Annotated in this window: 48 protein-coding genes (2 of these 48 cut by a window edge); 41 read left to right on the forward strand and 7 right to left on the reverse strand. The window is 38.9% G+C overall.

The features are described from left to right. On the forward strand, nt 1-197 hold the final stretch of the coding sequence (locus H4J54_RS16215) for an SOS response-associated peptidase family protein (protein ID WP_182192045.1). 496 nt of this gene lie to the left of the window's left edge; the window shows 197 of its 693 coding nt (coding positions 497-693); its start codon lies beyond the left edge, outside the window; the stop codon is at nt 195-197. A gap of 386 nt (nt 198-583) precedes the next feature. On the opposite strand, the gene H4J54_RS16220 is transcribed toward H4J54_RS16215, so the two are convergent. The 3 genes from H4J54_RS16220 to H4J54_RS16230 form a co-directional block, all read right to left on the reverse strand. Continuing rightward, nucleotides 584-1,159 carry a DNA-J related domain-containing protein gene (locus tag H4J54_RS16220; RefSeq protein ID WP_182192046.1) on the reverse strand — a complete coding sequence of 192 codons (576 nt, stop codon included), beginning with the start codon at nt 1,157-1,159 and terminating at the stop codon, nt 584-586. Nucleotides 1,160-1,597: 438 nt separating this feature from the next. Then, complete coding sequence (locus tag H4J54_RS16225; protein WP_182192047.1) at nt 1,598-2,290, reverse strand: cupin domain-containing protein; 693 nt, start codon at nt 2,288-2,290, stop codon at nt 1,598-1,600. Nucleotides 2,291-2,371: 81 nt separating this feature from the next. Next, nucleotides 2,372-2,989: a glutathione S-transferase gene (locus H4J54_RS16230; RefSeq protein WP_182192048.1), complete on the reverse strand. Its 618-nt coding sequence runs from the start codon at nt 2,987-2,989 to the stop codon at nt 2,372-2,374. A gap of 241 nt (nt 2,990-3,230) precedes the next feature. On the opposite strand from H4J54_RS16230, the gene H4J54_RS16235 reads away from it, so the two are divergent. The 7 genes from H4J54_RS16235 to ilvD all read left to right on the forward strand — a co-directional run bounded on the left by H4J54_RS16235 (nt 3,231) and on the right by ilvD (nt 10,815). Next, nucleotides 3,231-4,361, forward strand: coding sequence for an FAD-dependent oxidoreductase (locus tag H4J54_RS16235; RefSeq protein WP_182192049.1), 1,131 nt, complete (start codon nt 3,231-3,233; stop codon nt 4,359-4,361). 198 nt (nt 4,362-4,559) lie between these two features. Next, on the forward strand, nt 4,560-5,090 hold the full coding sequence (locus H4J54_RS16240) for a TetR/AcrR family transcriptional regulator (RefSeq protein WP_182192050.1): 531 nt from the start codon (nt 4,560-4,562) through the stop codon (nt 5,088-5,090). Nucleotides 5,091-5,517: 427 nt separating this feature from the next. Further along, nucleotides 5,518-6,099: an antibiotic biosynthesis monooxygenase gene (locus H4J54_RS16245; protein WP_182192051.1), complete on the forward strand. Its 582-nt coding sequence runs from the start codon at nt 5,518-5,520 to the stop codon at nt 6,097-6,099. Nucleotides 6,100-6,208: 109 nt separating this feature from the next. After that, complete coding sequence (locus tag H4J54_RS16250) at nt 6,209-6,541, forward strand: YnfA family protein (protein WP_182192154.1); 333 nt, start codon at nt 6,209-6,211, stop codon at nt 6,539-6,541. Between the two features lie 362 nt (nt 6,542-6,903). Continuing rightward, nucleotides 6,904-7,794, forward strand: a complete 891-nt coding sequence (locus tag H4J54_RS16255; protein ID WP_182192052.1) for a dienelactone hydrolase family protein — start codon at nt 6,904-6,906, stop codon at nt 7,792-7,794. Nucleotides 7,795-8,037: 243 nt separating this feature from the next. Next, nucleotides 8,038-8,376 carry an antibiotic biosynthesis monooxygenase gene (locus H4J54_RS16260; RefSeq protein WP_182192053.1) on the forward strand — a complete coding sequence of 113 codons (339 nt, stop codon included), beginning with the start codon at nt 8,038-8,040 and terminating at the stop codon, nt 8,374-8,376. Between the two features lie 759 nt (nt 8,377-9,135). Beyond that, a complete protein-coding gene (gene ilvD / locus H4J54_RS16265; protein WP_182192054.1) occupies nt 9,136-10,815 on the forward strand; it encodes a dihydroxy-acid dehydratase in 1,680 nt (559 codons plus the stop codon). 377 nt (nt 10,816-11,192) lie between these two features. Here the strand turns inward: ilvD and glpK are convergent, their stop codons facing one another. Beyond that, on the reverse strand, nt 11,193-12,674 hold the full coding sequence (glpK, locus tag H4J54_RS16270; protein WP_182192055.1) for a glycerol kinase GlpK: 1,482 nt from the start codon (nt 12,672-12,674) through the stop codon (nt 11,193-11,195). Between the two features lie 263 nt (nt 12,675-12,937). On the opposite strand from glpK, the gene H4J54_RS16275 reads away from it, so the two are divergent. From H4J54_RS16275 to H4J54_RS16285, 3 genes are all read left to right on the forward strand, one after another. Further along, nucleotides 12,938-13,696: a DeoR/GlpR family transcriptional regulator gene (locus H4J54_RS16275; RefSeq protein ID WP_182137772.1), complete on the forward strand. Its 759-nt coding sequence runs from the start codon at nt 12,938-12,940 to the stop codon at nt 13,694-13,696. A gap of 660 nt (nt 13,697-14,356) precedes the next feature. Further along, nucleotides 14,357-15,895, forward strand: a complete 1,539-nt coding sequence (glpD, locus tag H4J54_RS16280) for a glycerol-3-phosphate dehydrogenase (protein ID WP_182192056.1) — start codon at nt 14,357-14,359, stop codon at nt 15,893-15,895. A 781-nt stretch (nt 15,896-16,676) separates the two neighbouring features. Further along, nucleotides 16,677-17,162: a low molecular weight protein-tyrosine-phosphatase gene (locus H4J54_RS16285; protein WP_182192057.1), complete on the forward strand. Its 486-nt coding sequence runs from the start codon at nt 16,677-16,679 to the stop codon at nt 17,160-17,162. A 284-nt stretch (nt 17,163-17,446) separates the two neighbouring features. Here H4J54_RS16285 and rne read toward each other — a convergent pair whose 3' ends face one another. Further along, nucleotides 17,447-20,635 (reverse strand): ribonuclease E, encoded by a 3,189-nt coding sequence (gene rne, locus H4J54_RS16290; RefSeq protein ID WP_182192058.1) that lies wholly within the window; start codon nt 20,633-20,635, stop codon nt 17,447-17,449. 677 nt (nt 20,636-21,312) lie between these two features. On the opposite strand from rne, the gene rluC reads away from it, so the two are divergent. Next, nucleotides 21,313-22,275, forward strand: coding sequence for a 23S rRNA pseudouridine(955/2504/2580) synthase RluC (rluC, locus tag H4J54_RS16295; RefSeq protein ID WP_404851919.1), 963 nt, complete (start codon nt 21,313-21,315; stop codon nt 22,273-22,275). A gap of 565 nt (nt 22,276-22,840) precedes the next feature. Here the strand turns inward: rluC and H4J54_RS16300 are convergent. Further along, a complete protein-coding gene (locus tag H4J54_RS16300; protein WP_182192060.1) occupies nt 22,841-23,416 on the reverse strand; it encodes a CBS domain-containing protein in 576 nt (191 codons plus the stop codon). A 1,303-nt stretch (nt 23,417-24,719) separates the two neighbouring features. Beyond that, nucleotides 24,720-25,316 carry a nucleoside triphosphate pyrophosphatase gene (locus tag H4J54_RS16305; RefSeq protein ID WP_182192061.1) on the reverse strand — a complete coding sequence of 199 codons (597 nt, stop codon included), beginning with the start codon at nt 25,314-25,316 and terminating at the stop codon, nt 24,720-24,722. A gap of 119 nt (nt 25,317-25,435) precedes the next feature. Here H4J54_RS16305 and yceD point away from each other — a divergent pair, with 119 nt between their 5' ends. The 29 genes from yceD to H4J54_RS16450 all read left to right on the forward strand — a co-directional run. After that, entirely contained in the window at nt 25,436-25,948 is a 513-nt protein-coding gene (yceD, locus tag H4J54_RS16310; protein ID WP_182192062.1) for a 23S rRNA accumulation protein YceD, read from the forward strand. Between the two features lie 39 nt (nt 25,949-25,987). After that, the gene (gene rpmF, locus H4J54_RS16315; protein WP_077286058.1) at nt 25,988-26,158 is read left to right on the forward strand and encodes a 50S ribosomal protein L32; all 171 of its coding nucleotides are present in this window, start codon (nt 25,988-25,990) and stop codon (nt 26,156-26,158) included. Nucleotides 26,159-26,173: 15 nt separating this feature from the next. Then, a complete protein-coding gene (plsX, locus tag H4J54_RS16320) occupies nt 26,174-27,199 on the forward strand; it encodes a phosphate acyltransferase PlsX (RefSeq protein WP_220464184.1) in 1,026 nt (341 codons plus the stop codon). A 119-nt stretch (nt 27,200-27,318) separates the two neighbouring features. After that, on the forward strand, nt 27,319-28,254 hold the full coding sequence (gene fabD, locus H4J54_RS16325; RefSeq protein ID WP_182192063.1) for an ACP S-malonyltransferase: 936 nt from the start codon (nt 27,319-27,321) through the stop codon (nt 28,252-28,254). A 6-nt stretch (nt 28,255-28,260) separates the two neighbouring features. Then, nucleotides 28,261-28,995, forward strand: a complete 735-nt coding sequence (gene fabG / locus H4J54_RS16330; protein WP_182192064.1) for a 3-oxoacyl-ACP reductase FabG — start codon at nt 28,261-28,263, stop codon at nt 28,993-28,995. Nucleotides 28,996-29,159: 164 nt separating this feature from the next. Beyond that, nucleotides 29,160-29,393, forward strand: a complete 234-nt coding sequence (acpP, locus tag H4J54_RS16335; RefSeq protein WP_077286054.1) for an acyl carrier protein — start codon at nt 29,160-29,162, stop codon at nt 29,391-29,393. A 165-nt stretch (nt 29,394-29,558) separates the two neighbouring features. After that, on the forward strand, nt 29,559-30,791 hold the full coding sequence (fabF, locus tag H4J54_RS16340; protein ID WP_182192065.1) for a beta-ketoacyl-ACP synthase II: 1,233 nt from the start codon (nt 29,559-29,561) through the stop codon (nt 30,789-30,791). Nucleotides 30,792-30,900: 109 nt separating this feature from the next. Continuing rightward, on the forward strand, nt 30,901-31,713 hold the full coding sequence (gene pabC / locus H4J54_RS16345; RefSeq protein WP_182192066.1) for an aminodeoxychorismate lyase: 813 nt from the start codon (nt 30,901-30,903) through the stop codon (nt 31,711-31,713). A 9-nt stretch (nt 31,714-31,722) separates the two neighbouring features. After that, a complete protein-coding gene (gene mltG, locus H4J54_RS16350) occupies nt 31,723-32,760 on the forward strand; it encodes an endolytic transglycosylase MltG (RefSeq protein ID WP_259366999.1) in 1,038 nt (345 codons plus the stop codon). A 39-nt stretch (nt 32,761-32,799) separates the two neighbouring features. Then, nucleotides 32,800-33,435, forward strand: coding sequence for a dTMP kinase (gene tmk / locus H4J54_RS16355; RefSeq protein ID WP_182192067.1), 636 nt, complete (start codon nt 32,800-32,802; stop codon nt 33,433-33,435). Between the two features lie 3 nt (nt 33,436-33,438). Continuing rightward, nucleotides 33,439-34,497, forward strand: coding sequence for a hypothetical protein (locus H4J54_RS16360; RefSeq protein ID WP_182192068.1), 1,059 nt, complete (start codon nt 33,439-33,441; stop codon nt 34,495-34,497). Between the two features lie 40 nt (nt 34,498-34,537). Next, on the forward strand, nt 34,538-34,864 hold the full coding sequence (locus H4J54_RS16365; RefSeq protein WP_404851917.1) for a PilZ domain-containing protein: 327 nt from the start codon (nt 34,538-34,540) through the stop codon (nt 34,862-34,864). Nucleotides 34,865-35,007: 143 nt separating this feature from the next. Further along, nucleotides 35,008-35,790: a TatD family hydrolase gene (locus H4J54_RS16370; RefSeq protein ID WP_182192069.1), complete on the forward strand. Its 783-nt coding sequence runs from the start codon at nt 35,008-35,010 to the stop codon at nt 35,788-35,790. Between the two features lie 424 nt (nt 35,791-36,214). Next, on the forward strand, nt 36,215-37,444 hold the full coding sequence (locus tag H4J54_RS16375) for a nucleoside recognition domain-containing protein (protein ID WP_182192070.1): 1,230 nt from the start codon (nt 36,215-36,217) through the stop codon (nt 37,442-37,444). 276 nt (nt 37,445-37,720) lie between these two features. Further along, entirely contained in the window at nt 37,721-38,401 is a 681-nt protein-coding gene (locus tag H4J54_RS16380; RefSeq protein ID WP_182192158.1) for a GntR family transcriptional regulator, read from the forward strand. A 58-nt stretch (nt 38,402-38,459) separates the two neighbouring features. Beyond that, nucleotides 38,460-39,350, forward strand: a complete 891-nt coding sequence (prpB, locus tag H4J54_RS16385) for a methylisocitrate lyase (protein WP_182192071.1) — start codon at nt 38,460-38,462, stop codon at nt 39,348-39,350. 125 nt (nt 39,351-39,475) lie between these two features. Further along, the gene (gene prpC / locus H4J54_RS16390) at nt 39,476-40,600 is read left to right on the forward strand and encodes a 2-methylcitrate synthase (protein ID WP_182192072.1); all 1,125 of its coding nucleotides are present in this window, start codon (nt 39,476-39,478) and stop codon (nt 40,598-40,600) included. 151 nt (nt 40,601-40,751) lie between these two features. Next, nucleotides 40,752-43,394 (forward strand): Fe/S-dependent 2-methylisocitrate dehydratase AcnD, encoded by a 2,643-nt coding sequence (gene acnD / locus H4J54_RS16395; protein WP_182192073.1) that lies wholly within the window; start codon nt 40,752-40,754, stop codon nt 43,392-43,394. Between the two features lie 326 nt (nt 43,395-43,720). Next, nucleotides 43,721-44,914 (forward strand): 2-methylaconitate cis-trans isomerase PrpF, encoded by a 1,194-nt coding sequence (gene prpF / locus H4J54_RS16400; protein WP_182192074.1) that lies wholly within the window; start codon nt 43,721-43,723, stop codon nt 44,912-44,914. A 544-nt stretch (nt 44,915-45,458) separates the two neighbouring features. Then, on the forward strand, nt 45,459-45,935 hold the full coding sequence (locus H4J54_RS16405) for a GAF domain-containing protein (RefSeq protein ID WP_182137792.1): 477 nt from the start codon (nt 45,459-45,461) through the stop codon (nt 45,933-45,935). Beyond that, nucleotides 45,935-46,222, forward strand: a complete 288-nt coding sequence (locus H4J54_RS16410) for a hypothetical protein (protein ID WP_182137793.1) — start codon at nt 45,935-45,937, stop codon at nt 46,220-46,222. Before H4J54_RS16405 ends, H4J54_RS16410 begins: the two co-directional genes overlap by 1 nt. Before the next feature lie 20 nt (nt 46,223-46,242). Then, entirely contained in the window at nt 46,243-47,028 is a 786-nt protein-coding gene (proQ, locus tag H4J54_RS16415; RefSeq protein WP_182192075.1) for an RNA chaperone ProQ, read from the forward strand. 16 nt (nt 47,029-47,044) lie between these two features. Next, complete coding sequence (gene prc / locus H4J54_RS16420) at nt 47,045-49,081, forward strand: carboxy terminal-processing peptidase (protein ID WP_182192076.1); 2,037 nt, start codon at nt 47,045-47,047, stop codon at nt 49,079-49,081. Between the two features lie 237 nt (nt 49,082-49,318). Further along, nucleotides 49,319-50,776 (forward strand): Na+/H+ antiporter NhaC, encoded by a 1,458-nt coding sequence (gene nhaC, locus H4J54_RS16425; RefSeq protein WP_182192077.1) that lies wholly within the window; start codon nt 49,319-49,321, stop codon nt 50,774-50,776. A gap of 106 nt (nt 50,777-50,882) precedes the next feature. Further along, nucleotides 50,883-53,444: an aminopeptidase N gene (gene pepN, locus H4J54_RS16430; protein WP_404851918.1), complete on the forward strand. Its 2,562-nt coding sequence runs from the start codon at nt 50,883-50,885 to the stop codon at nt 53,442-53,444. Between the two features lie 9 nt (nt 53,445-53,453). Beyond that, nucleotides 53,454-53,669, forward strand: coding sequence for a DUF2835 family protein (locus H4J54_RS16435; RefSeq protein WP_182192079.1), 216 nt, complete (start codon nt 53,454-53,456; stop codon nt 53,667-53,669). Between the two features lie 306 nt (nt 53,670-53,975). Then, nucleotides 53,976-56,021, forward strand: coding sequence for a DUF1302 domain-containing protein (locus H4J54_RS16440; RefSeq protein WP_182192080.1), 2,046 nt, complete (start codon nt 53,976-53,978; stop codon nt 56,019-56,021). A 21-nt stretch (nt 56,022-56,042) separates the two neighbouring features. Further along, nucleotides 56,043-57,431 carry a DUF1329 domain-containing protein gene (locus H4J54_RS16445; RefSeq protein WP_182192081.1) on the forward strand — a complete coding sequence of 463 codons (1,389 nt, stop codon included), beginning with the start codon at nt 56,043-56,045 and terminating at the stop codon, nt 57,429-57,431. 213 nt (nt 57,432-57,644) lie between these two features. Further along, nucleotides 57,645-57,671, forward strand: the 5' end (the start) of a protein-coding gene (locus H4J54_RS16450; RefSeq protein WP_259367000.1) for a YCF48-related protein. The gene runs 978 nt beyond the window's last position; only the first 27 of its 1,005 coding nucleotides appear in the window; its start codon is at nt 57,645-57,647; its stop codon lies beyond the right edge, outside the window.

Below are 57,671 nucleotides of genomic sequence, written 5' to 3' on the forward strand. Positions count from 1 at the left end.
ACAGCAAAGCAATGCCGCTAATCCTACCGCAAGAATCACTATTAGTAGATAGGTGGCTAAATACTCAATTTAATGAGGTTGAGCAATTTGAACACTTGCTACAACCCCATATTCCACAAAATCTTATTGCTCACCAGATTGATAAACCTATGACTTATAAAACCATCTCCGAGTCACAGCTTATTAACCATGATTGATTCTATATGCTGGCCTTAACGCTCAATTAAATACTGTTTTTTTTAGAGCCAGTGGTCATCCTTGGGCAAAAAAACATCTTATTTTAACAAGTATTAACACGTGTTTTGATAGAAAATATGACACTTCAGCAGATGCAGATAAGGAACGAACATTACCCATTGTTGACTTGATAAGCTAATGCAAACTTAGCACAAAAAGTAGATGTTCAAACATTAACAGACTAGAATTATTGGCTTGGGTAACAAAGTAGAGCTGATCTATCATAGTTGGTCTTAGTCATGATGTGAAATACGAACTTAGCGTTAAACTTACTTAAAGTTTAATGAGTGGTTTTCTAAGGCCTAATATGGCCCTTAACGAATTAGAAATAAATAAAAAATTTCCGTTAAGTTTTAGAATAACAAAACTTTAAGATTTCATAGGCTTCTCGGGTTTTGATAAAGTCATCTTTGCTGCCGCCTTTATCAGGGTGATTAATGAAAACTTTTTTTTGGTAAGCATGACGTATCTTAGACCAATCCACACCTTGATTTAGTCCTAACGTCGTCAGAGCATCGCCAACCTTATCTACCGCCTGATATCTTTGCCAAAAACTAGCAAAAAGTGATTCAACCTCTTCAACAGTGATATTATTCAAATTAGACCAGTTTAAATAGTAGTGGGCCAGATCATTATCGCGCGTGGTCAGGGAATTTTTAACGCCATCGCAATGTGGCATCAGACAGATTTCTAAAGGAAAAATTGTCAGTGAAAAACCCTCTGTTTGAATATCATGTTGAATTTGATAAAGCGCATTCATAACAAAAAAATTCTTTTGGAAAATGGCTATCTGAGGAGCGACATCCGTTAGAATAAGCGCAAGAAAGTCTTGTTCACAAAGCTTCACCAAATCAAGCAGCGAGCAGGAACTTTTCTGCTCTCTTAAATATCTCAGTATCGAAATAATTAAAGGATTGGTCATAGGTTTCAGTTCCCCTTTTATTTATTGCACACAAATGACTGTCAGCTGGTACAGTAGAAGTTAGCGTTTACCGGTTAGAGTCAAGAGTATCTTGCTCGCTCTTAAGCAAACCATAGCAATAATGAGGATGTCAGGTCAAAATAGTACTAACTATTAAGCGTTTCAGCTCAGCCAAAATATCCACTGTTAGCGAATAGAAGACCATTTTATGAAGATATAAAACAGCGCTTAATAGACTTTTTAGAGACGAAAGCTGAACATTACAGAATATAGACATGAAAGATCAATCAATAGATACCCATTCATTAGCCAGAAATTATTTGATATAGACTTTTTCATGACTCGCTTTATTTAAACGATAAAAAAATTTGAGTAAAACTCAACGAAAGGGATCGCATGTCCCTTTATTTACTCCCTGTTTATTCTTTATTTAAAAAATTAGTTCGCCACTTGAATCCGTTTTATCTGCTTGCTTACATCAGATAAATTTCCTCTTTTAAGCCAAATTTTTGCGCCATTACTTTTTGCTGTTACTGTTAATGTGTCGCCTAAAGGTAAACGCATCCAGCTATGCTTTTGCAGTAAGTCATTTTGTGCTTGTAATTCCCCGGCTAATACTAATACCTCTGCACCTTCAGGAACCGATAAACTTATTTTTGTATTCGGTTCAAAATAATAAACTGATACTTCTTCATGTTTGTCTTTGTATAACGGGGTAATAGATACGCCAACTGTTTGCGAAGGAATCGCTGGCATTTTATTCATCTGTAGGCGAACATGGGTTCTATCTTCAGGTTGAAATTGCCACAATTTTACAAAAATAATACAGCCGTTATCAGAGCGTGGCGTATGACTAGATTGCGGAGGATTTCGAACATAAGAGCCGATAGGGAAATCTCCACTTTCATCTTGAAATACACCGTCAAGTACCACAAATTCTTCGCCACCGGTATGAACATGAGGAGAGAATTTACTGCCTTTTGCATATCTTACTATGGAGGTTGCTCTAGCCACCTCGCCACCTACTCTATCTAGAGGTCTTCTTTCAACGCCCGGCATAGGTGAGGCTAACCAGTCTAATGAGGTACTATGAACAACGGCTCTTTGCGTAAAATCATCAAGAATTCCCATCAATAAATCCTAGTTAAAAAATAGTAAAAGGGAGCGAGTCGTTAAGGCCATTAAAGCGGTTAAACCTCTCGCGATATAGTTTTATTTAAGGCTTGGTCGTTCTTGAATTTTTGCTCGCCATGCAAGTAAATGTGTGTATTGACTTGGCACAGTTAGTTGACCAAAATCAGCAAAAGCAAGACCTGCGAATAAGGTGATATCAGCCATCGTAAATTCGTCACCGGCGACATAAGGCGCGTTACTTAATACCGTATTAAAATATTTAAAACCGGCCAGTACATTTTTAGCTTGTTTATTGCCCCATGCTTTATTTTGGTCTATTTCAAGATCGGGTCCTAAACCATCAGTTGCATGATGAAAATAAGTAGCGGCAGCGTCAAGTACCATGAATTCAGCTCTGCGTTGCATCATGCTAATAACAGCACGCTCTTTAGCAGACGTTCCTGTTAATGAAATACCGGCAAATGTGTGATCGATATATTCAATAATAGCGGAACATTCAGAAATATAGCTACCATCATCTAATTCGAGTACTGGAACACCAGCCGCTGGATTTTTTACTAAGAAAGCATCACTTCTATGCTCAGCGTTCATCACATCAACAGGAACAAAAGTAACCTGGTCTAGCGCATTTTTTTCAGCTAAAGCCATTCGAACACGAAGTGGATTAGGAAAACCTTCAACATCATATATTTTCATTTTTATTTCCAATTAATGAGTGTAGTTAAATAAGCATTATTTTATTTACTATCAACTTACTTAGTTTTTATATCTAACAACCAAGCTATCTATCTATTGGTAGGTAGCTTGGTTGTTTTTATATCAATTGTCAAATGTTAACTTGTAGCTAAATGTAGCTATTAGCACCTTGTAAAATGACTTGCTTTTAAATTGAACGCCAGTTAATATTTATCTATCAGTAGGTAGGCTTGAGGTGTTAATGAGTGAGGTGTTAATGAATAAAAAGCGCGTAATTATTGTTGGTGGTGGATTAGCTGGTTTGTACACAGCATTTCAGTTAGAACAGTTAAATATTCCCTATGTGCTTTTTGAAGCGAAAGATGTTTTTGGTGGACGCATTCATAGCGAACAGCCTAAGGGAAATAATGATGAGACGTTATTTCATGATCTTGGCCCAACATGGATATTTCCGCATCATTATCGTATGAAAGCATTAGCGGCTAATTTGCAGCAAAATTTATTTCATCAATATATTACTGGTGCGGTTGTTTATCATGAACATACGAATATAGCCCCTAAAATCATTAAAAATGGTCAAGGGCCTTTATTGCATCGTTTAGAAGGGGGTTTATATAAACTTATTTTGGCTTTACAAGCTAAGTTATCAAAAACTAATTACCAGCTTAGTTGTCAAGTGGATAGTTTACTAAAGGTCAACGATACTTGGCAAGTAACAGTGAAAAATACAAAAGATGCTTCGGTCGTTATTCACGAAACCGACCATTTAATATTAGCCTTACCACCCAGACTTATTCATGAATACTTAACGCCTGCTCATTGGGCGAGTGAAGTGTTAACAAAAGCGTTATTGGCTGTACCCACTTGGATGGCAAACCAAGCAAAGTTTATAGCGACTTATCATAAACCTTTTTGGCGAGACAGTGGCTTGGCAGGACAAGCATTTAGTCGCGTTGGACCTATGATGGAAATTCATGATGCCTCAGCCGCAGATCAGCAAGGTTTTGCATTATTTGGTTTTATCGGACTTTCATCCCAAGCCATAAAAAGTGTCTCTATTGAAGATTTAAAAGCCCAGTGCATTAATCAGCTTAAGTTATTGTTTGGCGAAGCCGCCCAGGACTATGAACAGTGTTATTTAAAAAGTTGGGGTAACGATGTCCATGTGGCCACAGGCAAAGACAGAGCAGAGCCAGCGGCGCATCCTGACTTTCATATAAAGCGATTTTCTCAGGAGTTATCGTCATTAAATTTATATTTGGCAGCGAGTGAGTTTTCTGAGCAAGACGCTGGTTATCTTGAAGGCGCGATTAACGCCGCTGATACAGCGATTAGTTTATTGAAAAAAGAAATCTTGTTTAAAAGTCACTAAAAACGGACAAGCATCTTAGTGGTATCAATTTAGCGAAATGATTAAGTATTTGAATAAAATGACTTAGTCATTGATAATAGCCGAGATTATTGAGTAACTAACATTAGCAGTAACCTTGTCTGCTTATATCGCTAATATGGGCATTAAAGCTACTCAATAACTTTATTATTTACTTAACCTCTCAGATAGCATTTATTTATGAATAAAAAATCTCAAATACTCACATTAGCTGAAAACAAAGTAAGGTCTGGCGGCTACGGTAATTTTAGCTTTAGAGAGCTTGCCGATGAAATAGGCATTAAAAGCTCAAGTGTGCATTACTATTTTCGCACCAAAGCTGATTTAGCTGCAGAATTAGCGCATCAGTATACCGATGTATTTTTAGCATCACTAAATGATGAAAAAGCCAAGCAGCAAGAGAGTAGTGCTATTAACCTTTATATTAATATGTTCAAAGCGGCATTGGAAAAAGATAACCAAATGTGCTTATGTGGTTTATTAGGCGCACAGTTAGACGCCTTACCAGAGCAAGTAAAAAGTGAAATTAAACGTTTTTTTGAATTGAATATAAACTGGTTACAACAAAGATATATTGAAGAAAAAGACATGACAGCAGCAAGTGCCAAAGCTAAAGCTATTCAGTTATTAGCCTCTTTAGAGGGCATGATGATTTTATCTAAAGTATTAGATGATAAAACGGCTTTTGATCATATTCAATATTATATTTAACTGCATATTCTTACAAACTACGCTGTTTGGGCGAAGTTGTTAGACAATATTTACCTAAGCTATGTGTCATTGTTGTGCCATTGTTTTGGAATGGTTATCGCATTAAGCCATATTAGAAAAACACCTAAATCTCATTTTTTATGTCCGATCACATTAGTCCACTCACATAAGTCCGTGGATAGCCTAGACGAAGCTAAACCTATATAAATTAAGGCTATATAAAATTAAGCCAAAAAAACAGGGTCAAGGCGAAAGAAAGATAATTCAGCCTATGCTTGTGTAAACATATTTGGCAGTCGCAGACAGTGAGTCACCTAAGTTACTCAAACACACAGCTAATAGTTGCTTCGTTTCGTTTAGCTAAACAATGTTAGCCAACGATAACTTAGCCTGCTATTTAGGCGTTGAGCAATATAAGGACGCAGGTATGCATACAGATAAAGTTGCTGAGAATTCCAGCGATATAGAAGGGGCAACGGTTGTTATTACGCATAGAGTGCGTGAGTGCAAGCATGCCGATTACGAAAGTTGGTCTAATGAAATTGCGCCGCTTTGCAAAGCCTCTCCAGGGAATCTGGACTGGCACATCGTCCGTCCAATTTCTGGACTGACCGGAACCTACACGATTATTATCCGATTTGACACTCGAACACATTTACAAGACTGGATGGAGTCACCGACTCGCTCTCGTCTGATTGACAAAGTTCAGCCGTTATTAGTCACTGGCGATGACTTTTTTATCAGTAGTGGGCTAGATTTCTGGTTTACCCCAGAAAGAGCTAAAGCTAAAGTACCCGTACGCTGGAAACAGTGCCTAGTGACATGGTCTGCCATTTACCCTTTAGTGCTTGGTGTGCCGATAGTCATTGCACCCGTGCTGCGACTATTACACTTTCCCGATAATCATTTTATCACTACGCTTGCAGTAACAGGAGCCATAGTTTTTCTCATGGTTTATTGGATCATGCCTAGTTACACACGATTTATCCAGCGATGGCTATTCAGTTGAGGCACATTTATAGCCCAACAACAAGGTGCAGATGACCGCTTTTTCTCCGCTTTTCTGCTGCAAATCGGCGGCTGAAGCGGTTTGTTTTTTCACTAGTAAGAGAGATTTTATGTTGGAATTTAAAATATTCGGTCTTTTTATCATTACAGCTTTAGCTGAAATTATGGGGTGTTATTTACCCTATCTTTGGTTGCGCGAAGATAAGTCAATTTGGTTGTTGGTTCCAGCTGCGCTAAGCTTGGCCACATTTGCGTGGTTGCTTTCTCTGCATCCTGAGGCCGCTGGTAGAGTTTATGCGGCCTATGGTGGTGTTTATATTTTTATGGCTATTTTATGGTTGTGGGTTATAGAAGGAATTCGCCCAACAGCATGGGATTTAGTAGGGTCGGGAGTAGCACTTTTGGGTATGGCGATTATTATGTTTGCTCCCCGCACGTCATAACAATTAAAAAATGTAAACTGTGCGGTTATATCCGCGCTGATATAGCGAGAAAGGCCTAACGTCATTAGGGCGTCTAAAAAAGCTTTACCCCCGCCTAGCTACCGGAAAATAAACGTTCTTAGAGACTAAATACAATCCAAAAATGACTAGGGCGTAGGCTTTACAGCGGCTAATGTATCACCATCAAATAGTTAACGTTATTTGATCTTTAATTTTTTGTAGAAATAGTAGCCTAACTATTAATCATTATGGGTAAATTGTGATTTTAAAATTTGTGAAGTCATAAAAATTATTCTACTTTATAAGTCTGTTATAAATATTCATCTTGTTTTAAAAATGAAAAGTTTACAAGTGAGATCAACATGTCAAAAAAATTAGATAGTGATATCCCTCAAGAAGCATTTGACTGGTACGACGAATATGCTCATGGAGGTATGGATCGCAGAGCCTTTATGGCAAAGTTAGGTACTTTGGCTGCTGTTGGCTATTCAATGGCATTATTAACATCAACACTGCTGCCTAATTATGCCCTAGCCGAACAAGTCTCTTTTAATGATGCTGAAATAAAAGCAACCTATGAGACCTTTGATTCCCCAGAGGGTTACGGCAAAGGCGCTGGCTATTTAGTCACTCCAACCAATAAAACAGGCACTTTACCCGTTGTTTTAGTTATTCATGAAAATAGGGGGCTGAATCCATACGTAAAAGATGTCACTCGTCGACTGGCTAAAGCGGGTTATCTTGCCTTTGCTCCAGATGCGCTGTTTACACTAGGAGGATATCCTGGGAATGACGATGAGGGTAGAGCAATGCAAAAAACCATGGAGCGTTCTAAAATACAACAAGATTTTGTTGCCGCGGCAAAATTCATCAATAAGCATCACAGAAGTAACGGCAAACTCGGTGCTGTTGGGTTTTGTTTTGGCGGCTACATAGTTAATTATTTAGCCGCGATTGAGTCTGATCTCATTATTGCTGGAGTACCTTTTTATGGCACACCTGCCAAAAGTGAGTTAAGGAAAAATATTAAGGCTTCGTTACTTATTCAGCTTGCTGAACTTGATGAAAGAGTTAACAAATATTGGCCTGAATATGAGAACGACTTAAAAAAGGTAGGAGCCCCTTATCAAATGCACATGTATAAAAATGCCCAACATGGTTTTCATAATGATTCTACTGGGCGCTATGATAAAGAAAATGCAGACCTTGCATGGAATCGTACATTAGCATTTTTTGCTGAAAAATTAGTTTAAAAAATACTTCGTTGGAGGTTACACAAGTAAGGGATAACGTCAGTTTTTTGGGTGATTAAGAAGGGCGTAAATGATCGCTTTGGGGGTTTTTGACAGGCAACGTTGATTTTACTCAGCTCTTTATAACTTAAATAACTATAGCCTCAGATAATTTAACAGCATAATCGACCTCCACATCAAGATAACATCAGCTATTTTCCACTTACAATGATGGGTTAAATGCGTTATATCTATAGGCTAGTGATGGTAAAATATGATATTTGTAAATTTAACTATTGGGTAACTGAAATAAAAATGATAAAAGTACTTATTGAGCGTGTACTCGCTGACGATATGGAAAGCACATACGATTCTGAAATTCGCAAAAGTTTAACCGCAATAATGACGGCAAAAGGTTATATTTCCGGCGCATCATACCGCAACAGTAATAATCCTAATATGAGAACGATTATCACCAACTGGGATAATGTGGCTTGTTGGAATCGTTGGCATAAGTCACAAACACGTCGTGAAGTTAATAAGGCGATTATTTTAATGCTAATACAAGACGAAAAAATTAACGTATTAATATCGCAGTCATAATTTTTCTGCTAACGTCTGCTAAGCGCTCAAGTGAACCATTGTCGGGGCGATTTTGAACACCAAAAAACGACCGCTTTAAGGTAATAGTTATGGTTGATTTTGCCTCAAAAAGGCGGCGAGACCGCCTCAGGTTTTGAGGCACTTCAAATAGGCATTAAGTTTCTGTGCTTTCTGATACAGATAAAGCATGGTTTATTTCAACGCCTAAATATTCAATGGTACTTTCTAAATTTGAATGTCTAAGCAAGAACTGGCTCACTGCTAATTTTTTTGCTTGAGCGTAAATTAGTGTTGCTTTAGCTTTTCACAGAGAAGGTGTTTTATATTGGGTTATATCTAAGCCTATAGTTGCTACCCAGTATTTAACTATATTTGTATAATAGTGATAGCAGATATGTTTTCCTAATTTCTGTGACTAACAGCTTTACCTTTATGCCAAGTAGGGATTATTTAATCCTATTGACGTACAAAATAGATCGCAAAGATGAAAAGGTGAGGTTTATAAATAGGGAACCTCATTATTTAATGTTGTATTTAAGGGTGTTGCTATTAATATGTGGCACCTTGGGGCCGCTCTTAATGTGCTGAACCCTGCATCTTCAAGTAGTTTCGTATAGAAATAGAAATATAAAAATATAGCTATAGAGCAGAAAATGCAATGCATGTGAAGAAAAAGCAGCGTTGGCTTGGTTTCAAAAATTATTTTTTGCGATCTGTTCTAATAAAAATTATTCAATCATGGTTTCGGAGCCAATAACAATGTCAGAAATAAATAAGTATTCAAAAACGGTCACTTTAGACGAATCACAACCTGCTTCACAAGCCATGCTTTATGCGATTGGTTTGACAGAAGAGGACATGAAAAAAGCACAAGTGGGTATCGTTTCTACAGGATGGGAAGGCAACCCCTGCAACATGCACTTAAATGAACTTGCTAAAGAAGTAAAGAAAAGTGTCATTGCTGCCGATTTGGTGGGATTAATCTTTCACACCATAGGGGTGAGTGATGGCATTTCAAACGGAACGGCAGGCATGAAGTATTCTTTAGTTTCTCGTGATGTCATTGCCGATTCTATTGAAACGGTTGCGGGTGCTCAATATTATGATGCTATGGTGGCGATCGTTGGCTGTGATAAAAACATGCCAGGAGCAATGATGGCCTTGGCGCGTGTTAATCGTCCAGGAATATTGGTTTATGGCGGCTCTGTTAAAGCGGGGAAATGGAAAGGTGAAGACTTAAATATTGTCTCTGCTTTCGAAGCTTATGGAAAGAAATTACAGGGCGTTATCTCTGATGAAGACTATAAAGGTGTGATTCAAAATGCGATCCCAGGAGCAGGCGCTTGTGGTGGAATGTACACCGCAAACACTATGTCTTCAGCGATTGAGGCTTTAGGGATGAGCCTGCCTTACTCTTCGTCTAATCTAGCGGTGAGTGATGAGAAAAAGGTAGAAGTGACCAAAGTGGGTGATGCCATTAAAAATCTGCTGGAAAAAGACATAAAACCACAAGATATTATGACCAAAAAAGCGTTCGAAAATGCTTTAAGAATGATCATGGTTTTAGGCGGTTCTACTAACGCAACTTTGCATATGATAGCCATGGCGCGAGCCTGTGGTGTTGATTTAGGTTTAGATGATTTCCAAGCTATGGCTGACAAAACGCCATTGTTGGCAAACTTAAAACCTTCAGGTGAATACTTAATGCAAGACTTACATGCCATAGGCGGGATCCCTGCGGTAATGAAGTATTTATTGGCTGAAGGTTTGTTGCATGGCGATTGTTTGACCGTTACAGGGCAAACCATTGCAGAAAACTTAGCTGATTTACCTGGCCTGCCAGCAGTTCAAGATATCATCAGACCTCTAAGTAAGCCATTAAAAGCAACGGGTCACTTACAAATTCTTTATGGAAACTTGGCTTCTGAAGGCTCAGTTGCCAAAATTACAGGCAAAGAAGGCGAAGTATTCGAAGGTCCAGCAAGAGTTTATGAAGATGAATTCGCGGCAATAAAAGGCATTGAAGACGAAGTACAAAAAGGAGAGGTTATCGTTATCCGTTATTCTGGACCCAAGGGAGCGCCTGGAATGCCTGAAATGCTAAAACCAACGTCAGCAGTAATGGGGGCTGGTCTTGGCAAAGACGTAGCACTGATCACTGATGGTAGGTTCTCTGGAGGTTCTCACGGCTTTGTTGTTGGACACGTTACCCCTGAAGCATCAGAAGGTGGATTGATTGCTTTGGTGCAAAATGGCGATATTATCCGCATTGATGCGGTGACCAACAAATTAGAACTGAAAGTAGACGAAGCTGAAATTGCCAAGCGCAGAGCCGCATGGATAAAGCCAGCTTATAGAGCTACCAATGGTGTATTACGCAAGTATATTGCCACGGTAAAATCTGCATCGCTAGGGTGTGTTACCGACGAAATAGACTAATAGAACCCGTTTTCAGAGCCCGCTTTGATTTTGCATTCTGTTGTGATGCTATCAAAGCGGTCAAAGTTCTGAGATTAAGTTTCCAGCGAAAAATCTCCCGACACTGCACTTGACTGTTTAGTCGACACACTAGCTTGTGTAGTGCTCGTGCTACGTTTTTCTGAATGCAAAAACACCTAAGTCTGTCTGGTTTTAACCACTAAATAGTCAAGATCAACCATAGGATATGCGGTGTCTGAAGGTTTGACTTGCCTGATAACCGCACTGATTATAGTAGATATTAATGTGGTTGAAATATCAGCCTCATACCTTTCTTTGAACGTATCGAGGATTTATCTGGTCCTCATACCTTTAAGGTAACTTTGCATAAATTGTTTTTATTCACTTTGTACACGACGGACGGCATTTAGCCAGCCTTCATACAGACGATCACGCGTAGACTTATCAAATTCAGGTTCAAAACGTTTTTCGTGAAGCCACATCGACTCTAAATCTTCTAATGAGTTATATACTCCAGCTTTAAGTCCGGCAAGATAAGCCGCCCCCAATGCTGTAGTTTCCGTGATCTCAGGACGATCAACTGTCGCGCCTAATACATCAGCAAGAAATTGCATTAGCCAGTTATTAGCGACCATGCCACCATCAACGCGTAATGCTATTGGGCGTACACCATCACTTTCCATCGCTCGTTGTAAATCTTTAGTTTGGTAACACACTGATTGTAAGCCAGCGGTGACTATTTCTTTTATACCCGTATCTCGTGTTAAACCAAAGATGGCTCCTCGGGCATTTGGATCCCAATAAGGAGCCCCTAAACCCGTAAATGCAGGGACTAAATAAACACCATGGTCAACAGGTGTTTGTTGCGCTAATGGTTCTGCCTCTGAAGCGGCATCAATCAGTTTTAAGCCATCTCGCAGCCATTGAATAGTCGCTCCGGCAATAAAAATACTGCCCTCTAAAGCATAGGTAACCTTGCCATTAAGTCGATAGGCCACGGTTGTTAGTAATCTATTTGATGATTTCAGTGCGGTGTTGCCGGTATTAACAATCATAAAACACCCCGTGCCGTAGGTGCTTTTGGCCATACCTTCACGGAAACAGGTTTGACCAAATAGCGCGGCCTGTTGATCACCAGCCATACCTAAAATAGGAATTTCAACGCCTAAAATATTTTTATCTGAGACACCAAAATTATCAGACGAGTCCATAACTTCAGGCAATAACAAGCGAGGAATATTGAATGTAGTTAATAACTCTTCATCCCATTCTTGGCTGTGTATATTAAACAACATGGTACGCGATGCGTTTGTTGCATCAGTGCGGTGTTCTTTTCCGTTGGTTAATTTCCATAATATATAACTATCAAGGGTACCAAATGCTAATTCACCGTTTTCAGCACGAGCTTGAGAGCCTGCTACATTGTCTAAAATCCAGCGTATTTTAGTTGCAGAGAAATAAGGATCGATTAACAATCCCGTTTTTTCAGAGATTAATGTTTCTATATTATTGCTTTTGAGTTGTTGGCAGTACTCACTGGTACGACGATCTTGCCAAACTATAGCGCGATAAATGGGTATGCCAGTCTTGCGATCCCATATCAGTGTCGTTTCACGTTGATTTGTAATACCAATGGCTTTAATAGTATCAGTGCTATTATCAATGGCAGCAATAACCTTTTTACAGGTACTTTCTACTGTGCGCCAAATATCATCAGGGTCATGTTCAACCCAGCCATCATTGGGGAAATGTTGTGAAAACTCCTCTTGGGCAGAATGTTCACTTCGGCCATCACGGTTAAATAATATAGCCCGAGAGCTGGTAGTGCCTTGATCAATTGATAGAATATAGTCAGTCATGCAAAATCCAGTGATGTTATTGTTCGGTGTTAAATGATGTTAAAAAACGTTAACTTATGTTCGTTAATGTTCATTTATATTAGCGGTATATGTTTTATCCATTATTTACAACAGGATAAATAATATTATCAGCTAAATTTCTTTGCTAATGTCATTCATCCTGTCAGAATAGTGACTAATTGTTACGTTAACTTAAGTTTTGATTAAAATTAACATAGTTGCTTTAATTCAAACGAATCAAATAATCCAAAAGTATAAATTAAATGAACCAACAACAACGCCAAGCGTTAATTATTGAGAAGATTCAAGAGCATGGTTTTGTAACCATTGACGAGCTGGTTGAACATTTTAAAGTAACACCACAAACGGTGCGCCGAGATCTTAATCAACTTGCTAAAGCACAGAAAATTTCACGTCATCATGGTGGTGCAGGTACTGAATCGAGTACGGTGAATACTGATTATCAAACACGAAAGATTACCGATCTTCACTCAAAAGAAAAAATTGCGGCTGAGTTGGTGCAAATGATTCCTAATGGCGCATCGCTTTTTATTAATATTGGTACCACAATCGAAACTATTGCCCGAGCGTTACTAAACCATAAAGGTTTGCAGGTTGTAACCAATAATTTAAATGTTGCCTCAATACTTGGCGCTAAAGAAGACTTTACAGTAGTTATTGCCGGTGGCGAAGTTAGACACAGAGATGGTGGTGTTATGGGGGAGGCCACAGAAGACTTCATTAAAAAATTCCGCATGGATTTTGGTATTATTGGTATTAGTGGTATCGATTTAGATGGTTCATTGTTAGATTTTGATTATAGAGAAGTCAGGGTAGCTCAAGCCATTATCGAGAATTCACGGCAAGTACTGTTAGCGGCTGATCAATCAAAATTTGGTCGCAACGCTATGGTACGCTTAGGTAACATTAGCCAAGTAGATCATTTTTTTACTGATGCGACACCACCGGATGAAATAAAACAAATTCTAGTCGACCATAAAGTCACTTTGCACTTAGTATAGTTTTGCATTTAATTTATGCTACCTGATATCATTAATTAGGGTATAAACTTTTCTATTAAGTGTTGCCAAAGTAAGAAAAAATTTAACAAGGATCTTTGTCAGTTGACCTGATAAATATTCAACGACTATGTTAATGATTAACTACAAAGGAAATTTTTGCTGCAATTTCTTGAGTAATATTATTATGTAAGCAATTGCATTATTCAGTTAAAAGTCAACATTTTCCAATTCAATAACCGCTACTTAACTGATATGTTCTCCCTCACTTTTATATTGTTCAACGTAGCATTAGTCTTTAATGAGCATAATTTGATAGACAGATAGTGGTGCAATATATTAAGGCCAACAAGAAAAACTTCATTTTATAAGCCACTATCTAGATAACAACCTGTCTCTATTATTAATCTCTTGTTTTATAAAGCCTATCGAATAAACAGATGACCTACATTAGCTTCACTTCTTTTATTAATTATCAAGTAGTTAATAAAAGAAGCAATAATAAATGTTCGTAAATGTTCGCTTTGTGTTGATATTGTTTCTTTTTAAAGGTATTGTCGACAAAACAACATTGTATTATCAGTGGATTTAGCCAGTGAATTTAGCAACAAGAAAGTTAGAAGCTACGTCAGATTCTTCCTTGCGGCAATTAAAGAGGACAATATGAAAGATCAAAGTGTTATTTATGACTTACTCGTTATTGGTGGTGGCATTAATGGAACAGGCATTGCTGCTGATGCAAGTGGTAGAGGTCTAAATGTTTTACTTTGTGAAATGAATGATCTTGCCTCATCAACCTCATCAAACAGCAGTAAACTTATTCATGGTGGCTTACGTTACCTTGAGCATTACGAGTTTCGTTTAGTTCGTGAAGCGCTTGCTGAGCGTGAAACCTTATTAAAAAATGCGCCTCATATTATATGGCCTCTACGTTTTCGTTTACCTCATCGCCGTCATTTACGCCCTTCATGGATGATCAGAATTGGTTTGTTTATGTATGACAACTTAGCTAAACGCGCTACTTTGAAAGGTTCGCATGGTATCAAGTTTGGCAAAAATAGCCCAGTTATTGACAGCATAACTAAAGGCTTTGAATATTCTGACGCTTGGGTTGATGATGCCCGTATGGTGGTGCTTAACGCGATAGCCGCTAGAGATAAAGGCGCAAATATTATGACACGTACTCGTTGCTCTAATGCTAAGCGAGTAGATAATATTTGGCAAGTAACCCTTCATGATAATTTAACTGGACAACAGCAAACTGTTAAAGCTAAAGCTTTAGTTAATGCGGCAGGTCCATGGGTGACTAGCTTTTTTGATGACGCATTGAAAACACCTTCTCCGAAAAAAATTCGTTTGATCAAAGGTAGTCATATCATTGTGCCGCGTATTCATAATGAACCTCAGGCATATATTTTACAGAACGAAGATAAGCGCATCGTCTTTGTTATTCCTTATGAAGATGACTTTTCTTTAGTCGGTACGACAGATATAGAGCATATTGGCGATCCAGCAACAGCTTGTATCTCAAAAGAAGAGAGTGACTACTTAGTGTCGATAGTTAATGCTCATTTCAAGCATCAAATAACCACTGAAGATATTGTTGCCACCTATTCAGGCGTAAGGCCTTTACTTGATGATGAATCAGATTCAGCCGCCGAGGTAACACGTGATTATACTTTTGAAGTAGATGCCCCTGACGGTAAAGCACCATTATTGTCAGTATTTGGTGGCAAGATCACAACCTATCGTAAATTATCTGAAGCGGCAGTTGATGGCATTATTAGTCATTTTCCTAAAGCGGGTAAAAGTTGGACAGCCGATGTTGCACTTCCAGGGGGTAATTTTGACACTCAACACAACCTACAAACTAGCCTACAACGTCAATATAATTGGCTGCCGCGAAAAATAATTAATCGTTATGTTCGCTCATATGGCACCTTGAGTCATGAAATTTGTGCTGGTATTAGCTCAATGGATGAAATGGGTCAAAACTTTGGTGCAGGCCTTTATCAACGTGAGGTGGAGTATTTAATAGCGCAAGAGTGGGCCGTTGACCTTGAAGATATTATCTGGCGACGCAGCAAATTAGGTTTGCACTTAACCCAAGTAGAAAAAGATACATTAGCAAACTTTCTTCTAGCTTCTACTGACAGCTTGAAAGCCTCGTCAAAGAAAAACTCCCTATCAGAAAAGGTATAGCTACTTTACCTCCTATCTAAAACGATATCACTGATCTTGGTTGTTGCAGTAAGCCAAGATCAGTAATAAAAAACAGAGACAATCTACGACAATTTGGGTAGCCATACACGGTTATAGTCGTTGGCCATAATATCTTGCGAGCCTTGTATGAATGCAATCACCGTCATGATCTTGGAAAGCAATGAATATTGCTGTGGCTTATGAGTGTACTGTTCATTACTTCGCACTGCTTTTTTACAGGCTCTCTTAATCCTGTTATTACTTTTATCATGAAAGAGCATTGTCTATATAATATAAACATTCCAAAACAGGTTATTTCATAAAGTACTATGAATACCTGAATTGAACAATGTAATAGTGCTTCACGTCATGTTAACTTTCTGATACTTAAGTCTTATATATTTATTTTTTCACTATCTTGATTGGATGGCGCGTCTAAGTCTTATAACCATTTTTAAAAATCAATTATGTTTCATAATTGTACCAGTTGTTAGTGTTAGATATTTAACCTTGTCATAGTCTATTAAATAAGGACATAAAAAGTCATTTAGAATATTTCAAACCAATCATCAAGACTTACAGTTCAGTTTTTTATTAATCTACTTAGTTGTAAATTTAATTTTACGAAACTATATTTTTATTTTAATAATCGGGTTATTATTTAAACATAGCGTGTAAATTTAGAGTATATAATCCTATAAATATTCCCCAATACAAAACTACAAGCAGTTAATTTTATTAGGGTTAAAACACTCACAAATCAATATTAACGGAAGGTAAAATGATTGATAAGAATTTGAATTTAAAGGGAATTAATAGTGTTCTTTTTGTCTGTATGGGCAATATTTGTCGTTCGCCAAGTGCAGAAGCGGTTTTTCGTCAGAAATCACAAGCGCTCTCATTAATAATAGATTCAGCTGGAATCGTTGGTTCACATGCCCGTGAAAAACCTGATCACCGGGCACAAAAAGCGGGTATTGCACGAGGATATTCATTTGATAAAATTAAGGCGCGTAAAGTTACTGAGCAAGACTTTGACAATTTTGATTTGATATTAGCGATGGATAATAAAAACGTTCAAGATTTAATGAAAGTCGCGCCTGAAGGTCTTCAGTATAAAGTACAGCTATTTTTAGATTATGCGGAAAATGTTGAGGATCAAGAGGTACCAGATCCTTACTACGGTGGTGCTAAAGGCTTCCAGTTTGTTTTAGATTTAGTAGAAGATGCCAGTGACGGCCTAATTAAACGACTGATAAGTGCATAAACGCCTTTTAAGCTTATTGCCCCGTTGTACTGGTTAAACACGGCAGCGGTGCTCTCAATCACAATAGCCAGCTATTTATTTTGCCCTGATTTATTTTCACTTCGTACAACAAGATCAAGATCACAAACTTAATGACATTGGCATTAAATAATTTGAAGGCCGATAACTAGCTAAAATAGAAAACCAAAATACTAAAATACAGAAATTAAAAAGCCAATTGCGTAATGCAATTGGCTTTTGTTTTTTAGCCCTTCAGATATTTATCCTGAAGATTAGTGGGTGACTTAACTAAGTGTTGGTTTAGTTGGACCCGCTGAATTTCGGCTAGTAACATTAGAAAAAAGTGCAGATTTTCCTGACTTAATATGCACTGTTCTCTCTTCATTCGCTACAAAGTCACTAGGAATAGTACCATCACTAACAACAGTTTCTGGCTTAGTCATTGGCGCCGATGCTTTACCTGATGTTTTACTTGCTGCCGCTTTAACTTTACGTTTAATGTTTTTTACTTTAGCACGTACTTTCTTAGGTTTTTCATCAAGGGTGACTGGCTTATCTTCAGTAGAGGCTGCAACGCTATCTTCAACAGTTGCTGCAACAATTGCTGGCGTTTCTACTTCAGTTGTCTCGACTAAAGGCTCTGGTGCTATTGTTGCAGCAGGTGGTTCGATAGAAACTTGTTCTTCTATCTTAGCCTCTACTACAGGTGCCTCAGTTTTTTGGCTGTTAAATTCTTCAGCAGTATCAGTATTTTCTACTTGTACTTCAGCTGTTGACGTTACTTCATCAACGGGTGATGTAACTGTTTCGTCCGCTATGTCCGCTGTTTGCTTATTAACAGTTATATCAGCTTTAATAACGACTGTTTCAGGCTCATCAAAAGGTAAGTTTTGCTGAACTTCATTTTCTGTGTCATTAATCACTTGTGTTAATGCGTCAGCTTGTACCTTTTGAACTTGCTCAACACTAGGTGCTGTCTCAGATACTTCAGCCGTAACATTAGCGTCATTAACATTACTACTAGATTCAACTGAGTTTTGTTCTGGATAACGAGCCGTCACTGGATCTTCAGTAATTTCACTCTTAACATCGCTTGACTCTGCATTTTGTCTACGACGTTGGCCGTGGGCACGCATGTGGCGAGGAGAACGTCGGCTTCTTGGGCGTTGTTCTTCTTTTACATTGTTAGCGGCTTGTTCGACAGTGGCGTTATCAACATTATCAGTCGCATCGACTACTGTTGAGTTATCAACTTTATTAGTCTCAACTTTACTAGTCTCGACTTTATTAGTCTCAACTTTACTAGTTTCAACAGTATTGTGTTTAGGTGTTGTGTCTTGAACTAGGCTAACATCAGCTGCTATATTCTCAACATGCGTATTGTTTTTAACATCACTATTAACGCGCACTTTTTGGCGAATATTACGACGTTGACGACGCTCAGTTAGTTTGTCTTCTTTAGGTTTTTGTACGCGTTCTTTTTGAGGCTTAGCTGTTGTTGCTGCTGCAGGTGCCACAGGCGATGTAGGCGTTACATTGCTTTGGTTATTTGTATTATTGTTATTGGCCTCTTGAGATTTACGTTTGTCATTGCGACCTTCGTTACGAGAGTCATTATGGCCTTCGTTACGGCCTTCGTTACGAGAATCGTTACGATTATTGCGGCGTTGACCTTGACGAGCTCTTTGAGGGCGACGTTCACTACTTTTAGTGTTGCTCTCTTGAGGTTTTTTCGGTTCAGGTTTAACTTCTTCTTTTTCTTCTGCCGCAAAAAGAGACTTAGCCCAAGACACAATACCAGCAAGTAAGCTTTTTGTTTCAGCTTGTTTTACTACAACAGGCTCAGCAGGCTCTTGCTTTTTCGGTGCTTGTTTGGGTGAAGACATACCTTGAAGTAGCGGTTCATCACGTTTGTTGACTTCTTTATCAAATTTTGGCATCACAGCTTCTTCAGATGCTGCTTGTCTAATCATTACATCGTAGCTGGCTTCTTCGATACCTTCGTCATTTCTTACTCGAATAACTTCATATTGTGGCGTGACCATATTCGGATTAGGGATAATAAGAATATTGACGCTGTGTTGTTTTTCAATATGAAATACTGAGCGGCGTTTTTCATTTAATAAATAGGTTGCAACAGGTACAGGCACTTGTGCTTGCACTTGTTGTGTATTGTCTTTAATGGCTTCTTCTTCCATTAAACGTAATATTGATAATGCCAATGACTCAACGCCACGAACATGACCAGTACCACTACAACGAGGACATACACTTTGGCTAATTTCACCAATAGAAGGACGTAAACGCTGACGTGACATTTCAAGCAAGCCAAAGCGAGATATGCGACCTAACTGAATGCGAGCTCTGTCTTGTTTCACTGCATCGCGCATTCTATTTTCAACTTCACGTTGATGACGAACTGGGGTCATATCGATAAAATCGATAACCACTAAACCACCTAAGTCACGTAAGCGTAATTGGCGAGCAATTTCTTCAGCGGCTTCTAAGTTAGTATTGAATGCTGTTTCTTCGATATCACTGCCTTTAGTTGCTCGGGCAGAGTTAATATCAATTGAGGTCATTGCTTCTGTTGGGTCAATAACGATTGAACCACCAGAGGGCAAACGCACTTCGCGTTGAAAAGCTGTTTCTATTTGCGTTTCAATTTGATAGTGGGTGAATAAAGGTACGTCATTGCTGTAAAGTTTAACTTTACTCAAAAAGTCTGGACGCACAACTTCAATGTGTTTTTTAACACTTTCAAATATTTTAGGGCGATCAATCAATACTTCGCCAATATCACGACGCAAATAATCGCGAATAGCACGTAGAATAACGTTAGTTTCTTGATGGATTAAAAACGGTGCAGGACGGCTTGCGCCGGCTTCTGAAATAGCATTCCAATGGTGTAATAGAACGTTTAAATCCCATTCAAGCTCATCATATTCTTTACCAACACCTGCGGTACGAACAATTAAGCCCATGCCTTTAGGTAGAGTAAGCTTACTTAATGAGGTTTTTAAGTCTGTGCGCTCATCACCTTCAATGCGACGTGAAATACCGCCAGCGCGAGGGTTGTTTGGCATCAGTACTAAATAGCTACCGGCAAGACTAATAAAAGTAGTTAACGCAGCGCCTTTTTGGCCACGTTCTTCTTTATCAATTTGCACGATAACTTCTTGGCCTTCACGCAATACTTCTTTGATATTAGGACGGCCTTGAAAGCTGTAACCTTTAGGGAAGTATTCACGCGCGATTTCTTTCATAGGTAAGAAACCGTGACGGTCAGCACCGTAGTCGACAAACGCCGCTTCTAATGACGGTTCAATACGGGTGATTTTAGCTTTATAGATATTTGATTTTTTTTGTTCGTGACCAGGACTTTCGATATCTAAATCATAAAGTTGTTGACCATCGACAAGCGCTACACGCAATTCTTCTGATTGTGTAGCATTAATTAACATACGTTTCATAGTTTGTGTGACTCATTTTAGTCACAACACGCCATTGCTTAGAACACAAAGTAATCTATCGCTATGGTAACAGCAACTTGTCAGCCTCTCGGGTGTCAATCTTACTACGCCATATTACGTAGCAAGCTGTTAAAAATTCTGATTGTCTAATATAACTGAGGTGTTTGACACCGCAGTAAAATTGATTCTTTATGTGCTCAGCCTGTGTGCTGTGCGCAACAGAAAATTAAGTGCTTCGTTAACTTTAGTTCGATATTATTATCGTGTTTTCTAATAATTTAACGGTTGAAAATGTGACTTATTTTTTCTGTTTAATTACATAATTGCTTTAATTGCGCTGGACAATATGTTTATGCGTTATTTTTGACAAGTTACACGCGTCAAATTCGCAATAGGCCTTACTTTTTAATATCTCAACAATGATGTTTGATAAAATTGTTTCATACTAACGTGGCCGCATACTTGCCTCTTACGTCTCGCTTAAAGCATCCTTTTTACTTGTTATGGCTAATATGTAGCAATAACCATCTTATTATCACACTTTATTTATGGGTAAGGCAATTAAATCCTCGTTTTAATTGCCTGTACTTAGAAAAAAATATGTTAAACTGCGAACAATTATGGTTCCTAGTAAAACAGATATGACAGATAGCCCAAAAGCGCCTAGCAAAATAGATATAACAGATAGCCCAAAACCTCAAGTTAGATTTTTCACTGTAGACAGTGAAGATGCGGGTCAGCGTATCGACAACTTTTTAATGAAAACATTAAAAGGTGTGCCAAAAAGTATGTTTTATCGCCTGTTACGAAAAGGCGAAATACGTGTTAATAAAAAGCGTACCAAGCCTGAGTACAAACTAGTTGATGAAGACATTATTCGTGTTGCTCCTATTCGTGTGTCGGAAAATACTAATACAGTGTCTACACAATTAAATGTTGTTGCTAATTTAGAGAAACAAATCCTCTTTGAAGACGAGCGTTTAATTGTTATCAATAAACCTTCTGGTATGGCAGTGCATGGTGGCAGTGGATTAAGTTTTGGTTTAATTGAAGCACTGCGAGCTTTGCGACCAGATGCGCGAATGTTAGAACTAGTGCATCGACTTGACCGAGATACTTCCGGTTGTTTAGTTGTCGCAAAAAAACGTTCCGCATTACGACACTTGCATGAACAACTTAGAAATAAAACCGTACAAAAGTATTATCACGCTTTGGTTAAAGGTCGTTGGTCGAGTAAATTAACCCGCGTTGCGGAAGGGTTAAAGAAAAATGACTTAAAGTCTGGTGAACGTGTGGTGGTGGTAGATAATATCAACGGTAAAGAGTCAGAAACGCGTTTTAAAGTGCTTCAACATTATAAAAATGCCACGCTTGTTAGGGCCTTTCCAGTAACAGGGCGAACTCATCAAATTCGTGTGCATTGTCAAACCAAAGGCCACTCGATTGCCTGCGATGCAAAATATGGCCATGAAGATTTCGATCACGAAATGAAAAACTTAGGTTTGAAACGCTTATTTCTCCATGCGGCGAGTATCGAATTCATTCATCCATTAAGTAATGAACGTATAAAAATTGAAGCTCCGTTAGAACCATCGCTAGAAAAATTGTTAAAGAAATTAACTAAAGCGGATGTTCAATAAAACATACCTACATGCATACTGAGCGGTTGCGTGAAAGCTCAGTATGCATGTGCCTGATACTGCATAAATAAAAAAATACTTGTGTAAACTTAAAACCTCTCAACAGATTTTGTTGTAGGGTTTTAAGTTTTGCTAAAACGATGAGTTTTTTATTTTTAGGCTGCAATAAATAATAGCTTGTAGCTTTATCAGCTTTATTTATGGTGAGCATAATAAAACTTTATTGATGTGATATACAAAACAAGCTAAATGCCATTGCTAAAACATTGTTGGTAACTTTGGCGGCTCGATCATACTTAAAATCACCCTCTTATTGCATCAATATCGCGTTGAATATCTGTATGAAGTGGATTAACGACCTGCTGATTTTTAATGGTTAAAATGAACAGCTACAGGGTTAAAAAATTTATAAGTAGCATAACCATTGACTACATTTTATGCCTTGTATTGATCCACTTTTTTAATCTCAAACCAGTTGTCAGTCTAATAACGGACCTTGCCCAACAATAGGCTTCGGTCACTGTTCTATTGGCTTACATCCTTGTAAGCCAATAGAACACCTTGTTTACATTGAGTGTGTCTTTTGATGTACAACATCATAGATCGAGCCAAATGATTGTTTGACATTCAGGTCCATATTTATATGGAGTTTTCTTGCTATATCACTAGATGATATAACCCCTCGTATATGATGACTTTTTCTATCTAGCACTAGGCAGTGACGAAGTTGATAATCTTCTAAAGTTGACACTACATCACTCACAGATGCATCTAATAATTCACGATAATCAAAAGCGTGAAAGTCTGACTTTGGAATCATTAAATCTTTCACTAACACATCTTCTCGACAAACCCCTTTGGATAGCTTTGCCACTATGTGTTGCTCTGACAATTCATTGGTGCTGATCAGGCCAATAAAATTATTTTCTTCTGATATTACAATGTTCATTCTAACGTGGGTTTTTAACATTAATTCTAATGCGGTCACGGCCATAGTATCGCCGTCGATCATGATAGCTTTATGCACTTTAAAATCAGTAAATATTTTAACCGCAGGTGATTGTAAGTTAATTTCTTCAAATTGCTCTGGTGAGACAATATTATCGGTATCTTCTAAGTTAACTAAATGTAATTTTTTCATATTTACCTCTGAATTTTTGCTGCATTTGTTGCCAATAATATCGACGGGTCGATTGATATCTACACAAATGCTTTTAACTATTTATTTAACCTGACATTAGAATAATGGCCGGCAGTATAAATATTAAATTAATGATCAATAACTTGATGCTATGGGGTGTTATTGAATACTTTTTATTTCTCAACGTTAATAACTTGGTGCTTATCGAAACGAACTCGTTTAATTAAATATAGACTGCTGAGCTAAAACTCACGGTTTTAAATTTTGCATGAAAAATCACGGCAGACACAATGCAGGCAAAATACACAGCTATAAAAATAAGCTTTTGAGGCATTTCATTTATCTCAAAGTCAGGTTTTGGTATTAGTGAGATATTGCTGTGCTTAACTTACTAGAAGCGATAGCACGACTCATCAATAAGATAAAACCTTAATATTATGCGATAAGCGTATGGTGAAAAATAAAAGCTGGGGGAGCTCTAGAGTGAAAGTTATGAAAATAATACTGCAGAATGAAGGGGGTAAAATAACTTAAATTAATATAGTTACAATTTTGCAACTGAACAATGGATGGGTATAACAATGAAGGGTCATCAAAATCTAGATTGTCAGCCTGTTCAATTTCAGTACTATTCGACTTGGTGAAATTTAAATCACCTAAAGCGATTAAGTCTATTTCATTCGCTGAAACAGTAGGTAATAACATGCTTATAATGAAAAGAAATTTAAACATCGCTTTAAACATTTTTTTAAACATTGCCTAGGTAAATTTAAGTTAAACTATAGTTATGCTTTAAGTGATGGAGTGGTGATAGCGATAATTCAAGTTAAAAAATATAAAAATAGCTCATTAGTTACCATAAGTTAATCGCTCAACTAGCAGAATGTAAGTTTGGGTGTGATTAATACTGTTATAAATAACGCACTGTAATACCCAGTTGATTGATTCTCTACTTATTTTTCATGGTTAAAATGAAAAACTATAGGGTTACAAAGTTGCATAACGACGGACTAAATTTTATGCCTTATATTTAGCCATTTTTCCTGATGTAAATGTAGAACACTTAATGAGTTAAATGGGTATAAAACAATCGTGGATGGAAACTAAAAGTCGCCAATAGAAACTAAAAGAGATACACGCCATGTTGAGCAATCAATGTATCACTTTGTTTGGCTAGTTAAGTTATTTATGCCACTTCAGCTGGATCTTAAGCGGCTATAAGCACAGATAATATTTTTCTGTGCTATTCGATGCGATTAAACGTTAAATTAAAGGCTAATTTAAGCCGCGCAGAGAGCTTAATTTAAACACTGGCTTGTTCAGCTAACACATTAACATCATGTTGCTTTAATAACTCAACCAGTTTGATAAGCGGTAAACCGATTAAAGTGTTGGGATCATCACCTTCCAGCTTTTTGAACAAACAAATGCCTAATCCTTCACTTTTAAAACTACCGGCACAGTTATAGGGTTGTTCTGCGTGCAGGTAATTTTCAATGTCGCTTAGTGAAAGCTGATTAAAATGCACTAAAAAAGGCTCTATTAAAGCGGTTGTGTAATCTAAGCCGCTGTCATAAACACATAAGCCGGTGTAAAAAACGACAGTTTTATTACTAAATTTTTCTAGTTGTTTAACGGCATTTTCAAAGTTATGTGGCTTGCCAAGTATTTCACCGTCACACATAGCTACCTGATCTGAGCCTATAATTAAAGCGTCAGGAAATTCGCCGGCAACAGCTTTAGCTTTTTCAATGGCTAAACGTTCAACTAACTCGACAGGTGACTCGTTGTCAAACGCGGTTTCATCGATATCAGGTTTAGCACAGACAAAGGGAATATTAAGTTTTGCTAAAATTTCTTTACGAAAAGGGGAGGTGGAGCCTAAAACAAGTTTTTTCATTAATATCACTCAAAATATAAACAGATTGCTGTTAATATATGGCCTATCTTGAGTTTTTAAACAAATTTAGCTATTTTTCTTTTGACACTAGGTGATTGGCACCTTATTATGCGCGCCTTATGAAAAATCTTAAACTCCCGATAACGATAGACCCATCCAGAAGCGCACAGCGAAAGTTAGTGTGTGACGGATACTTTGAAGTATCTGGGATGAATAGATTGCTAGCTGTGTGTCAAACACGGTCTGAGCAGGTCCAAGTAAATGCCACTTTTGATGTGGATGAAGTTGGCTTGGTAGTAATATCAGGCTCCTCATCGGCAACAGTTGCATTAACTTGTCAGCGATGTACTGAAGAGTTCGAATTGGAACTAGAAGTAAGTTTTACTTTTAGCCCAGTGAAAGACGTTGAAGCTGAAGCTGAGTTGCCGTCATATTATGACGCAATTGAATTAGATGAAAATGGTGAAGTTAACTTGCTTGAGTTAGTGGAGGATGAGTTTTTACTCGCGATTCCATTAATTCCAAGGCATTCGATCAAAGATTGTCAGTCTCCGGCTGATAGTGTTTGGGGTAAATTGCCTGAAGAGCTTGAAAAACCGAGTCCATTTGATGTATTGAAAAAACTTAAATAGTTAATTTTTAGCTAATAACCGAATTTTTAGGAGTAGGCAATGGCAGTTCAAAAGAGCAAAAAGTCTCGTTCAAGACGTGGCATGCGCCGTTCACATGACGCAGTAACGGCAACGCATTTATCAACAGATCCAGTATCTGGTGAAACTCACCGTCGTCACCATGTAACAGCTGATGGCTTTTACAAAGGTGTTAAAGTAATCAATAAGTAATCTGTAACGATTACCTTGATTAATCTAACCATAGCGTTAGATGTTATGGGGGGCGATCAAGGCCCCCACGTAACACTTCCTGCAGCAATGCTCGCAATAGAAAATTTCCCCAATCTTCACTTGTTATTGTGTGGTGACGAAACCGTCATTATTGAAATACTTTCAAAAAAACAATGTTACCCTCATCCAAGAATAACCTTATACCCAACAACCCAAGTTGTTGATATGAATGATAAACCTATTTTTGCTTTGCGTAATAAAAAGCAATCATCCATGCGCAAAATTTTAGATTTAGTTCACGACGGCCAAGCACAAGCTTGCGTGAGCGCGGGTAATACCGGGGCACTTTTTTCAATGGCGCACTTTGTCTTAAAAACCTTACCTGGAGTAGAGCGCCCAGCACTCATTTCTGCATTACCTAGCAATAAGCCTGAGCAACATGTTTTTATGTTGGATTTAGGGGCGAATGTTTTTTGTGACTCAAACGTATTATATCAATTTGCCATTATGGGCTCAGTCATGGCAAAAGAGGTTGACGGTATTGAAAATCCGAAAGTTGCGTTATTAAACATGGGTGAAGAAGACAATAAAGGTAGTGATCATATCAAACAAACCGCCAGCTATTTACAGGCCAATGATGATATTAATTATATTGGTTTTATAGAAGGTAATGATATTTTTACTAATAAAGCTGATGTTATTGTTTGTGACGGTTTTGTGGGCAACGTTGCGTTGAAAACTTGTGAAGGTGTGGCAAAAATGGTCTACACGCAACTACAAGAAATTATTAAAAAACACTTTTTAGCGCGAATTATGGGCAAATTATTGTCTAAGACCTTAAAAAAACTGTTTAAACCCATGAACCCCGACCAGTACAACGGTGCAAGTTTGATAGGATTGCGCGGTATTGTGGTGAAAAGCCATGGTAACGCCAATGTAACCGCATTTTATACGGCGATTACTGAAGCTATTACCGAGGTTGATCGGCAAGTACCGACAAAAATCAAAGATAAGCTTGAACATAGTTTATGCCACAAATAATATTTTATGGCTATATAGCCGTGCAACAGGTGAATATAAGCTTGAGCAATTACAGCAAGGTAGATCAGGCAATGATTTACCTTGATACAGTAAAAAATTAAATTTAATTAGGTCTAATAATGCAAAATAATTTAGCGTTTGTCTTTCCAGGTCAAGGTTCACAATCTCTAGCTATGTTGGCGGATTTTGCTGAGAATGAAGTAGTACAAAGTACTTTTGCGGAAGCATCTGTAGCACTAGGTTACAATTTATGGCACTTGGTTCAACAAGGGCCAGTTGAAAAGTTAAACCAAACAAATTTTACCCAACCTGCGTTATTAACTGCTAGTGTTGCCATTTGGCGTGTATGGCATGCTAATTCATCAACAACACCTAAACTATTAGCGGGCCATAGTTTAGGTGAATACTCTGCGCTAGTGTGCGCAGGGGTGTTATCGTTGGCGGATGCTGTTAAGCTCGTAGAGAAGCGTGGTGAGTTCATGCAAGCATCTGTGCCTGAAGGGGTTGGTGCTATGGCTGCCATTATTGGTCTAGATGATAAAATTATTATTGATGCTTGTGTAAAAGCAGCCAATGATGAAGTTGTTTCAGCGGTGAACTTTAACTCTCCTGGCCAAGTGGTTATTGCAGGTCATAAAGCGGCCGTTGAACGAGCGGGTATATTATGTAAAGCAGCTGGTGCAAAGCGCGTGCTACCTTTACCGGTAAGCGTTCCATCACATTGTGCATTAATGAAAGATGCGGCAGAAAAGTTAGCAGAAGAATTTAACAATGTTAGCTTTAATGAACCGACCATCCCAGTGGTTAATAATGTTGACGTTGCCACTGAAAACTCGGTTGAAGCTATTAAAATAGCACTCATCAAGCAATTATATAGCCCAGTTCGTTGGACAGAAACTATTCAGTATTTAGCACAAGAGGGTATTGAAATTGCGATCGAAGCAGGACCAGGTAAAGTATTACAGGGCTTGTTAAAACGCATTGATAAAACCATCAGTTGTCAATCTGTTAATGACAGTGCGTCGTTAACTAAAGCATTAGAATCAGTAGAGTAAAATTATATGTTTTCATTAGACGGTAAAGTCATTTTAGTGACGGGCGCAAGTCGTGGCATAGGTAAAGCTATTGCAACGCAACTTAAAGCTTTGGGTGGTAATGTTATTGGTACGGCAACCTCTGAACACGGCGCGGCTAATATCAGCGAGTATTTAGGTGAAGGCCAAGGTTTGGTTTTAAATGTCACTGATGACGCATCAATCAGTGCTATGTTTGATTTAATCAAAGAAAAACATGGTTCAGTTGATATTTTAGTTAACAATGCGGGTATTACGCGTGACAATTTACTGATGCGTATGAAAGATGATGAATGGAATGATATTATAGATACCAATCTAACATCGGTCTTCAAAATCAGCAAAGCGGTATTACGCGCTATGATGAAAAAGCGCCATGGACGCATTATCAATATTGGCTCAGTTGTGGGTACTATGGGCAACGCGGGGCAGGTTAACTATGCGACTGCGAAAGCCGGATTAATTGGTTTTACTAAATCTTTAGCACGTGAAGTTGCTTCTCGTGGCATAACTGTTAATACAGTTTCACCTGGTTTTATTGATACAGATATGACCCAAACATTAACGGATGAGCAAAAAGAAGGCATTTTTGCCCAAGTACCGGCCAACCGTTTAGGTAAGCCGGAAGAAATTGCTAACGCTGTTGCTTTCTTAGCATCTGATGGCGCGGCGTATATTACGGGTGAAACATTACACGTAAATGGTGGCATGTACATGGTTTAACACAAATTTGCTTTTTGGCGATTTTATGTTAGATTCGAACAAATTATATACTGTCAACAGGTTAGACCAGCAAAAAAGTAAAATTAGAAGCTTGCATGGTCGGCTTTTGACGAATAAACTACATACAATTCTGAAAAATTGTATTTTCTAGTAAAGGAAGAAAAATGAGCACTATTGAAGAACGCGTAAAAAAAATTACTATTGAGCAACTTGGTGTAAGTGAAGACGAAGTTAAAGTTGAAGCTTCTTTTGTTGACGACTTAGGTGCAGACTCTCTAGACACTGTTGAATTAGTAATGGCATTAGAAGAAGAATTCGATACTGAAATTCCAGATGAAGAAGCTGAAAAAATTACAACAGTTCAAGCCGCAATCGATTACGTTACTGCTAACCAGTAATAATAAACGAATGTGATTAATTTCAGGCGGTTTAATTACCGCCTGATTTGTTTTTATAGTTTGAAAACATTTACAGCTAACACTTAACTTAAGTCAAATTAAGCGCTAAGTGAGCTGAAATAAACTACCCGCTTTTATTCAATTCTATCGGAGGCAGCACATCTCATGAGACGCGTTGTAGTAACCGGTCTTGGCATGCTTAGCCCTCTAGGCAACAGCCCTGAATCAACCTGGCAAAATCTACTACTTGGTAAAAGTGGTATTGCTGACATTACGCATTTTGATACCACTGAGTATCCAACGCGTTTTGCCGGTTTAGTTAAAGGGTTTGATGCAGAAGACTATATGGCTCGTAAAGACGCCAGAAAAATGGATTTATTTATTCAATATGGCGTTGCTGCTGGTGTGCAAGCCGTTAAAGATTCTGGTATAGAAATTAACGAAGAAAATGCCCCACGTATAGGAGTAGCTGTTGGCTCAGGTATTGGTGGCTTAGGCCTTATTGAAGACAATCATGCTAAATTGTTAAATAATGGTCCACGTAAATTGTCACCATTTTTTGTACCTTCTACCATTATCAACATGATCGCGGGTCATTTATCCATCATGTTTGGCTTGAAAGGCCCCAATATTTCGATTGTTACCGCTTGTACTAGTGGTGTACATAATATTGGCCATGCAGCCCGTATGATAGCCTACGGTGATGCTGATGCTATGGTTGCTGGTGGTGCAGAAAAAGCATCAACCACATTAGGTCTAGGGGGCTTTGGTGCTGCACGTGCTATGTCAACGCGAAATGATGCACCACAACAAGCTTCACGTCCATGGGATAAAGACCGCGATGGTTTTGTTCTAGGTGATGGTGCGGGTGTACTTGTACTTGAAGAGTATGAACATGCGAAAGCTCGTGGCGCAAAAATTTATGCTGAACTAGCAGGTTTTGGTATGAGTGGTGATGCCTATCATATGACCTCACCGCCGGCTGATGGTGCAGGTGCGGCTTTAGCAATGAAAAATGCCATCAATGATGCGAAAGTTGATATTGCTAAAATTGGTTATATTAATGCTCATGGCACTTCAACACCGACAGGCGATATTGCCGAAACCAATGCAATTAAATCTGTATTTGGCGCTTCAGCTTTTGATGTCATGGTAGGGTCAACTAAGTCTATGACAGGACATTTACTCGGCGCTGCCGGTGCTGTTGAAGCAATTTTCAGCATTCAAGCATTAGTTAATAATGCGGTGCCACCAACCATTAATTTAGATAACCCTGATGAAGGCTGTGATCTTGATTATGTTGCGCATACTGCACGAGATGCTAATTTAGACTACGTGTTGTGTAACTCCTTTGGTTTTGGTGGTACAAATGGCTCATTGATCTTCAAAAGAATTTAGTGAACTGTAGAGATTAAAAGTCACGTTATTACATCAAATGTAGTTTTAATTATAATAGCGCTTGAATTTAAAAGCTTAAGCCTGAATACTGCTGTATTCAGGCTTTTTTATGGCAATTATGGTATTAAGTTTTGTAGACGGAAAAATAGCTAATTCGATATCAATTGATGATCGTGGCCTAGCTTATGGTGATGGTTGTTTTACCACCGCTTTGATTACTGAGGGTGAAGTGGCCATGTTGCCAGAGCACCTCAATCGTTTGGCGCAGCAAAGTCAGCAACTAGGCTTACCTAAAGTAGCCTTGCCTGCGCTAGCAGAAAGTATAAGAAAAATCAGCGTAGGAATTAAGATCGGCATCGTCAAAGTTATTATCACCTGTGGCAGTGGCGGCCGTGGTTATTCGCGCCTTGGTGCAGAGCAAGCTAGGGTAATTATTTCCGTTAGTGATTACCCTAAGTTTTATCCTCAATGGCAAAAACAGGGGATTTGCGTAGGGATCAGTGAGCAAAAGCTAGGTATTAACCCTATGCTAGCGGGTTTAAAACACTTAAACCGTTTAGAGCAAGTTATGTTAAGAGCCGAGCTAGATAGACGCACAGAAGATGATCTAGTTGCTAGTGATATCAATGGCAGTGTTATTGAATGTTGTAGTGCTAATGTCTTTTGGTTAAAAGCGGGGCAATGGCAAACACCCATATTAACCACTGCCGGTGTCGCTGGCTTAATGCGGGCGAAAATATTGTTAAATAACCCGAATATTCAACAAGATAATTATCCACTGTCTCAATTAGATAATATCGATGCGATGTTTATTAGTAACGCCATTTTAGGTATAGTGCCGGTTAAGATTTTTAATGGTCAACAATTGGATATTTCACAGGTTAAAGGCATACAAAGCCAATGCCTTAATGTTGAAAGCTAAGATATAAAGATGAAAATATTTTTTTTAAGCCTGTCGTTGTTGGTTAGAAAAACATTAATGACTTTAGCGGTTTGTGTACTACTCAGTATTTTGGCTGTTGTTGGCGTTATGATAATGTCAGAAATGAAAGTTCAGCAGCCACTCGCTATTAAACAAGCTGAGTTTTTAACGATTAAGCCTGGTACTTCATTTAATGCTTTTTCCAAGCAGTTGGTTGATAAAGGCTGGTTGCAAGAGCGTTTTTGGCTACGCAGTTATGCGAAATTTAACCCTCAAGATAGCAAAATAAAGTCAGGAACTTATCAAGTACAGGCAAACATAAGTACGATAGAACTACTTGATTTAGTGGTGTTAGGTAAAGAACATCAATTTTCTATTACCCTTATCGAAGGTAGTACCTTCAAGCAAGTCTTGGCTCAGTTAGCACAACATCAACATATTACCCATCAACTTGCTAATTTATCACTAGTGGCTATCGCGAAAAAATTATCCATAGCGCAGGATAATCCTGAAGGATGGCTGTTTCCTGATACCTATGCTTTTACCCAAGATACAACCGATTTGAGCATCATTAAACGTGCATATGAAAAAATGCAAAGCGCGTTAGCAGTGCAGTGGCATAATAGAGCTGAAAATTTACCCTACAAATCGCCATATCAAGCACTTATTATGGCGTCAATTATTGAAAAAGAAAGTGGCCGACACGCTGAACACCCTCGTATATCGTCGGTATTTGTTAACCGTTTAAATAAAAACATGCGTTTACAAACCGACCCAACGGTAATTTACGGTTTGGGTGAACGTTACCAAGGCGATATCACTTACGCTCACTTGCGGGAAAAAACCGCTTATAATACCTATAAAATAAAAGGCTTACCGCCAACACCCATCGCGTTACCTGGGGCTCAAGCGCTGCAAGCCGCATTAAATCCAGAGTTGAGTGACTATTTGTATTTTGTCAGTAATGGCGCAGGCGAACATATATTTTCTAAAAATCTAGCCGATCATAACCGTGCGGTAACCCAGTATCAGCGCAAGAAAAACTAACGTTAACATTTTAATAAAAGTATTTTGGATGATTTCAGTATGAAGAAAGGTCAGTTTATTGTTGTCGAAGGCATAGAAGGCGCGGGTAAGTCATCAGCCATTAGCGTTATTGAAGCTGTGTTAAATAAATATAATATCCCTTTTATAAAAACTCGAGAGCCTGGTGGTACGCCATTAGCCGAAGCTCTGCGAGATATTGTAAAATCAGTTAGTCACGATGAAGCGCTAACGCAAGAAACTGAACTTTTGTTGATGTATGCCAGTCGTAGTCAATTGCTAGTTAATAGAATTTTACCCGCCTTAGCAGAAGGTACCTGGGTGATTGGCGACCGTCATGACTTATCATCACGGGCTTATCAAGGGGGTGGACGACAATTTGACGATGCGATAATGAATGCTATAGCTGATGTTACCTTAAAGGGCTTTACACCCGATTTAACCATTTATTTAGATATTGCGCCAGAATTGGGCTTAGCTCGAGCACAAGCGCGAGGCGAATTAGATCGGATTGAACAAGAGAAAATTGAATTTTTTCAGCGCGTACGCAACAAATATCTAGCTTTAGCACAAGCGTCAGACAGCACAGATATTATAGATGCGAGCCAAGAGATGGACTTGGTGCACAAAGCTGTAGTCAAAGCAGTCGAAGCTTTTATTAATAGTAAACAAGGCTAACGGATGAAAACTTGGTTATTTGCGCTTCAGCAGCAATTGTCTCGACAAATTCGCGAAAATAAACTTCCTCATGCCTTGTTATTTTCTGGTGTTGATGGCGCGGGTCAAGAAGACATAGCGCACTGGCTGATTAATGTGCTGCTTTGCCAAGACTTAAAGCAAGACTTGCCACAAAACATACCACCAGAAACAGAAGAAAACTTAAGCCAAGTAAGCCCAGTAAGCCAAGTAAGCCCAGTAAGCAAAGTAAGCCCAGTAAGCAAAGTAAGTGAAGAAACGACAAATGTGCAACCGTTTATTTTTCAGCCTTGCGGTTATTGCAAAACTTGCAAGTTGTTTGCCAATGGCAGTTATCCGGATCATCTGACTATCGTTAATGACAAAAATACCATTGGCGTAGATGCAATACGGAAACTGAGCCAATTTTTTGAGAAAACCGCTCATATCGGCATCGCCAAAACAGCCTTAGTCAATCATGCTGACACCATGACAGTATCAGCAGCTAATGCGTTATTAAAAACGTTAGAAGAGCCAACATCTCAAAGTTTCATTATGTTAACAACGCATAGCAGTGATGTGCTGTTACCCACTATTATCAGTCGTTGTCAAAAATTTGAAATACGTCCACCTGTGGGCAAAAAACTTTTGGCTGAATATAAAAAACAGGGTAATGATGCTTTTGTAAACCTTAGCCATCTTAGCGAATTAACAGACGAAGCAACTGCCGTTGCGTTTACCGCGTTTCGTGATAAGGTCAAAGACTACTTATGTGCTCATCAACACCGTGCAGAGATATTAACCTTATTGGTTGAACGTCATGATGGCTTTCGTTGGTTGGAAAAAATTTTAGTTAATTTGATGCGTAACCAATGGGGCTGGCCAACAGCAGGGCATGAGAATCAACAAGCAAGTGTCATCAATAAACAACAGTTATGGCAGGTATATAATTTAGTCCAAGCGGCTAATATTAAGTTAAAGACATTAGTGCAAGTTAACCGGCAGTTTTTAAGTGAAAAATTACTCGCCGATATTAGCCTTGTCGTTGAACAAAAAAATCAATAAAAATATTAATAAAAAAGCGAACAAAAATAGAGGGATGATTTTGGAAAATATTACACTTGATTTTATGTCAGATCGTGATTTATATCAGTCATATATGCCGTTTATGAAAAATGGTGGTTTATTTGTTCGCACCACAGAGCATTATGAATTAGCCACTGATGTGAACTTGCTTGTTAGATTACCTGACTCATTAGAGCCTTCAAAAATTAAAGGTAAAGTTTCTTGGATCACCCCCATTGGTGCGCAAAATGGCACACCTGCAGGCATAGGTGTTAGTTTTGTTGAAGATCCTGACAATATGCGTAGCCAAATTGACAAATTGATAGGGCATTTGTTGAGTTCATCTGAGCCGACCTTATCCATGTAAAATGCTTATTTTTATCTAACTAAAATAGCACTATTGAATATTATGCCCATTGAGAATATTTTTGTGATGTCAGCAACTCATTAATTCAATGGCTATGATAAATACCCAAACTAACCTTTAGCACCTTTGTGCGGAGTAAACCTGTGTTCATAGACTCTCATTGTCATTTAGACCGTTTAAAACTCGAAGATTTTGACAATAATTTAGATAATGTTGTTAATGCAGCCTTGGCAGAAAAGGTTAATACCTTATTGTGTGTTAGCGTGACTTTAGAAGACTTTCCAGCGATGGCAGAAGCAACGGCTAAATATGACAATGTTTGGCTAACCTGTGGTGCGCATCCGCTAAATCAAGCGGATGAAATTGATCCGGCACTATTAACTCGTTTAGCGACCGACCCACGTGTTGTCGCTATTGGTGAAACGGGCCTTGATTATTTTTATGCGCCAGAAACAAAACCAGTGCAGTTAGACTCTTTTCGAAAACATATACGGGTTGCTAATCAGCTAAAAAAACCTCTGATTATCCACACTAGAGGTGCTCAAGAAGATACTTTAGCTATGTTAAGAGCAGAGCAGGCGGAAAATGTTGGCGGAATTCTACATTGCTTTACTGAAAGTTGGCAGATGGCTGAACAAGCAATAGCGATGGGTTTTTATATTTCCTTTTCTGGCATTGTCACTTTTAAAAATGCGACTGACTTAAGAGAAGTAGCGAAAAAAGTACCCTCAGACCGTTTTTTAATTGAAACGGATGCGCCTTATTTAGCACCAGTCCCCCATCGTGGTAAACAAAATCAGCCCGCTTACGTAGTTGAAGTAGCAAAACATTTAGCCAGTATTCGTGGTACTTCGGTTGCAGAAATAGCACAACAATCGAGTGAGAATTTTCATCGTTTGTTTCCTGAAACTATTCCGGTCAAATAGTGTAGCTTAAGAGAATTATTGAATACTATGAGTCAAAGAAGAGCATAAAATCATGGTTAGTTTTGGGCTCAAAGGATAGTCTAATGAAGATGAACCTGCGTTAATCCAAGGGCAAGTTTTCGTATCAATTAAGGGTAGAATGAAAAAATCTAATGATGATCTCTTTGTCTAACAGGGTGACGTTCTACCGAGCCATCATTTTCTTATGCTAGCTGTACAAATGAAAAATCAATTTTAATAAAAGTTATGGCATTAAAACCTTAAACAGCGGTAATTTTTGTTCAGTTTATCGGCAACATAGCCTGCGCAGTGTTTGTTGCTTTTTCAATGTACTCCATGACTTGTTACTTACGACCCAACTAGGTAATTGTAGTCTTGTGTGTCATGATATTTATACTAAGAATAAAAATAAAAGAGATCAGGTTTGTTAAATCGTATTTGGAGCGGATTTTTCTTTGTTGCCTTTATTTCTGCCATGGTGCAATGGCTGGTTTTTGATCAGGTTTTAATTTTTGCAGAAATTGTTAACGCTATTTTTGATATGTCTAGGGTAACGGTTGAGATTGCGATTGGCCTGATTGGCATTTTAAGTTTTTGGTTAGGCATGATGAAGATAGCGGAACATGCCGGTATTATCGACAAAATAGCACAGTTTATTTCACCACTATTTGTCCGTCTTATGCCAGAGGTACCCAAAGGGCATCCGGCCATAGGTTCAATGACCATGAACCTGTCGGCAAATTTCTTAGGGTTAGATAATGCGGCTACGCCTTTAGGCTTAAAAGCCATGCAAGACCTGCAATTACTGAATCCAAACAAAGAAACGGCAAGTGATGCGCAAATACTCTTTCTGGTGTTGAATACTTCCGCGGTAACCTTATTCCCTGTTACTGTTTTTGTTTATCGTGCCCAACAGGGAGCGCTAAACCCGACTGACGTTTTTGTCCCTATTTTATTGGCAACATTTGCCTCAACCCTCGCAGGATTGTTTGCGGTTGCATTTGTGCAAAAAATAAAAATTTATCAGCAAGTTATTTTACTTTATTTAGCCGCGGGCATCGCACTTGTCGGTGGTGTTGTGGTTTATTTCTCTACTTTGAGTGCCGAGTTGTTAGCGCAACAATCCTCCTTGATGGGCAATTTACTCATATTTTCCACGCTAATTAGTTTCTTATTCGTCGCCTTAAAACGCAAAGTGAATGTATATGACAGCTTTATTGAAGGGGCTAAACAAGGTTTTGAAACCAGTATAAAAATCATTCCTTATCTGTTGGCCATGTTGTGTGCGATTGGGGTATTTAGAGCCAGTGGCGCTTTAGATATTTTGGTTGATGGCATACGACAGTTAGTGTTGCTTTTTAATGGTGATACTCGTTTTGTTGATGCACTACCTACGGCATTTATGAAGCCCTTAAGTGGCTCTGGCGCTCGTGCTATGATGATAGAAACCATGAATACTCATGGCGCTGATTCATTCGCTGGTCGCTTAGCTTCTATTGTGCAAGGCTCTACTGAAACTACATTTTATGTTTTAGCGGTTTATTTTGGCTCTGTTGGTATTCGTTATAGTCGCCATGCCTTGGCTTGTGGACTTATTGCTGATCTTGCCGGCATTACTGCTGCTATTGGTGTTTGTTATTGGTTTTTTGGCTAATCCAGTTTATTGTCGACACTTTCTGAGAATTGTTAAAAATGACAATAAGATGAATTAACTGATGGATAAATGCGGGTGTATTTTACAAATACGCTTATTTAACATTGGTTTGTTTGTTTTTATTGGTGAGTAATTGTAATATCACTTCACGCTATTTCATAGTGTCTACGACTAATGCCTAATAGGTATTGTCGACAATACCTTGGGTTTCACATTGACTAATGCTGAAGAGTTGTTATGATAAGCCCCTTGTTTTCATATCTGTCGACAATATTAATGGCGTTAGACAATCCTACAACACAAGCCGCGGTTACTACGGCAGATAAAGTATTTGAGCAAATGCTACATGCCATTGTTGATGGCACCATCAAATCTGGTAGTAAAATTAGTGAGCCAGAACTAGCTAAAAACTATCAAATTAGTCGTTCAACCTTGCGTGAAGCGCTAAATCGTTTAGAAAAATGTCATTTAATTGAACGTAAAGCCAATGTTGGCTCTCGTGTGGTTGAATGTTCAATTGCTGGCCTGTTAGAAATTTATGTCGTTCGCGAAGCACTCGAAGGGATGGCATGTCGCCAAGCAGCGATAAATATGACTGAAGATGAAATTATTGAAATGAAGGTTATGCTTAAGCAACATGCAAGTGCTAAGGCATTGCGTGACGGTATTGCCTACTATCAAGAAGAAGGTGATTTAGACTTTCACTATAAAGTGATACTCGGTAGTCATAATCAACAACTCATTAATATCTTGTGTGGCCAACTTTATCACCTTGTTCGTATGTATCGTTGCCAATTTGGTATGAATAGCCCACGAGCAACTAAAGCGTTTGATGAACATTCTCGCATTATTGAAGCGATAGCTGATCGTGATGGTGAATTAGCCGAAATGCTAATGAGGCGTCATATTGCGGCTTCACGCAAAAATATCGAAAACAAAATTGCCCAGCAACAATAGCAACAAGCTGTAAAGTTAATTTAATACAACATCTACATGACTAAAAAAGGATAAAGCAATGTCTAAACAATTATCTCCTGGTGCTAAATTTCGCCAGGCTTTAGCAAATAATAAACCCCTACAGGTTGTAGGTACCGTTAACGCTTATTGTGCCATGATGGCTGAACAATTAGGTCACCAAGCTATTTACTTATCTGGTGGTGGTGTTGCGAATGCCTCTTATGGCTTACCCGATTTAGGCATGACATCATTAAATGACGTTATTGCGGATGTATCACGTATTACTTCAGCTTGTAGCTTACCGCTTTTAGTTGATATTGATACCGGTTGGGGCGGTGCATTTAATATTGCTAAAACTATTCGTGATATGGAAAAAGCCGGTGCTGCTGCAGTTCACATTGAAGATCAAGTGGCGCAAAAACGCTGTGGCCATCGTCCGAATAAAGAAATTGTTTCTACAGCAGAAATGGCGGATCGCATTAAAGCGGCCGTTGACGCGCGTATTGATAGCGACTTTTTCATTATGGCTCGCACTGACGCTTTTGCTCAGGAAGGTTTAGAAGCCGCGCTTGAACGTGCTAAAGCCTACGTTGCTGCTGGTGCAGATGGTATTTTTGCTGAAGCTATTCAAACTGAAGCGCATTACAGAGCTTTTACCGAAGCGCTTGATGTGCCGGTATTAGCCAATATTACTGAATTTGGCCAAACAGAACTGTGGAATAAAGCCCAGTTAGGCGAGTGGGGCTGTGCCATGGTGCTTTATCCATTATCAGCATTTAGAGCGATGAATAAAGCAGCAGAGTCTGTTTATAAAACCTTGCTTGCAGATGGTGATCAAAAAACAGAAATCGACAACATGCAAACACGTATGGATTTATATGATTACCTGGGTTACCACGATTATGAGCAAAAGCTTGATGCCTTGTTTTCTGAAGGTAAAAACAAGTAGTTATCTCTGTTCTACTTCAAGACCTTAAAGTGGAACGGCTATAAGCATTAATATACATCAATAAGAAACTAAATTTTAACCCTTAACAGTAAATTAATCACTGTTAAGTACTAGGGGAAAGAACGATGACAGATAAAAAATTATCAGGTGCTGGCTTACGTGGTCAAAGTGCCGGCGACACAGCTTTATGTACGGTAGGACAATCAGGTTCGGGCTTAACTTATTGTGGTTACGATATTGCTGATTTAGCTGAAAATTCAACTTTCGAAGAAGTGGCTTACTTACTCTTCAACGGTGAACTCCCTAATAAAAAAGAGCTAGCTAGCTATAAAACTGATTTATTGGCGATGCGTGATTTACCGCAAGCTTTAAAAGCGGTACTTAAGCTGATCCCAAAAGAAGCACATCCAATGGATGTTATGCGTACGGGTTGTTCATTTTTAGGTAATTTAGAACCAGAAAATGATTTTAGTGAACAAAATAAAGCGGCAAACCGCTTGTTATCAGCTTTTCCTGCCATCATGTGTTATTGGTATAAATTTTCACATGAGGGTATAGAAATTGACTGTACTTCAGATGAAGCGTCGCTAGGTGGACATTTTCTACGTCTATTAAATGGTAAAAGTCCGTCTAAACAGCATGAGCGTGTGATGGATGTATCATTAATTCTATACGCTGAACATGAATTCAATGCCTCTACGTTTACGGCACGTGTTTGTGCTTCAACGCTATCAGATATGTTCTCATGTGTGACCGGTGCTATTGGTACGTTGCGTGGGCCACTTCACGGCGGTGCTAATGAAGCCGCAATGGACATGATTGAAAAGTTTAACTCTCCTGCTGATGCCAAAGTACAAATGGCCGGTATGCTTGAGCGTAAAGAAAAAATTATGGGCTTTGGACATGCGATTTACAGCACATCTGATCCACGTAATGTCATTATCAAAGCATGGTCTGAAAAACTGGCCGCTGAAAATGGCGATACATCGTTATACGACATTTCAGTAGCTTGTGAAGAGTTTATGTGGGACAGCAAAAAATTATTTTGTAATGCTGATTTTTTTCACGCCTCAACCTACAATTATATGGGGATTCCAACGAAATTATTTACCCCGATTTTTGTTTGTTCTCGTCTAACGGGTTGGGCGGCTCATGTCATGGAGCAACGTGAAAATAACCGTATTATTCGCCCGTCTGCTGACTACATTGGTGCAGAGCCTCGTAAAGTGCAACCTATCGCTAATAGGTAAGCTAACAGGTACTTATTATTTAGCATCAGCATAAATAAAGCCTTATCTATGCTGATAGGGCCGCTGTAAGCTGCTAATGATAATGCCGTATCATTAATTAAATTACTTAAAAAGAGTCTGTTGTACTCTTTTTTACTATGTGGAGTAAGTTATGAATTACGATTACCGCAAACCTTTGCCAGGTTATAAACACAATGGTGTAACAATAGATTTTTTCGATACACGAGCAGCGATTGAAACAATCAGCCCCGGTGCTTATAAAACACTACCTTACACTTCACGTGTGCTCGCTGAACAATTAGTTCGCCGGTGTGACCCTGCAACATTAACTGATTCTCTAAAGCAAATTATTGAAAGCAAAAAAGATTTAGACTTTCCTTGGTATCCAGCACGTGTGGTTTGTCATGACATTCTTGGTCAAACCGCTTTAGTTGATTTAGCCGGCCTTCGAGATGCCATTGCTGATCAAGGTGGTGATCCAGCTAAAGTTAACCCTGTTGTACCCACACAATTAATTGTCGACCATTCACTAGCAGTAGAAGCTGCTGGCTTTGATAGTGAAGCTTTTGAGAAAAACCGGGCAATTGAAGACCGTCGTAACGAACACCGCTTTCATTTTATCGAGTGGACCAAAACCGCTTTTAAAAATGTTGATGTTATCCCCGCGGGTAACGGCATTATGCACCAAATTAATTTAGAGAAAATGTCGCCGGTTATTCAAGCGCGTGACGGTGTCGCTTTTCCTGATACTTGTGTTGGTACTGATTCTCACACACCACACATTGATGCCTTAGGTGTTATTGCTATTGGTGTCGGTGGGTTAGAAGCTGAAACTGTTATGCTTGGTCGTCCATCTATGATGCGCTTACCCGATATTATCGGTGTAAAGCTGACCGGTAAACGTCAACCGGGCATCACAGCAACGGATATAGTATTAGCTATCACTGAATTTTTACGTAATGAAAAAGTGGTGTCTGCTTACTTAGAATTCTTTGGTGAAGGCACTAAAAGCTTAACTATTGGTGATCGAGCGACTATCTCAAACATGACCCCAGAATATGGTGCATCAGCCGCTATGTTCTACATCGATGAACAAACCATTGATTATTTGAAAATTACTGGGCGTGAACCAGAGCAAATAGCACTGGTTGAAACTTATGCCAAGCACACTGGCCTTTGGGCCGATGATTTAGTAGAGGCGCAATATCCACGGGTGATCGAATTTGATTTATCAAGCGTAGGTCGTAATTTAGCCGGTCCTTCTAACCCACATCGTCGTTTAGCGACAGCTGATTTAGCCTCAAAAAATATCGCTAAAGATCTTGCTGCTTGTAAAGTGCAAGAAGCTAACGGCCAAATGCCTGATGGCGCGGTCATTATTGCTGCTATTACCTCTTGTACAAATACCTCTAATCCGCGTAATGTTGTCGCTGCAGGCCTGATTGCTAAACGTGCAAATGAGCTAGGCTTAGTGCGTAAACCTTGGGTTAAATCTTCATTTGCGCCAGGTTCAAAAGTAGCCAAGCTTTATTTAGAAGAAGCGGGCTTATTGGTTGAAATGGAAAAACTAGGTTTTGGTATTGTAGGTTATGCCTGTACCACGTGTAACGGCATGAGTGGCGCGTTAGATCCAAAGATTCAACAAGAAGTGATTGACCGTGATTTATATGCAACCGCAGTATTATCAGGTAATCGTAACTTTGATGGCCGCATCCATCCGTATGCAAAACAAGCCTTTTTAGCGTCACCCCCCTTAGTGGTTGCTTATGCTATTGCCGGTACTATTCGTTTTGATATTGAAAAAGACATTTTAGGTCAAGATCAAAACGGTAACGACATTACGCTTAAAGACATCTGGCCAAGTGATGAAGAAATTGATGCAATTGTTGCCTCATGTGTCAAGCCTGAGCAATTCAAAAAAATCTACACACCAATGTTTGATTTAGGCGCTTTTGAGCCAGCTGAAAGTCCGTTATACGCTTGGGATGAAACCAGTACTTATATTCGTCGTCCTCCGTACTGGGATACAGAGGGACAAGGCGCACTAGCGGGTGAACGTACCATGAAAGGTATGCGTCCATTAGCGGTATTGGGTGACAACATTACCACGGATCATTTATCACCTTCAAATGCTATTCAATTGGACAGTGCTGCGGGTGCCTACTTAGATAAAATGGGCTTACCAGAAGAAGACTTTAATTCGTATGCAACTCATCGTGGTGACCATTTAACCGCACAACGTGCAACATTTGCTAACCCTAAATTATTTAACGAAATGTGTCGTGATGACAAAGGTGAAGTTAAGCAAGGCTCGCTCACCCGTATTGAGCCGGAAGGCATTGAATCTCGGATGTGGGAAGCCATTGAAACTTATATGGAACGCAAGCAGCCGCTTATTATTATTGCCGGTGCTGATTATGGTCAAGGTTCATCACGCGATTGGGCGGCCAAAGGCGTTCGTTTAGCGGGTGTTGAAGTGATTATTGCTGAAGGTTTTGAGCGTATTCACCGTACTAACTTAGTGGGTATGGGCGTGTTACCGTTAGAGTTTATTAACGGTGAAACTCGTCATACTTACCATATTGATGGTTCAGAAACTTACGATGTTGTGGGCACGCCAACGTCAGGTGGAGCTATGACGGTAGTCATGACTCGAGGCTCAGATAATGGTCAGGGCGAAGTCGTTGAGATTCCAGTAAAATGTCGTTTAGATACCGCTGAAGAAGTGTCTGTTTATGCAGCCGGTGGTGTTTTACAAAAGTTTGCCAACGATTTTTTAGAGTCTAATGGCTAAAGGCTTATTTTTGATGGTAGTGGCGTTACCTGTACTGAGCTATAAATATGGTTGGTGTACAGCTGTCTTGCGGTCAATAAAAGTAATGGTTTTAGATAGTAAACGTTAATGAAAAATATCAGCAGCAATTTAATTGCTGCTTTTTTATGTTCAGGACGAACGGTATGACGTGATCACATGGATGTGAAGGAACGTCGATGTAATCAACGAACGTTTTGACGTGGTCACATGGATGTGAAGGAGCGTCGATGCGCTAAACGAACACTAAATTGCGCACATGGAAGGTGAACAAAGTGGCTCATATTGATAAAATTTAGAGGTGTTAAATGTCTTCAGTTTCTCAAGTAAAAATCCCCGCAACCTATATGCGAGGTGGTACGTCAAAAGGTGTGTTTTTTAATCTAACTGACTTACCAGAGCGTTGCCAAATAGCGGGGCAAGCTCGTGACCATATGCTACTTCGAGTCATTGGTAGTCCAGATCCCTACGGTAAACAAACCGATGGTATGGGTGGGGCTACATCAAGTACCAGTAAAACCGTGATTTTGGCTAAAAGTGCTGTGGTAGATCACGACGTTGACTATTTATTTGGTCAAGTGGCGATAGATAAAGCGTTTGTTGATTGGAGTGGTAATTGTGGGAATTTGACCGCTGCAGTGGGCTCATTTGCCATTATGTCGGGTTTAGTTGATGCTAGCCGTATTCCTAAAAATGGTATTTGTACGGTACGTATTTGGCAAAAAAACATTAGCAAAACGATTATTGCTCGCGTGCCTATTACGCATGGGCAAGTACAAGAAACCGGTGACTTTGAACTCGATGGCGTAACCTTTCCTGCTGCAGAAGTACCGGTAGAATTTATAGCGCCTGTTGACCCTAGTGAAGCTATGTTTCCGACAGGTAATGTGGTTGATGAGCTAGCAATTCCCGCGATAGGTACTTTTAAAGCCGCTACAGTTAAAGTCACTATGATCAGTGCTGGTATTCCCACTATTTTCTTAAATGCTGAAGATATTGGCTACACAGGTACGGAATTACAAGAGGCTATTAATAATGATGAAGCGGCATTAGCACGTTTTGAAACTATTCGTGCTGCTGGCGCAATTAAAATGGGTTTGATTAATGATGTATCTGAAGCCCTTGCACGTCAACATACCCCAAAAGTGGCTTTTGTCAGTGCCGCTAAAGACTATGTAACATCAAGTGGTAAAGCGGTTTGTGCAGCGGATATAGACCTACATGTTCGTGCTTTATCTATGGGTAAGTTACATCATGCAATGATGGGCACGGCAGCCGTGGCGATTGGCGCCGCAGCAGCAATACCAGGCACTTTAGTGAATTTAGCCGCTGGCGGTGGCGAACGTGACGCTGTTGTTTTTGGTCACCCATCGGGCACCCTTAAAGTGGGCGCCCAAGCGTCAAAGGTCGATGGTATGTGGACGGTAAATAAAGCTATTATGAGCCGCAGTGCTCGGGTATTAATGGAAGGTTGGGTGCGTATTCCTGCTGATTCGTTTTAAGCTCATTACTGGCTTTGAAAAACCATAAAGGCTTTAATCAAGCACTATCAGCAATGCTTCTGATAGTGCTTTTTGTTAATGCACCATTTTTTATTATAAAAATGGTTATCTATAAAAAATTGTTTAAGGCATTGATGTGATACTAAATAGACTCATTAATGGCTTACTTTCAGATAGTCTACAGAGTAAGTTTATTTGCTCTGCGCTATTACAATAGCTCACTATTGTTCGACTCTATGCTGTTATATTGTGCTATTGGCGATGGAAAAAACGTATGGCAGCGGAGTAATATGACTTTATTGATATAAAGAGACGGTTGTTACACAGCAAATAAATAATCATCAAGGTTGGCAAAATAAAAGCTTAAAGAAAGATATCAAAAAGTGATTGGTAGACGATTTAACGATGAAAAAATGATAAATTCGCCACTAAAGTTAATATTTATCATAAAATTGCTAGATAATTGCTAATTGCTGCTGATAGCGCTTTAGTTTTCTGTGCTATCAGGGTATGTTATGCGTTTTTATTGTAGGCATCTTCATTAATGACAAAAAACACCTTTTATCGTGACTTATATAAGCAAGTTGAAGCCTTGATCAGTGATGAAACTGATGTGATTGCTAATATGGCCAACGTCAGTGCTTTGTTATTTGAACAATTAGCCGATGTTAATTGGGTTGGTTTTTACCGTTTGATCAATGACGAACTTGTCCTTGGTCCATTTCAAGGTAAAGTGGCTTGTATCCGTATCCCTTTAGGTCGTGGGGTTTGTGGAACAGCGGCAAGTAAAAATGCAGTACAACGTGTTGCTGATGTGCATGCGTTTGACGGTCATATTGCTTGTGACGCTAGCAGTAATGCTGAAATAGTATTACCTTTAAGGTTGAACGAGAAGGTGATAGCTGTGCTTGATATTGACAGCATCGCATTCAATCGTTTTGATAGTGATGATCAAGCAGGGTTAGAAAAAATAATTAGTTTGTTTGAAAATGTTATGATTAACCATGGCGTGGTAAACTAATGAAAGAATTTATTGTTATTCATGACTACCTAGTTTCAGAAGCCGTTGTTGGCGATTGGGAAGGTGATGAAGAGATAGTTGCTGAGCGTATTAACGAGATTTATCATACCGTTTATGACTTAGCAGAAGAAGATATTGCACCAGAGGTTTTAGAGCAGTTGCTTTCTTTGGTGTGGGACACGTGGATAGGGCAAGAAGCCTTAGCTGAAATCGAAAGTGAAGATATTTATGATTGGTGCCGACATTTGTTGGAAAATCGTGAACAATATCTAGCAGAGCAGAATTAAAATTTTGAAAAGTTGTATTTATGGAAACTAAAATAGAAAGTGAAGTAAAAGTGGTAGCAGACGTGGCAGTTGAAACAACAGTAGCAGACGCAGCAGTTGAAACAACACCAGTAGTAGATGCGGTGGTTGAAACAACGCCAAATGTTGATGCTGAAGTTAAGCGTATTAGCACAAAAGAAATTATTGGCTATTTGGCGGAAAAATTTCCAGCATGTTTTTCTATCGAAGGTGCTGCAAAACCATTAAAAATTGGTATTTTTCAAGATTTAGCAGAAAAGCTGATTGGTGATGAAACGGTAAGTAAAACTCGCCTACGTCAAGCACTGAGACATTACACAAGTAGCTGGCGCTATTTGAAAGCGATTAAACTAGGCTGTTTTCGAATTGATATTGACGGTAATGACTCTGCAGAGATTGATCAAGAACAAGCAGATTATGCCAGCAAAACATTAAAAGAAAGCCAAGAAAAGTTTGGTACCAAAAAGCCTAAAGACAAAGTGGCTAAAAAACCTTATAAAGGTAATGCTGCTAAGGGAACTAAGCCGGTTGCTAAAGACTCTACGGATGGTAGCCGTAAAGAAAAATTCAATACGGTGAAATCAACCAAGCGCGTAGTTGCAAAACCAACCGTTACACTTAAACCGGTTGAAACAAGTAATGTTGTTGTTGGCAAAAATATCAAAGTGCAATTGGGACAATCTTCAATGGATGCTGTTATTACAGAAGTTTCTGGCAAAGATGTTAGCGTACAATTAAACTCGGGTATGGTTGTTAAAACACAAGTTAAAAATATTTTTACAGAATAAATTTTGGAGTATGTGAATGCATAAATTTTGTTGTATAGCTCTTGCGGTATCATTGTCACTTGTCAGTATTTCAGGTTTTTCTGAGACTAAGGAAGACAATGAAAGCTTATTGATATTGGCGCCAGAAAGCCAACATGCGGCTTCTACAAAGCGAATTACGGCACAGTTTACGCGTGCACACTACAAAAAAATAAAAATTGATGACTTACTTTCAGAGCAAATTTTTGATCGTTATATTAAGCAATTAGATTACGCTCGTAACGTATTTCTGGCTACTGACGTTAAAGGCTTTGAGCAGTATCGTGATGAATTTGATACGGTTATTGCCCGTGGTAAACTTGATGTTGCCTATGAAATTTACAATCTTAATTTACAACGCCGATTAGAACGCTATCAATATGCAATAAGCCTTTTAGCAAGCGAGAAAGCTTTTGATTTCGACCTTGATGAATCCTACGACTTTGATCGTGAAGATGCTCAATGGCCTAACTCTGTTGATGAATTAGACGAGTTATGGCGTAAAAAAGTTAAATATGACGCACTAAATTTAACGTTAGCCGGTAAAGAGTGGGAAAAAATTCAAGAAGTATTAGGTAAACGTTACCGTTACGCGATTAAACGCTTAAAGCAAAGTGAAAGTGAAGATGTGTTTCAAGTTGTCATGAACAGCTTTGCCCGCGTAGTGGAACCACACACTTCATATTTATCTCCCCGTAATGCTGAACGTTTTCAAATGGAAATGAATTTATCACTGGAAGGTATTGGTGCAGTTTTACGTGCAGAAGAAGACTATACCGTTATTCAAAGTGTGGTTTCTGGTGGCCCAGCTGATAAATCTAACGAATTAAACCCTAAAGATCGTATTGTCGGTGTTGCACAAAATGATAAAGAGTTTGTCGACGTTATTGGTTGGCGTTTAGATGATGTTGTTGAGCTGATCAAAGGTCCTAAAGGCAGCAAGGTTAGGTTACAAGTTTTAGGCGCAGAATCAGAAGATGACAGCAGCATTAAAGTGGTTTCTATTGTTAGAGATACCATAAAACTTGAAGATCGCGCGGCAAAATCAGAAGTCTATTTTGAAAAAGAGGGTGATGAGAACACTAAAAAACTGGGTGTGATCACTATTCCAAGCTTTTACAACCATCTTTCTCGCGATGTTAAGCTTGAAATAGCTAAACTTAAAGAGGAGAACGTGGCCGGTATCATTGTTGACCTTCGTGGCAATGGTGGTGGTTCGTTAACAGAGGCAACTTTACTTACCGGCTTATTTATTGATAAAGGCCCGGTAGTACAAGTGCGTGATGGTGCTAACCGCGTACAAGTTAACAGTGATAAAGACGGTATTAGTTTTTATGATGGGCCATTGACTGTTATGGTCGATCGCTACAGCGCTTCAGCGTCAGAGATATTCTCAGCAGCCATTCAGGATTATGGCCGAGGCGTTATTGTGGGTGAGCACACTTTTGGCAAAGGCACTGTCCAGCAACATAGAGGTCTAGGTCGTGTCTACGATTTGTACGAAAAACCGTTTGGCAGTATTCAGTTTACGATTGCCAAGTTTTATCGTATTAATGGTGGTAGCACCCAACACCGGGGTGTATTGCCCGATATTACATTTCCATCGGCGATAGATCCAGCTGATTGGGGCGAAAGTAAAGAAGAAAACGCCTTGCCTTGGGACCAAATCCCAAAAGCGCAATATAATAAGCTTAATGATATTAGCAAAGATGTATCATATTTGACTTCATTGTACAGTTCACGTGTTGAAAAAAATCAAGAGTTTAATTATTTACTCTCTGATATTGCAGAATATAAAGCTGAAAAAGATGATAAAAATATCTCATTAAACTTGGCTAAGCGCAAAGCAAAAAGAGAGAGTCGTAAAGCTAAGCAATTAAAGCGTGCGAATGAACGACTTACTGTTATGGGTAAAGAAAACGTAGCTGACTTAGATGACTTACCAGAAGATTTAGAAGCACTAGACCCGTTTTTAGACGAAACAGCAAGAATTACCTTTGACTTAGTGTCACTGGGTAAACTCGCAAAAAAATAGCTGTTTTACTGACGCAATAATAAAAGCCACCTTAGGGTGGCTTTTTAGTGCTAGGTTGCTTCGACTGATTTTTACCTGAAATAACTGCATAATTATTCTTTAAATCCTTATAAACAAAGGGCTAGTTAGCAGCTTATTGTCAAAAATAACTTGCACTATCTGCGAACAGTCGGCATCTTACTAGCACAAATAATTTAACCACTATAATAATTAAGATAATAAGGTGTAAATTTATCTATGTCTGACCCTCAATCTTTGCGACAACCTTCTATGTTGGACTCTCTTATTCCAATCGTTGTCCTTATTTGTTTATTAATTGCCGCGGTAACTTTTTTTGGTGATAGTTCATCATCAGGACCTAACCAAATAGCCTTACTTTTAGCGACGGGCGTAGCTGCAGTGATCGGGCTAAAAAATGGTCATAAATGGCATGAGATGGAAAAATCTATTATCCATGGCATATCAATTTCTTTAGGCGCGGTGCTAATTTTATTAGCCGTAGGGTCATTAATTGGTACATGGTTGTTATCAGGTACTGTGCCTACTATGGTTTATTATGGCTTGAAAATTATAGACCCTAGTTGGTTTTATGCCGCAACCTGCCTAGTGTGCGGTGTTGTAGCTATGAGCATAGGCAGCTCTTGGACCACTGCCGCAACAGTAGGTGTTGCATTTATTGGTATTGCTGGCGGCTTTGAATTATCGCCATCGGTTACTGCTGGTGCCGTAATATCAGGCGCCTATTTTGGTGATAAATTATCGCCATTATCCGAAACGACTAATTTAGCACCTGCGGTAGCCGGTAGTGAATTATTTGCTCATATTCGCTACATGCTATGGACAACTATTCCTTCAATTACCATTGCGCTAATTTTATTTCTTATTATTGGCTTTAATCATTCTACTTCAGGGGTGGGTAACACAGATAGTATTGTGTCATTAACGAGTACCTTGGAAAATACCTATAACATATCTGCCTTGAACTTAATCCCCTTACTGTTATTATTAATAATGGCTTATAAAAAAATGCCAGCATTTCCAGCGGTTGCTATCGGTGCGGTATTAGGTGCTATTTGGGCGGTGATTTTTCAACAAGACTTGATTTCTGGCATGGCTCAAGAAGGTGTAGATTCAACTAAAGCCACTATTATGGTGGTATGGACAGCATTTTTTGACGGCGTAGTTGTCGACACAGGCAACGCGGAAATTGATCAACTATTAAGCCGTGGTGGTATGTCGGGTATGTTAAATACTATCTGGCTAGTGGTTACCGCATTAAGCTTTGGTGCAATTTTAGAACACTTAGGTATGTTGAAAAAGTTTGTTGAATCAATTTTAGCGAAGGCAAAATCAACGGGTAGCTTAATTGCCAGTACCGTAGCGACTTGTATTGGCACTAACTTGATCACAGCCGACCAATATATGGCTATTGTGATGCCGGGAAGAATGTACAAAGAAGAATATGAAAAAAGGGGCTTGGATCCAGTAGTATTAAGCCGAACATTAGAAGATTCGGGCACTATTACTTCACCATTAATACCTTGGAATACCTGTGGTGCATTTATGTTTGGCGCTATGGCATTAACATCTTATGATTATATATTTTATTGTTTCTTTAACTTAATTAACCCTATTTTAGCCGTGACATATGGTTATATGGGCTTTAAGATAAAGAGACTAGTGACAAAGAACTAAAAATTTGCAAAATTAATAAATATTCACAAAGCCTGTTTAATACAGGCTTTTTAATGTCTATTACAGGCGTTAACTTCTAACCAAGATACAATGTACTCTATTAAGGATGCGCATGAGTGATTTTACCCCACGCTATTTAGCTGACTATAGCGAAGCAAACTTTTCTATTTCTACCGTTGAGTTAACCTTTAAACTTGATGAATATAAAACTCGCGTTACCAATCGCATGCAGATGACTCGAAAGGTGGCAGATAATCAACCCTTGATACTTGATGGCGAACACTTAACTTTATTATCAGTTTTGATTGATGATGAGCCGCTCTCAAGTGATGATTATCGCGTTAGTGATACCAGTTTAACCCTTGCTATCGATCGCAACGAATTTACGTTAGAAATCGTTACTGAAATTAATCCTATTGAAAATACCGCACTTGAAGGCTTGTTTAAGTCAGGCGAGGCCTACTGTACTCAGTGTGAAGCGGAAGGTTTTAGGCGCATTAGCTATTACCTCGACCGTCCTGATATCATGGCAACGTTTACCACCAAAGTTATTGCCAACAAAGCGCAGTTTCCTTATTTGTTATCCAATGGTAATAAGATCGCTGCAGGTGACTTAGCCAGTGGTCAGCATTTTGTGCAATGGCACGACCCCTTTCCTAAACCCTGTTATTTATTTGCCCTAGTTGCCGGTGATTTTGATGTTTTAAAAGATACCTATAACACGAGTTCTGGTCGTGACGTTGCCTTGGAAATATTTGTTGATAAGGGCAATATTCATAAGGCGCATCATGCTATGGCGTCGCTAAAACATGCGATGAACTGGGATGAAAAAACCTTTGGGCTTGAATATGATCTTGATATTTACATGATAGTAGCGGTTGATTTTTTCAATATGGGCGCGATGGAAAACAAAGGTCTGAATGTCTTTAACAGTAAATTCGTTTTAGCTGATGAAGCTAGCGCGACCGATGTTGATTACTTTAATGTTGAGGCGGTTATTGCCCATGAATATTTTCATAACTGGACCGGTAACCGTGTGACTTGCCGAGATTGGTTTCAACTGAGTTTAAAAGAAGGGCTGACAGTATTTAGAGATCAGCAATTTAGTGCTGATATGCACTCAGCTTCAGTTAACCGTATTCAAAATGTGCGGGTGTTACGTTCGCTGCAATTTGCCGAAGATGCTGGCCCAATGGCCCATCCGATTCGACCAGAAAAAGTTATTGAAATGAATAACTTTTACACCTTAACGGTTTACGAAAAAGGTGCTGAAGTTATTCGTATGATTCATACCTTGCTTGGCGTGGATAAATTCAGAAAAGGTTTAGATTTATACTTTCAACGCTTTGATGGTATGGCGGTGACATGTGATGACTTTATCAGTGCCATGGCAGATGCATCGGGTGTTGATCTTAGCCAATTTAAGCGCTGGTACACCCAAGCAGGAACGCCTGTATTACAGATTAGCGAAAGCTTTGACGAAGGCTTGTCTGAATATTACTTAACCATAGCGCAAAATAATGGCGAAAATCCAGCCTTACATATTCCTGTTGGTATTGAATTAATGGCTAATGATGGTCAGCCAAATCAGTCGAAGTTACTACAATTAACCCAGCAAAAGCAAACATGGACTTTTAAAGCTTTTAGCCAAAAACCTGTGTTGGCTATATTAACGGGGTTTTCTGCACCGGTTAAAAGCCAATTTTCACAATCTGATCAAGACTTACAATGTATTATGACCCGTGCTAACGATGATTTTTGTCGCTGGGATGCAGGGCAAAAACTCTTAACAACCTATATCACTCAGCTGATGCTGCAACCGACTTTGAGTTTACCTAAACATTTATACCAAGCCTTTAAGACCATATTAACCGCCGATATTTCAGCCGCCTTCAAAGCTGAGCAATTAACATTACCGAGCTTTAGTGAATTAGTTGACAATATTGCAGAAGTTGACCCTATCGCTCTGCTTGACGCCATTGATAGTGTTAAGCATGTTTTAGCAAAAGAACTAGCACCGTTTTTTTTACAGCAGTATCAGCAAAATATACAAGCTGATTATGCAAGTGACGGCACTGCCATAGGTAAACGGGCATTAAAAAATATTTGCCTATCTTACTTGAGTACGCTGAGTAGCCAAGAAGCGTTATTAACCAAGCAGTTTCAGCAGTCAAACAATATGACCGACACTTTAGCTGTGCTTAACTGTGCGGCAAAAAATCGCCATGAAAACTTTGCTAATATGATGTTAGATTTTGAGCATAAATGGTCTGACACAGCATTGGTCATGGATAAATGGTTTGCGATACAAGCAAGTGTTAATGAGGAGGCTATCTATGAAAATTTAGCGGCACTTGTTGCACATCCATTATTTAGCTTAAAGAATCCAAATAGAGTTCGTGCCCTTATTGGTGCTTTTACGGCTAACAATCCTCGTTATTTTCATTGTGTTAGTGGCCAAGGTTATCAGTTTTTAATTGAACAATTAATTCTGCTTAACGATATTAATCCACAAGTAGCGTCGCGATTAATTACGCCGCTTATTCAATTTAAGTCGTTTGATCAGTACAGACAAACCATGATAAAAACCAAGCTCGAACAATTTGCTAAGCAAGTAAATCTTTCAAAAGATTTAAAGGAAAAACTTGATGCTGCGTTGGCGCATTAGCAATAAAGCATGAAGTACTATTTTAGCTTGAATATAACGAGCCAAGAATACTTACCTTATTATCAAGGGCGAATTAAATCCATTATTGTCATGACGGAGCAGAGAGTAAAGGTTGAATTTCCGGCGATGCATTTACGCGTTTATTTAACTGGAAATGGCATTAAAGGGCGATTTTGCTTAGAAACATTTAACAATAAGTTTTTATCATTAGATAAAATCTCATGATTAGAGTTTTTGCTTTAAACAGTGGTCTGACCATTTAAAATAACTGTCGCGAATGGCAGCTTCTATGTCGGCGGTTATTTCTGTTCACTATTTGAGGATTGAAGCTTATTAAGATTAGGTGTTTAAAACAAGTGTTTTAAACACCTCTTTGTTCTCATCAGATGACTTGATTCAAGTCTTGAATATAAAGGGCTTTAACAAAGACTTTAGCACTTGCCACTGGGTCAAAATGATGTAATTATTGTTTTATACCATGTACGTAGCATATAAAAATAAAATGCAAAATCACATCTGGGGAGATAGGAAATGAAACAGAACCTTCGCAACGGTTTTTACAAAAAGCCACTGGCTTTGAGTATAGCTGCCGCTTTGATAACATTAGCTAATGTTAATGTTCAAGCAAAAAACTTTGAGTTAGGAAACTTCGACATTAGTTTTGATTCTACATTTTCAGCTGGTACAAGCTGGCGTGTAGAAGATCGTAATTGGAATGACAACGTTGGTAAATCTAATAATGTTAATAATGGCTTTGATTTTAGCCAATATCATCCAATACTAAATGCTAATCCTAGTGCCGCTACTGTATGGGATGGTGCTGGAAGTTATTCGACCAATGGCGATAACGCTAATTTAAACTTTAATTCTGGCGAAAGCTTTTCAAAATTAATCAAAGGGACACATGAGCTTGGTGTGCGTTATGAAAACTTAGGTTTTTTTGGTCGCGCTATGTATTTTTATGATTTTGAAATGGTGGACGGCGAAAGAGCTTGGACAAATCCGAGTTCTGGTAAGGTTAATGACCCATGTCGTGATAATGAAGCTAAAGACCAAGTATGTCGTGATGTTCGCATGTTGGATGCTTTTGTTTATGGTGATTTTGAACTCGGTGCAATGCCGTTTTCTGTCCGTGTTGGTCAACAGGTGATTAGTTGGGGCGAAAGTACCTTAATCTCTCACGGTATTAGTGAACTTAACCCCGTAGATATTGCCCGCTTAAAAGCACCTGGCGCAGAGTTAAAAGAAGCCTTTATTCCTTTTGGCGCTGTATGGGGATCGTTAGGGGTTACCGAAACTTTCAACGTTGAAATGTTTTATCAATATAGCTGGGAAAAAACTGTTTTACCTGCACCAGGAAGTTATTTTTCAACTAATGATTTTGCCGGTGATGGTGGCCAGTATAATAATGTGCAATTAAACTTTGCTAGTAATCCAGATATGGATCTTGACTCGTTAATTAACAATTTAAATGGCTTAAGAGCGCAAATATTAAATGGCAATGTCGCCATTGCTGATGCCGGTGCTGCTTATGTCGGTGGTTTCCCAACAAAATTAACCTTGCGTGAAGACGGCGCTGAAAACGAGCCAGAAGATGGCGGTCAATACGGTTTGCGCCTTTCTTGGTATTTACCTGAGTTAAATGATACAGAAGTTAGCTTGTATCACATGAATTATCATAGCAGACGTCCAGTATTTTCAGGTATTACCGCTGACTTTAGCGGCGCAGCTTTAGCTCATGATGTTGGTATGTTAGTGTCGACTGAAATCACACAAGATAACTATACGGATTTACAGGCTTTTTCTCGTGTTGAGCTGGATTATATTGAAGATATAAAACTTTATGCTTTAAGCTTTAATACCGCTATTGGCACAACATCGGTTGCCGGTGAAGTGACCTTCCGTCAAGATGAACCATTGCAAATAGATGACGTTGAATTGTTATTTGCGGCTATGCCACAACAATTAGCGAATGATTTAGGGCGTGATGAGCTTGATGGTATTTCGCAAATGCCTGTTTTCGCCGGTGGCACACGTGCTAATGGCTATATTTTATCTGATACCATACAAGCACAAATGACTTTAACCCATCTATGGGGACCAACACTTGGTGCCAGTCAATTTGTAACCTTGCTTGAAGTCGGTGGTATTGATATTCGTGACATGCCAGATCAAGATGTTTTACGTCTAAATGGCCCAGGCACTGGCCGAAATGGTGGTGTTGCAGGTAAAGAAGGTTTAGAACTAGCGCTACAAGACGGCGTTGAAACCAACCCATTCCCAAGTGCTTTTGCATGGGGTTATCGCTTTGTCGGTAAGTTGGATTATACCAACGTATTTGCTGGCATTAACGTTTCACCAAAAGTTGTCTTTTCACATGATGTGAACGGTATTACACCGGATCCCTTATTCTTGTTTGTTGAAGATAGAAAGTCTGTGTCATTAGGTTTAGGTTTCGATTACCAAAGCCGTTGGTCTGCTGATTTTAGTTACAACAGCTTTTTTGGTGGTGTAGGCACTACGAATCAATTAGAAGATCGCGATTATGTATCTTTTAACATCAAGTATTCAATTTAAGGCTGTATGAGGATTACTTTCATGAGAAATATTTTTAAAAATACCTTTAAAAAGGTAACGCTAGTATCAATAGCGGTAACCGTAGCATTAGCATCAACCAGCGCTACTGCAAAAATTAGCGAGCAAGAGGCAGCTAAGTTACAAAAAGAATTAACGCCCTTTGGTGCTGTTCGCGCAGCCAACGCAGATGGTTCTATTCCAGCATGGACAGGTGGTATTAAATCAGCACCTGCGGGCTATAAAGTGGGTGATCATCATCTAGACCCATTTGCTGATGATAAGGCAATGTATACCATTACAGCCAAGAACCTTGCGCAATATAAAAATTTATTAACGCCAGGCCAAATTAAGTTGTTTGAAACTTATCCTGATACTTACAAGATGAGTGTTTATCAATCTCGTCGTTCAGCATCGTATCCTGAGCATGTTTATCAGGCGAATTTGGAAAATGCCACTAGAACTGAATTAGTTGAAGGCGGAAATGGTATTATTCAAGCAGCAATTGGTATCCCATTCCCAGTGCCAAGTGATGGTTTAGAAGCCATTTGGAATCATATTTTACGCTATCGTGGTGAAAAATTGACGCGTGAAGGTGGTCAAGCAGCGCCAACGGCGTCAGGCGATTATACCTACATGGGATTTGATGATCAGTTACTTATACCCTATGGCGTTAAGGGTGTTAAAGCTGAAGAGCTTCGAAAAACCAATATTTTATTTAAGTTTAAACAAAAAGTGACTGAGCCAGCACGTTTAGCCGGTACGGCTTTATTGGTTCATGAAACCATGGATCAAATAAAAACACCTCGCCAAGCTTGGACTTATAATACGGGCCAACGTCGTGTTCGTCGGGCACCTAATGTTGCTTATGACGCACCAGGTACAGCGTCAGATGGTTTAAGAACAACAGATGACTTTGACATGTTTAACGGCGCACCGAATCGCTATAATTGGACATTAAAAGGCAAGCAAGAGTTGTTAATTCCTTATAATGATTATCGTTTGCATAGTGATGATGTAAAATATGATCAAATTTTACAGCCAGGTCATATTAATCCTGAATTGGTACGTTACGAGAAACATCGCGTTTGGGTGGTCGAGGCGAACTTAAAATCAGATACACGTCATACTTATAAAAAACGCGTGTTTTATATCGATGAAGATAGCTGGCAAATAGCGGTTACTGATATTTATGATAACCGTGATGAACTATATCGAGTAGGTGTTGCTCATGGTATTAATTACTATGAAGTACCAACGCAATGGTCAACTTTAGAAGTGTTTCATGATCTACAATCTCGTCGTTATATTGCGATGGGTTTAGATAACGAAGCCAGTATGTATGACTTTTCAGCCGATTTAAATGATGTAGACTTTACGTCTTCAGCATTACGTCGTGAAGGTCGCAGGTAAGTAACAACCTTAATAAAACGGCTGGCGAGTGCTAGCCGTTTTTTTTAAACTTTCAAGTAGTTATTTAATTTTTATTCCGCTGTTTATTAGCTAAGCTAATGACGGTGAATATCTAGGTATCAATGGGCATTGCTAAAGCCCATTTTCTCCTTAACATATCTAATTTGAGGCTGATGGCCTCTACAGTCCAAATGAATGGAGCTAATATAGTTAATGATGCGTCTTCTCCTTATTTTACTC

It is taken from the genome of Colwellia sp. MB3u-8 (assembly GCF_014076985.1).
Taxonomy (GTDB): Bacteria; Pseudomonadota; Gammaproteobacteria; order Enterobacterales; family Alteromonadaceae; genus Cognaticolwellia.

Bases quoted from the DNA above. Each gene is read 5' to 3' on its own strand.
- prc (WP_182192076.1), top strand. From the start codon at position 47,045: ATGCATAAATTTTGTTGTATAGCTCTTGCGGTATCATTGTCACTTGTC.
- H4J54_RS16380 (WP_182192158.1), top strand. From the start codon at position 37,721: ATGGCGTTAGACAATCCTACAACACAAGCCGCGGTTACTACGGCAGAT.
- acnD (WP_182192073.1), top strand. From the start codon at position 40,752: ATGAATTACGATTACCGCAAACCTTTGCCAGGTTATAAACACAATGGT.
- prpB (WP_182192071.1), top strand. From the start codon at position 38,460: ATGTCTAAACAATTATCTCCTGGTGCTAAATTTCGCCAGGCTTTAGCA.
- ilvD (WP_182192054.1), top strand. From the start codon at position 9,136: ATGTCAGAAATAAATAAGTATTCAAAAACGGTCACTTTAGACGAATCA.
- H4J54_RS16285 (WP_182192057.1), top strand. From the start codon at position 16,677: ATGATTGATAAGAATTTGAATTTAAAGGGAATTAATAGTGTTCTTTTT.
- fabD (WP_182192063.1), top strand. From the start codon at position 27,319: ATGCAAAATAATTTAGCGTTTGTCTTTCCAGGTCAAGGTTCACAATCT.
- tmk (WP_182192067.1), top strand. From the start codon at position 32,800: ATGAAGAAAGGTCAGTTTATTGTTGTCGAAGGCATAGAAGGCGCGGGT.
- acpP (WP_077286054.1), top strand. From the start codon at position 29,160: ATGAGCACTATTGAAGAACGCGTAAAAAAAATTACTATTGAGCAACTT.
- pepN (WP_404851918.1), top strand. From the start codon at position 50,883: ATGCGCATGAGTGATTTTACCCCACGCTATTTAGCTGACTATAGCGAA.
- H4J54_RS16445 (WP_182192081.1), top strand. From the start codon at position 56,043: ATGAGAAATATTTTTAAAAATACCTTTAAAAAGGTAACGCTAGTATCA.
- prpC (WP_182192072.1), top strand. From the start codon at position 39,476: ATGACAGATAAAAAATTATCAGGTGCTGGCTTACGTGGTCAAAGTGCC.
- H4J54_RS16440 (WP_182192080.1), top strand. From the start codon at position 53,976: ATGAAACAGAACCTTCGCAACGGTTTTTACAAAAAGCCACTGGCTTTG.
- fabF (WP_182192065.1), top strand. From the start codon at position 29,559: ATGAGACGCGTTGTAGTAACCGGTCTTGGCATGCTTAGCCCTCTAGGC.
- H4J54_RS16405 (WP_182137792.1), top strand. From the start codon at position 45,459: ATGACAAAAAACACCTTTTATCGTGACTTATATAAGCAAGTTGAAGCC.
- yceD (WP_182192062.1), top strand. From the start codon at position 25,436: ATGAAAAATCTTAAACTCCCGATAACGATAGACCCATCCAGAAGCGCA.
- H4J54_RS16235 (WP_182192049.1), top strand. From the start codon at position 3,231: ATGAGTGAGGTGTTAATGAATAAAAAGCGCGTAATTATTGTTGGTGGT.
- H4J54_RS16275 (WP_182137772.1), top strand. From the start codon at position 12,938: ATGAACCAACAACAACGCCAAGCGTTAATTATTGAGAAGATTCAAGAG.
- pabC (WP_182192066.1), top strand. From the start codon at position 30,901: ATGGCAATTATGGTATTAAGTTTTGTAGACGGAAAAATAGCTAATTCG.
- glpK (WP_182192055.1), bottom strand. From the start codon at position 12,674: ATGACTGACTATATTCTATCAATTGATCAAGGCACTACCAGCTCTCGG.
- H4J54_RS16410 (WP_182137793.1), top strand. From the start codon at position 45,935: ATGAAAGAATTTATTGTTATTCATGACTACCTAGTTTCAGAAGCCGTT.
- rne (WP_182192058.1), bottom strand. From the start codon at position 20,635: ATGAAACGTATGTTAATTAATGCTACACAATCAGAAGAATTGCGTGTA.
- H4J54_RS16360 (WP_182192068.1), top strand. From the start codon at position 33,439: ATGAAAACTTGGTTATTTGCGCTTCAGCAGCAATTGTCTCGACAAATT.
- nhaC (WP_182192077.1), top strand. From the start codon at position 49,319: ATGTCTGACCCTCAATCTTTGCGACAACCTTCTATGTTGGACTCTCTT.
- H4J54_RS16230 (WP_182192048.1), bottom strand. From the start codon at position 2,989: ATGAAAATATATGATGTTGAAGGTTTTCCTAATCCACTTCGTGTTCGA.
- prpF (WP_182192074.1), top strand. From the start codon at position 43,721: ATGTCTTCAGTTTCTCAAGTAAAAATCCCCGCAACCTATATGCGAGGT.
- mltG (WP_259366999.1), top strand. From the start codon at position 31,723: ATGAAAATATTTTTTTTAAGCCTGTCGTTGTTGGTTAGAAAAACATTA.
- H4J54_RS16300 (WP_182192060.1), bottom strand. From the start codon at position 23,416: ATGAAAAAATTACATTTAGTTAACTTAGAAGATACCGATAATATTGTC.
- H4J54_RS16255 (WP_182192052.1), top strand. From the start codon at position 6,904: ATGTCAAAAAAATTAGATAGTGATATCCCTCAAGAAGCATTTGACTGG.
- rpmF (WP_077286058.1), top strand. From the start codon at position 25,988: ATGGCAGTTCAAAAGAGCAAAAAGTCTCGTTCAAGACGTGGCATGCGC.
- proQ (WP_182192075.1), top strand. From the start codon at position 46,243: ATGGAAACTAAAATAGAAAGTGAAGTAAAAGTGGTAGCAGACGTGGCA.
- H4J54_RS16250 (WP_182192154.1), top strand. From the start codon at position 6,209: ATGTTGGAATTTAAAATATTCGGTCTTTTTATCATTACAGCTTTAGCT.
- H4J54_RS16435 (WP_182192079.1), top strand. From the start codon at position 53,454: ATGAAGTACTATTTTAGCTTGAATATAACGAGCCAAGAATACTTACCT.
- H4J54_RS16240 (WP_182192050.1), top strand. From the start codon at position 4,560: ATGAATAAAAAATCTCAAATACTCACATTAGCTGAAAACAAAGTAAGG.
- glpD (WP_182192056.1), top strand. From the start codon at position 14,357: ATGAAAGATCAAAGTGTTATTTATGACTTACTCGTTATTGGTGGTGGC.
- H4J54_RS16245 (WP_182192051.1), top strand. From the start codon at position 5,518: ATGCATACAGATAAAGTTGCTGAGAATTCCAGCGATATAGAAGGGGCA.
- H4J54_RS16305 (WP_182192061.1), bottom strand. From the start codon at position 25,316: ATGAAAAAACTTGTTTTAGGCTCCACCTCCCCTTTTCGTAAAGAAATT.
- H4J54_RS16260 (WP_182192053.1), top strand. From the start codon at position 8,038: ATGGTAAAATATGATATTTGTAAATTTAACTATTGGGTAACTGAAATA.
- H4J54_RS16225 (WP_182192047.1), bottom strand. From the start codon at position 2,290: ATGGGAATTCTTGATGATTTTACGCAAAGAGCCGTTGTTCATAGTACC.
- fabG (WP_182192064.1), top strand. From the start codon at position 28,261: ATGTTTTCATTAGACGGTAAAGTCATTTTAGTGACGGGCGCAAGTCGT.
- H4J54_RS16220 (WP_182192046.1), bottom strand. From the start codon at position 1,159: ATGACCAATCCTTTAATTATTTCGATACTGAGATATTTAAGAGAGCAG.